At 73.0% G+C, this 43,523-nt stretch carries 33 protein-coding genes (1 of these 33 cut by a window edge); 17 read left to right on the top strand and 16 right to left on the bottom strand.

Features of this window, described 5'->3' with window-relative positions; genetic code table 11:
• Positions 1 to 450: 450 nt before the first annotated feature.
• Positions 451 to 900: a PTS glucose transporter subunit IIA gene (locus ACIQ1J_RS19795; protein WP_403558212.1), complete on the top strand. Its 450-nt coding sequence runs from the start codon at positions 451 to 453 to the stop codon at positions 898 to 900.
• A gap of 77 nt (positions 901 to 977) precedes the next feature.
• On the top strand, positions 978 to 2,648 hold the full coding sequence (ptsP, locus tag ACIQ1J_RS19790; RefSeq protein ID WP_403558210.1) for a phosphoenolpyruvate--protein phosphotransferase: 1,671 nt from the start codon (positions 978 to 980) through the stop codon (positions 2,646 to 2,648).
• Positions 2,649 to 2,720: 72 nt separating this feature from the next.
• Here ptsP and ACIQ1J_RS19785 read toward each other — a convergent pair whose 3' ends face one another.
• On the bottom strand, positions 2,721 to 3,611 hold the full coding sequence (locus tag ACIQ1J_RS19785) for a hypothetical protein (RefSeq protein ID WP_403558208.1): 891 nt from the start codon (positions 3,609 to 3,611) through the stop codon (positions 2,721 to 2,723).
• Between the two features lie 121 nt (positions 3,612 to 3,732).
• Entirely contained in the window at positions 3,733 to 5,709 is a 1,977-nt protein-coding gene (locus tag ACIQ1J_RS19780; protein WP_403558206.1) for an acetoacetate--CoA ligase, read from the bottom strand.
• A 213-nt stretch (positions 5,710 to 5,922) separates the two neighbouring features.
• Here ACIQ1J_RS19780 and ACIQ1J_RS19775 point away from each other — a divergent pair, with 213 nt between their 5' ends.
• Positions 5,923 to 8,301 (top strand): TIM-barrel domain-containing protein, encoded by a 2,379-nt coding sequence (locus ACIQ1J_RS19775; RefSeq protein ID WP_403558249.1) that lies wholly within the window; start codon positions 5,923 to 5,925, stop codon positions 8,299 to 8,301.
• Here ACIQ1J_RS19775 and ACIQ1J_RS19770 read toward each other — a convergent pair.
• Positions 8,292 to 8,828 carry an NUDIX domain-containing protein gene (locus ACIQ1J_RS19770; RefSeq protein ID WP_403558204.1) on the bottom strand — a complete coding sequence of 179 codons (537 nt, stop codon included), beginning with the start codon at positions 8,826 to 8,828 and terminating at the stop codon, positions 8,292 to 8,294. The genes ACIQ1J_RS19775 and ACIQ1J_RS19770 overlap by 10 nt on opposite strands.
• Before the next feature lie 47 nt (positions 8,829 to 8,875).
• Entirely contained in the window at positions 8,876 to 9,685 is an 810-nt protein-coding gene (locus ACIQ1J_RS19765; protein WP_403558202.1) for a M15 family metallopeptidase, read from the bottom strand.
• Between the two features lie 149 nt (positions 9,686 to 9,834).
• On the opposite strand from ACIQ1J_RS19765, the gene ACIQ1J_RS19760 reads away from it, so the two are divergent.
• The 3 genes from ACIQ1J_RS19760 to glpK all read left to right on the top strand — a co-directional run bounded on the left by ACIQ1J_RS19760 (position 9,835) and on the right by glpK (position 14,453).
• On the top strand, positions 9,835 to 11,460 hold the full coding sequence (locus ACIQ1J_RS19760) for a GGDEF domain-containing protein (protein ID WP_403558200.1): 1,626 nt from the start codon (positions 9,835 to 9,837) through the stop codon (positions 11,458 to 11,460).
• 648 nt (positions 11,461 to 12,108) lie between these two features.
• Positions 12,109 to 12,858, top strand: coding sequence for an MIP/aquaporin family protein (locus ACIQ1J_RS19755; RefSeq protein WP_403558198.1), 750 nt, complete (start codon positions 12,109 to 12,111; stop codon positions 12,856 to 12,858).
• Between the two features lie 68 nt (positions 12,859 to 12,926).
• Positions 12,927 to 14,453 (top strand): glycerol kinase GlpK, encoded by a 1,527-nt coding sequence (glpK, locus tag ACIQ1J_RS19750; protein WP_403558196.1) that lies wholly within the window; start codon positions 12,927 to 12,929, stop codon positions 14,451 to 14,453.
• Between the two features lie 56 nt (positions 14,454 to 14,509).
• Here glpK and ACIQ1J_RS19745 read toward each other — a convergent pair whose 3' ends face one another.
• The 4 genes from ACIQ1J_RS19745 to ACIQ1J_RS19730 all read right to left on the bottom strand — a co-directional run bounded on the left by ACIQ1J_RS19745 (position 14,510) and on the right by ACIQ1J_RS19730 (position 19,001).
• Positions 14,510 to 15,115, bottom strand: a complete 606-nt coding sequence (locus ACIQ1J_RS19745) for a GTP-binding protein (protein WP_403558194.1) — start codon at positions 15,113 to 15,115, stop codon at positions 14,510 to 14,512.
• A 70-nt stretch (positions 15,116 to 15,185) separates the two neighbouring features.
• Positions 15,186 to 15,581 carry a DUF742 domain-containing protein gene (locus ACIQ1J_RS19740; RefSeq protein WP_403558192.1) on the bottom strand — a complete coding sequence of 132 codons (396 nt, stop codon included), beginning with the start codon at positions 15,579 to 15,581 and terminating at the stop codon, positions 15,186 to 15,188.
• 10 nt (positions 15,582 to 15,591) lie between these two features.
• Entirely contained in the window at positions 15,592 to 16,026 is a 435-nt protein-coding gene (locus ACIQ1J_RS19735) for a roadblock/LC7 domain-containing protein (protein WP_310874391.1), read from the bottom strand.
• Positions 16,023 to 19,001 carry a nitrate- and nitrite sensing domain-containing protein gene (locus ACIQ1J_RS19730; protein WP_403558189.1) on the bottom strand — a complete coding sequence of 993 codons (2,979 nt, stop codon included), beginning with the start codon at positions 18,999 to 19,001 and terminating at the stop codon, positions 16,023 to 16,025. The genes ACIQ1J_RS19735 and ACIQ1J_RS19730 overlap by 4 nt, the downstream gene beginning before the upstream one ends.
• A 422-nt stretch (positions 19,002 to 19,423) precedes the next feature.
• On the opposite strand from ACIQ1J_RS19730, the gene ACIQ1J_RS19725 reads away from it, so the two are divergent.
• On the top strand, positions 19,424 to 20,008 hold the full coding sequence (locus ACIQ1J_RS19725) for a hypothetical protein (RefSeq protein ID WP_403558187.1): 585 nt from the start codon (positions 19,424 to 19,426) through the stop codon (positions 20,006 to 20,008).
• A gap of 39 nt (positions 20,009 to 20,047) precedes the next feature.
• Here ACIQ1J_RS19725 and ACIQ1J_RS19720 read toward each other — a convergent pair whose 3' ends face one another.
• Entirely contained in the window at positions 20,048 to 21,313 is a 1,266-nt protein-coding gene (locus ACIQ1J_RS19720) for an NAD(P)/FAD-dependent oxidoreductase (RefSeq protein ID WP_403558185.1), read from the bottom strand.
• Positions 21,310 to 21,633 carry a bifunctional 3-phenylpropionate/cinnamic acid dioxygenase ferredoxin subunit gene (locus tag ACIQ1J_RS19715; RefSeq protein WP_403558183.1) on the bottom strand — a complete coding sequence of 108 codons (324 nt, stop codon included), beginning with the start codon at positions 21,631 to 21,633 and terminating at the stop codon, positions 21,310 to 21,312. Before ACIQ1J_RS19715 ends, ACIQ1J_RS19720 begins: the two co-directional genes overlap by 4 nt.
• A 205-nt stretch (positions 21,634 to 21,838) precedes the next feature.
• On the opposite strand from ACIQ1J_RS19715, the gene ACIQ1J_RS19710 reads away from it, so the two are divergent.
• The 5 genes from ACIQ1J_RS19710 to ACIQ1J_RS19690 all read left to right on the top strand — a co-directional run bounded on the left by ACIQ1J_RS19710 (position 21,839) and on the right by ACIQ1J_RS19690 (position 28,804).
• The gene (locus tag ACIQ1J_RS19710; protein ID WP_403558181.1) at positions 21,839 to 22,663 is read left to right on the top strand and encodes an IclR family transcriptional regulator; all 825 of its coding nucleotides are present in this window, start codon (positions 21,839 to 21,841) and stop codon (positions 22,661 to 22,663) included.
• A 260-nt stretch (positions 22,664 to 22,923) separates the two neighbouring features.
• The gene (locus ACIQ1J_RS19705; protein WP_403558179.1) at positions 22,924 to 24,009 is read left to right on the top strand and encodes an S-(hydroxymethyl)mycothiol dehydrogenase; all 1,086 of its coding nucleotides are present in this window, start codon (positions 22,924 to 22,926) and stop codon (positions 24,007 to 24,009) included.
• The gene (locus ACIQ1J_RS19700) at positions 24,006 to 26,459 is read left to right on the top strand and encodes an FAD-dependent oxidoreductase (protein ID WP_403558177.1); all 2,454 of its coding nucleotides are present in this window, start codon (positions 24,006 to 24,008) and stop codon (positions 26,457 to 26,459) included. Before ACIQ1J_RS19705 ends, ACIQ1J_RS19700 begins: the two co-directional genes overlap by 4 nt.
• Positions 26,460 to 26,480: 21 nt before the next feature.
• Positions 26,481 to 27,650, top strand: a complete 1,170-nt coding sequence (gene solA, locus ACIQ1J_RS19695) for an N-methyl-L-tryptophan oxidase (RefSeq protein ID WP_403558175.1) — start codon at positions 26,481 to 26,483, stop codon at positions 27,648 to 27,650.
• Entirely contained in the window at positions 27,647 to 28,804 is a 1,158-nt protein-coding gene (locus ACIQ1J_RS19690; RefSeq protein WP_403558173.1) for an aromatic ring-hydroxylating dioxygenase subunit alpha, read from the top strand. The genes solA and ACIQ1J_RS19690 overlap by 4 nt, the downstream gene beginning before the upstream one ends.
• A gap of 1 nt (position 28,805) precedes the next feature.
• Here the strand turns inward: ACIQ1J_RS19690 and ACIQ1J_RS19685 are convergent, their stop codons facing one another.
• From ACIQ1J_RS19685 to ACIQ1J_RS19670, 4 genes are all read right to left on the bottom strand, one after another.
• On the bottom strand, positions 28,806 to 33,476 hold the full coding sequence (locus ACIQ1J_RS19685; RefSeq protein WP_403558171.1) for a hypothetical protein: 4,671 nt from the start codon (positions 33,474 to 33,476) through the stop codon (positions 28,806 to 28,808).
• A 54-nt stretch (positions 33,477 to 33,530) separates the two neighbouring features.
• Entirely contained in the window at positions 33,531 to 34,412 is an 882-nt protein-coding gene (locus ACIQ1J_RS19680) for a hypothetical protein (protein ID WP_403558169.1), read from the bottom strand.
• A gap of 85 nt (positions 34,413 to 34,497) precedes the next feature.
• Positions 34,498 to 36,024, bottom strand: a complete 1,527-nt coding sequence (locus tag ACIQ1J_RS19675; protein ID WP_403558167.1) for a hypothetical protein — start codon at positions 36,022 to 36,024, stop codon at positions 34,498 to 34,500.
• Between the two features lie 150 nt (positions 36,025 to 36,174).
• Positions 36,175 to 36,921: a GntR family transcriptional regulator gene (locus ACIQ1J_RS19670; RefSeq protein ID WP_403558165.1), complete on the bottom strand. Its 747-nt coding sequence runs from the start codon at positions 36,919 to 36,921 to the stop codon at positions 36,175 to 36,177.
• A 175-nt stretch (positions 36,922 to 37,096) separates the two neighbouring features.
• Here ACIQ1J_RS19670 and ACIQ1J_RS19665 point away from each other — a divergent pair, with 175 nt between their 5' ends.
• The 5 genes from ACIQ1J_RS19665 to ACIQ1J_RS19645 are packed head-to-tail and all read left to right on the top strand — an operon-like array spanning position 37,097 to position 41,555.
• On the top strand, positions 37,097 to 38,419 hold the full coding sequence (locus ACIQ1J_RS19665) for an MFS transporter (RefSeq protein WP_403558163.1): 1,323 nt from the start codon (positions 37,097 to 37,099) through the stop codon (positions 38,417 to 38,419).
• Positions 38,416 to 39,249 carry a putative hydro-lyase gene (locus ACIQ1J_RS19660; protein WP_403558161.1) on the top strand — a complete coding sequence of 278 codons (834 nt, stop codon included), beginning with the start codon at positions 38,416 to 38,418 and terminating at the stop codon, positions 39,247 to 39,249. Before ACIQ1J_RS19665 ends, ACIQ1J_RS19660 begins: the two co-directional genes overlap by 4 nt.
• Before the next feature lie 46 nt (positions 39,250 to 39,295).
• Positions 39,296 to 40,054, top strand: coding sequence for a LamB/YcsF family protein (locus ACIQ1J_RS19655; RefSeq protein ID WP_403558159.1), 759 nt, complete (start codon positions 39,296 to 39,298; stop codon positions 40,052 to 40,054).
• The gene (locus tag ACIQ1J_RS19650) at positions 40,051 to 40,689 is read left to right on the top strand and encodes an allophanate hydrolase subunit 1 (protein ID WP_403558157.1); all 639 of its coding nucleotides are present in this window, start codon (positions 40,051 to 40,053) and stop codon (positions 40,687 to 40,689) included. Before ACIQ1J_RS19655 ends, ACIQ1J_RS19650 begins: the two co-directional genes overlap by 4 nt.
• A complete protein-coding gene (locus tag ACIQ1J_RS19645) occupies positions 40,686 to 41,555 on the top strand; it encodes a biotin-dependent carboxyltransferase family protein (RefSeq protein ID WP_210961394.1) in 870 nt (289 codons plus the stop codon). The genes ACIQ1J_RS19650 and ACIQ1J_RS19645 overlap by 4 nt, the downstream gene beginning before the upstream one ends.
• A gap of 277 nt (positions 41,556 to 41,832) precedes the next feature.
• Here ACIQ1J_RS19645 and ACIQ1J_RS19640 read toward each other — a convergent pair whose 3' ends face one another.
• Positions 41,833 to 42,681 carry an SGNH/GDSL hydrolase family protein gene (locus ACIQ1J_RS19640; RefSeq protein WP_403558155.1) on the bottom strand — a complete coding sequence of 283 codons (849 nt, stop codon included), beginning with the start codon at positions 42,679 to 42,681 and terminating at the stop codon, positions 41,833 to 41,835.
• Positions 42,678 to 43,523: the 3' portion of a glycosyltransferase gene (locus ACIQ1J_RS19635; protein WP_403558153.1), read on the bottom strand. 315 nt of this gene lie beyond the right edge of the window; 846 of the gene's 1,161 nt are visible here — the last part of the coding sequence; the start codon falls outside the window, past its right edge; its stop codon occupies positions 42,678 to 42,680. The genes ACIQ1J_RS19640 and ACIQ1J_RS19635 overlap by 4 nt, the downstream gene beginning before the upstream one ends.

The raw sequence follows: 43,523 nt of genomic DNA, 5'->3' as shown, positions 1-43,523 counted from the left end.
ATCAGGTCGGGGTATCAACATATCTGGCGTTGACTTTTGGCACGCTGTTGAGTTCTCAAGGAACGGACGCTTCCTTTGTACTCACCCGAGAGACTTTCTCAGGCTTTCCTCCGGGCGCTTCCCTTCGATGTTTCCAACAGTATCAGGCTTTCCCGGTGCTTCTGACCACCGTCCTGCAGACATGCAGGAGGCGATCCAGCGATAGGATCTGACAAGTTGGGTTCCGCTGGGGCGAGGACGCCTTACTCCGCGTCACTCAGCCTCAAGCAGGAGTGACGACTGTACACGGAGCCGCGGAACGGGTGCAAATCCATGGGGACTGTGGTCTAGACCTCTAATCGGAACACTCATGCGGAACCGGTACTTCCTATGACATACCCTGCTGCACAGTGCGCCGTCCGGGACAGGCAGTGACGGCCCGTATACATCTCCGCCCCTGGGAGGCTTCCCATGACCACCGTCTCGTCCCCACTCGCAGGACGTGCCATCGGACTGGCCGCCGTACCCGATCCGGTCTTCGCCGGGGCCATGGTCGGCCCGGGTACCGCCATTGACCCCGTGCGCGAGCCTTCCGAGGCTGTCGCGCCCGTGGCCGGCGTCATCGTGTCGCTGCACCCGCACGCCTTCGTCGTGGTCGACGACAGTGGGCACGGTGTGCTGACCCACCTCGGCATCGACACCGTCCAGCTCAACGGTGAGGGTTTCGAACTGCTGGTGAACAAAGGCGACACCGTCGTGCGCGGGCAGGGCGTGGTGCGCTGGGACCCGGTCGCCGTCGAGGCCGCCGGCAAGTCGCCGGTATGTCCGATCGTGGCCCTTGAAGCGACGGCCGAGGCCCTCACCGAGCTCCGTGAGGACGGCGAAGTGAAGGCCGGCGAGAGTCTCTTTCTCTGGAAGTGACGTCAGCGCCGTCGCATGACGGCTGACAGGACAACCATCGCGGCGGCGGGACCCGCCGCATTATCGGGACGGGTGAGATGGAGACAACGCTGCAAGGCGTCGGTGTGAGCCACGGTGTGGCGATCGGCGAGGTTCGGCACATGGGGACTGCTGTGCTCGAGCCCCCGGCCAAACAGATTCCGGCCGAGGACGCAGAGCGCGAGCAGGGGCGCGCCCGCAAGGCCGTGGAGGCTGTGGCGGCCGATCTGATGGCGCGCGGCAATCTGGCGGGGGGCGAGGCCCAGGCCGTGCTCGAGGCGCAGGCCATGATGGCCCAGGACCCCGAGCTCATGGCGGACGTGGAGCGGCGGATCGCCGTCGGCAGCACGGCCGAGCGCGCGGTGTACGACGCCTTCGCCGCGTATCGCGCCCTGCTGGCCGGTGCCGGTGAGTACCTGGCCGGTCGCGTGGCCGATCTCGACGATGTGCGGAATCGTATCGTCGCCCGTCTGCTCGGGGTGCCGATGCCGGGCGTTCCGGACAGTGACGAGCCGTACGTCCTCATCGCGCGGGACCTGGCTCCCGCCGACACGGCGCTGCTGGACCCGACGCTGGTCCTCGGCTTCGTCACCGAGGAGGGCGGACCGACCAGTCACAGCGCGATTCTCGCGCGGGCGCTCGGTGTGCCGGCCGTGGTGGCGCTTCCCGGCGCCGGTGAGCTGCCCGAGGGCACGGTCGTCGCCGTCGACGGCAGCACTGGTGAGATCTACGTGAACCCCACCGCCGAGAAGAAGGGGCAGCTGGAGGCGGAGGCGGCCGAGCGCAAGGCGGCGCTGGCCGCGTCGACGGGACCGGGGGCGACCTCGGACGGTCACAAGGTGCCGCTGCTGGCGAACATCGGGGGTCCTGCGGATGTGCCCGCGGCGGTCCACGCCGGGGCGGAGGGCGTCGGTCTCTTCCGTACCGAGTTCCTCTTCCTCGACGACAGCGAGAACGCGCCGTCGCAGGAGAAGCAGGTCACCGCCTACCGGCAGGTACTGGAGGCGTTCCCCGAGGGCCGGGTCGTCGTACGCGTGCTGGACGCCGGTGCGGACAAGCCGCTGGACTTCCTCACCCCGGGCGACGAGCCGAACCCGGCGCTGGGCGTGCGGGGGCTGCGGACGCTGCTCGACCACCCGGACGTGCTGCGCACGCAGCTGACGGCACTGGCGAAGGCGGCGGAGGGGCTGCCGGTCTACCTCGAGGTCATGGCCCCCATGGTGGCGGACCGGGCGGATGCGAAGGCGTTCGCGGACGCGTGCCGCGAGGCCGGGCTGCGGGCGAAGTTCGGCGCGATGGTGGAGATTCCGTCCGCGGCGCTGCGGGCGCGTTCGGTGCTGCAGGAGGTCGAGTTCCTGTCGCTGGGGACGAACGACCTCGCGCAGTACACCTTCGCCGCCGACCGTCAGGTGGGTGCGGTGTCCCGGCTGCAGGATCCCTGGCAGCCGGCGCTGCTCGACCTGGTCGCGCTGTCCGCGGAGGCGGCGAAGGCCGAGGGCAAGAGCTGTGGCGTCTGCGGTGAGGCCGCGTCGGACCCGCTGCTGGCGTGTGTGCTGACAGGTCTGGGCGTCACCTCCCTGTCCATGGGGGCGGCGTCGCTCCCCTATGTCCGGGCGACGCTGGCGAAGTTCACGCTGGCGCAGTGCGAGCGTGCCGCGGCGGCCGCCCGGGGGGCGGACAGCGCCGAGGAGGCGCGGAACGCCGCTCAGGCGGTGCTGTCCGGCGAGTAGGTCCGGGCGGTTTGCCGCCCGCCATTGCCGGTGCGGGGCGTTCCACCTTCGGGTGGGGCGCCCCGCACGCGTTCAGTGGTGGTGTCCCGGTGGCAGGTGGTCGTCTCCGAGGTCGGGCGGTGCGCAGTAGTCGACGTTGGATTCCGGGGAGATGAGGTCGCCGGATTCGGCGTCCGTGCAGTAGGCGTCGAAGACCTCACCGGCGGTAAGGGGTTCGAGGCCGTATCCCCGCAGGCGCCAGCCGTGGATGCGGTTCGGGCCGCTCGGTGGGCTGATGCGCATGACGAGTCCGCCGGGGCTGTGGGTAGCGAGGCCGAGGGCGAGGACTCCGGTGAACTCCAGGGCCTCGGCCTCGTCGATGTGCGGGGTGCCGTCGATGTCCTCGTCGGCGTGGAGGACGGAGAGGAGGGTTTCCGGGGAGCCCGTGACGCTGCACACCAGGTGCCGGTCGCCCGGCGGCGCCGTTTCAAGGACGCGGCGGAGGAGGCGCGAAGCCCGGGTGAAGGCGGCTCGGCCGAGGTCCTCGCCGCAGGTGGCGCAGCTGCCGAGGCGGGCGAGCAGGTTGGCGGCGTACTCCCAGGTGGCCTGGCGGACGGCTTCGGCGACGAGAGCCGGGAGGAGGTCGGCGAGGGGCTGGCCCTCGTACGGCAGGGTCGGTCCGCCGGCGGCCAGTTCGGCGGTGAACCGGGTGCGGCTGGCGGGAGCGTCGGGGTCGAGGCCCGCGGCCGAGCAGAAGTCGGCGTACTCCTCCGGGTCGAAGAGGGCGACGGTGGTGTGGGTGCCCTGTGCCGCGCGTGCCCTGAGCAGGGCTTCCACCTGGTGGAGATAGGCGGCGTGGTCGTCGAAGGTGAAGCTGCGGTAGCGCCGCATGGCGCGGAAGTCGTGTTCGTCGGTGAGCAGTCCGATGGTGCCGGCGATTTCCCGGCGCAGGACGCGTCGCGTGATCCGGTCGGTGTGCGCCATCTTTCCCCCTGTGCGCAGTCGATCAATGCTCACTCACAGTAATCGGCGGCACTGACAACGGCGTCGGGTGAGGCGCGCGGGCCGGGCGCCGTCGGGGGCGGCCGGCCCGTAGAAGGCCTGGTCAGGTGCGCTTACGGGCGAGGTCCTCGTAGAAGTGAAGCAGGTCGAGGTTGTCGATGGAGCCGGGGTTGACGGCCTTCTCCAGCGGGGTGCCCTGGAGAAGTCGCTTGACCGGGACCTCGATGCGCTTGCCGGTCAGGGTGTGCGGGATGCCGGGCACTTCGATGACCTCGTCGGGGACGTGGCGCGGGGAGAGCTGTTCGCGGATGGTGCCCTTGATGCGGGACAGGAGCACGTCGTCGAGGGCGGCTCCGGGCGCCAGGTGCACGAACAGGGGCATCCAGTAGCCGCCGTCCGGCTGCTCTACGCCGATGACGAGAGATTCCCTGATCTCGGGGAGGCGCTCGACGGCCTCGTAGATGTCGGCCGAGCCCATGCGGACGCCCTGCCGGTTGAGGGTGGAGTCGGAACGGCCGTGGATGACGACTGAGCCTCGGGAGGTGACGGTGATCCAGTCGCCGTGCCGCCAGACGCCGGGGTAGGTGTCGAAGTAGCTGTCGTGGTAGCGGCTGCCGTCGGGATCGTTCCAGAAACGGATCGGCATCGAGGGCATGGGGTTGGTGACGACGAGCTCGCCGACCTCGTCGGTCAGTGGAGTGCCGCTGGGGTCCCAGGACTGCAGGTCGGTGCCGAGGCCGGGGGCCTGGAGTTCACCGATGTACACCGGCAGGGTGGGGACGGCGCCCGCGAAGCAGGAGCACACGTCGGTGCCGCCGCTGACGGAGGCGATCCACAGGTCCGCCCCGCTCTCCGCGAACTCGTCGTGCAGCCAGCGGAAGCCGTCGGGCGGGAGCGGGGAGCCCGTGGTGGCCACGCACTGGACCCGGGAGAGGTCGTGGTCTCGGGCGGGGTGCACGCCGGCCTTGCGGCAGGCCATGACGTAGGCGGCCGAGGTGCCGAAGAGGGTGGCCCCGGTGCGTTCGGCGATGCGCCACTGGGCTCCGGTGTCCGGGTAGCCGGGGCTGCCGTCGTACAGGACGATCGTGGTGCCGGTGAGCAGGCCGGAGACGAGGAAGTTCCACATCATCCAGCCGGTCGACGTGTACCAGAAGAAGCGGTCCTCGGGGCCGAGGTCGCAGTGCAGGCCCAGTTGTTTGAGGTGTTCGACCAGGATGCCGCCCTGGGACTGGACGATGGCCTTGGGCAGGCCGGTGGTGCCGGAGGAGTAGAGCACCCACAGGGGGTGGTCGAAGGGCACCTGCTCGAAGACGGGGTCCGTGTCGGCGGATGTCAGCGTCGCCCAGCCCAGCGCGCCCTCGGGGGTGTCGGTGCCGAGGAGCGGGATGTGGACGACGGCGCGCAGGGTGGGCAGTTCGCGGCGGAGTTCGGCGACGGTGTCGCGGCGGTCGTGTTCCTTGCCGCCGTAGCGGTAGCCGTCGACGGTGAACAGGACGACGGGTTCCACCTGCTGGAAGCGGTCGAGGACGCTGCGGGCGCCGAAGTCGGGGGCGCAGGACGTCCAGACGCCGCCGACGGCGGCGGTGGCGAGGAAGGCCACCACGGCCTGGGGGATGTTCGGGAGGTAGCCGCTGACTCTGTCGCCGGGGCGGACGCCGAGGGCGCGTAGTTCGGCGGCGAGGGAACCCACCTGGCGGCGCAGCTCGGCCCAGGTGACGGGGCTCGGTTCGTGGGTCTCGTCGACGTGCAGGAGGGCCGGTTCGTCCGCGCGGGTGGCCGCCGCGCGCAGGGCGTGTTCGGCGTAGTTCAGGGTGCCGCCGGGGAACCAGTGGGCGCCGGGCATGGTGCGGTCGCCCAGCACGCGCGTGTAGGGGGCCGAGAAGCGTACGTCGAACCATTCCGTGACGGCTTTCCAGAAGGTGGCCGGCTCGTCGACGGACCAGCGGTGCAGTGCGGCGTATCCGCCCCCGGCGGGGGCGCCGTGGTGCTCGGCTGCCCAGATCTGGAACCTGGTGATCCGGGCCTGGGCGATGCGCTGGGGATCTGGCTGCCAGAGCGGCTGGGGGTTCACGGTCGACATGGGGCGGCTCCCGGACTGTGCGCGTCGTGTGCGTCCTCCGCGCACGGGCTGGGGTGTGCGCGTGACGCGGCTGACACGGACGATGCCACGTGATCGACTTCTACACCAGGGCGCGCCCCACATAGTCGCTGTCGTGAAGATGTGGTCCCGTCACGGGTGAACGGCAGTTGAACGGCGCCCGCGCGGGAGGTTGTCGGTGGCAGGGTGAGCAGCATGGACGGTCGTGACCTGGTGCGTTCGATAAAAGCGGTCGGTTCTGCGGGGGCGGGGCAGGGATTGCGTACCGTACGGGCGGCGTGGCGCAGGCGGCAGGCCGACGCCGCGGGGCTGCCGCCGCGGGGTGCGGAGCGTGCGCGGGTGCCGGGTCCGATGCAGGAGGTGGAGCCGGGGCCCGGGGGCGGTGTCGTGCGGTTCAGCCGTTCGGAGCTGCGCGTCCTCGTCGCCGTGAACGGAGCCGTGTTCTGGGGCTGGGACGGAGCCGGGCCGGAGCCGTCGTACGCGTTGGCGGGCCGCTGTCCGGAGCCGGATCCGCGGGCGGTGCTGGAGCCGGACAAGGACGGCGGCTGGCGGGTGGTGGCCGAGCGGGCGACGGTGGCCGTCTCCCGGCACGGCGCTGTCGAGGTCCGTACGCCCGGGGGCGTGGTACTGCGCCGTGAGCTGCCGCCCCGCTGGTGGGAGCCGGTCGGTGGCGGGCCGGCGCGGTGGACGCAGCGGTCGGAGGTCGCGGCGGACGCCCGGTTCTTCGGGCTCGGCGGGCGGGCCGCGGGTCCTCGGCTGCGCGAGGGCACGTACCGGCTGTGGAACACCGGTCCGGGCCTGCCGTTCGCACCGGGCGCGGACCCGTTGTCCGTCACGATGCCGGTGCAGTTCGTGGTGGCCGACGCGGGGACGCATCTGGTCTTCCACGACAGCTCGTGGGACGGCACGGTGGCGTTGCGGGAGGGCGAGGAGGGCGCGGGGTCCGGTCATGACCGGCCCGGGCGGAGTGTGCTGCGGATGGACGGCGGTCCGCTGCGGTGCTGGGTGGCGGTGGGCACCCCCGCGCGCGTGCTGCTCGCCTGGGCCTCGCTCACCGGGGCGCCCGCGCTGCCGCCTGCGTGGGCGCTCGGTCACCATCACGCGCGGTCGGGTCCTGGCGACGAGCAGGAGGTGCGGCGGATCGTCGCCGGCCATCAGGAGCGTGATCTGCCGCTCGACGCCGTTCACCTGGACGTCGGCCATCTCGACGGGCACCAGGTGTTCACCGTGGACGAGGAGCGGTTTCCCAAGCTGCCCGTCCTTGCCGAGGAGCTGCGGCGGGACGGCGTCCGGCTGGTGTCGGTCGTCGGTCCCGCGGTCCCGGCGGCCCCCGGCAACGCGGTGTACGACGGCGGGACGAGCGAGGACGTGTTCGTGCGGGACGCCTCGGGGCAGGTCGTCCGGGGTGTGGGGTGGCCCGGGGACGTGGTCTTTCCGGACTTCACACGCGCGCGGGTGCGTGAGTGGTGGGGCGGGCTCTACGAGGAGCGGCTCGGGCAGGGGTTCGCGGGATTCTGGCACGACCTGGACGAACCCACCTCGTTCGCCGCGTTCGGGGAGGCGACGCTGCCGCGTTCGGCCCGGCACTCCCTGGAGGGGCGGGCCGGTGACCACAGGGAGGCCCACAACGTGTACGCGTCGTGTATGGCCCGCGCCGGGTACGAAGGGGTGCGGACGCTCACGCCCGAGGAGCGGCCGTTCGTCCTCTCGCGGTCCGGCTGGGCCGGGATGCAGCGTTACGGCGGCGCGTGGTCCGGGAGCGTGGCCACGGGGTGGCCCGGGCTGCGGGCGTCGTTGTCGCTGGTGATGGGGCTCGGGTTGTGCGGGGTGCCGTATGCGGGGCCGGATGTGGGCGGGGCCGGCGGGAGCCCGTCTTCGGAGCTGTATCTGCGGTGGTTGCAACTGGCTGCCCACCTTCCGCTGTTCCGCACGCACGGGGGGCAGTGGGCGGGGCGCGGGGCGCCGTGGGAGTTCGGTGCCGAGGTGCTGGAGCCCGCGCGCGTGGCGCTCGTCGAGCGGCGGCGGCTGCTGCCGTACTTCGTGACCTTGGCACATCTGGCCCGGCGTACGGGTGCGCCGTATGTGCGGCCGCTGTGGTGGTCGACGCCGGAGGAGCGGGCGTTGCGGGACTGCGAGGACGCCTTCCTGCTGGGTGACTGCCTGCTGGTGGCTCCGGTGCTGGATCCGGGAGCGGACCGGCGGGCGGTGCAGCTGCCGCGCGGACGCTGGTACGACGTGGTGACGGAGCGGGCGTACGAGGGACCGGCGCAGGTTCTCGTCGAGGCCCCTCTGGCGCGGATTCCGGTGTTCGCGCGCGCGGGGGCCGTGCTTCCGGTGCGCGGGGAGGACGGCGGGCCGGTGCTGGAGGTCTGGGCGCCCGCGCGGGGCCGGACCGGCGGTGGTCTGGTCGTGCCGGACGCGGGCGACGGCTGGGTGGAACCGGAGATCGAGCGGTACGTCTCGCGTTGGGAGGGGGATCGGGTGGTCGTGGAGCGGGAGGGTGAGGACGGCGTGAGCGAGCCGTCCCGCCCAGTCCGTGTCCGTGGGCTCGTGGAGCGCTCGGCTCAGATGTAGCGGCCCTCGAACCAGGCCCGCACGGCTCGGGTGTGCAGGGGGAAGGCGAGGTCCTCGGCCCTGCGCAGCAGGTGCCATCCCTCGGTCTCGTGCGTGACGGCGGACAGCGGGAGGCCTTCGGCCGACCGCTCGGGGAGCAGCCCGAAGAGCAGCAGGTGGCCGTCGGGCGAGCTCATGGCGTCGACGAGGCGTACGTCGCGGCTCGCCGCGTCGATGCCCGTCTCCTCCTTGAGTTCACGGACGACGGCCTGCCGCCAGTCCTCCCGGTCATCGACGTAACCACCGGGCAGTGCGACGCCGCCGCGCGCGGGGGCCACGGTGCGGGTGATGACCACCAGGGCGGTGCCCTGCGTGTCGTACACGGGCTGGAGGGCGACCGCGACCGGCAGCGGATTGCGGTAGGCCACGGTGCCGCACGCGGGGCATGTGCGGGGCCAGCCGGAGACGCCCTCTCCGTAGGGCGTTCCGCAGCTCGAACAGTGGGAGCCCGGTGCGGAGTTGGGAGCGGAGGTTTCGGTTTCGAACACGCGGCGGACTGTATCCGATTCTGGAGGGGGCGGCTCCGGCCGGCGGCTCAGCGGCGGCCGGCGAGCGACTTCGTGGAGACCGGGAAGTCGAAGTAGGTGTCCGGGTGGGGCTCGGGCTTGTAGGTGAAGTGCCACCACTCCTCGGGGAGGTTTACGAGGCCGACGTCCTCCAGGGTGTTCTTGAGCAGCAGTCGGTTGGCGCGCTGGGCGCCCCGGATACGGGGGTCGAGGGTGTGTGAGCGGGTGTCGAAGCAGTCGTAGCCGGTGCCCATGTCGACGGAGTTGTCGGGGAAGCGCTCGTCCTGGGGCGCGAAGCAGGGCGCCAGGGGCTGCCCGGGGTGGTACGGCCGGGTCGGCTTCGCCGGGAGCTTCACGATGGTGAGGTCCACGGTCGAGCCGCGGCTGTGGCCGGACTTCTCGGCGATGTACCCGTCCGCGAAGAGGCGCGTCTTGTCGACCTCCGGGTAGAACTCGGCCTTCATCCTCTGGTCGTCGAGGTCCTCGGCCCAGCGGACGAAGTGGTCGACGGCGCGCTGCGGCCGGTAGCAGTCGTACACCTTGAGGGAGTAGCCCTGGCGCAGCAGCCGGGTCTGGGCCCGGTGGAGGGCTTCGGCGGCGGGGCGGGTCAGAATGCACAGGGGCTGCCGGTAGCCGTCGATGCGCTCGCCGGCGAAGTTGTGCGCAGTGGTGTAGCGCATCTCCTGGATGATCGTGGGGGCGACGCTTCTCAGGGCCACGAAGTCCGCCGGGGCCTTCGGCTCCGGCTTGGCCTGGGCGGTGGCGGGGACGGCCGATACGGCGAGCAGGGCGGCGACGGTGGTGACCAGGCCGCGGAGCGTGGTGGAGAGTCGTGTCATGTTCCCTGCATCTATCAGGAGGGGGCTCCGCGGGGGAAGTGGGCGGGTCGGCGACTCGGCGTCCGTACGCTCCGGGAGCGCGTCGGAATCCTGCGTGAACGTCGCGTGAACTGGGCCCGGGCGGGTGTCTGTGGCGCCATTCTGCTCCCGTGCGCTCCTGGACGGACACTCTCCGCTTCGCCTTCCAACCGGTGGTCAATCTGATGACCGGCGGGGTCGCGGCGCTGGAGATACTCGCCCGCCCGGAGACCGGCGACATCCTGGCCGAGGCGCGCCGCGACCCCGAACTCGACGGCCGGCTGGTGGTGGCGGCGTTCCGCGCGGCGGTGCGCAAGGAGACGCTGCTGCCGCTGCACGTCAACGTGTTCGCGGGCACGCTCGCCGACCTCGGTGGCCTGCAAGGTCTGCACGGCGCGGTGCGGGAGGCGGGACGGATGCCGTGGGAGGTGACGGTCGACGTCTGTCCGCCGTTCACGCATGTGCCCCGGCAGGCCCTGCTGGAGGCGGTGAGCGCCTTGCGGGGCCAGGGGTTCCGGATCTGTGCGGACGGGGTCGGTGACGGGGACGCGCCGCTGCGGCTGCTGACGGATCTGGCGCCGGAGCTGGTGAAGCTCGACGCGTCGTTGCTGGCCCGGCCGGCGGCCGTACGGGCGATGCGGGTGCTGTGCGACGAGTTGGGTGCGCTGCTGTCCGTCGAGGGCGTCGAGACGGAGTCGCAGTGCGCTGCCGCGCGGGCGGCCGGGGCGCAGTTGGCGCAGGGGGACTTGTTCGCGCCACCCGCGCGGCTGCCGGCGGCGGACGTGTATGTTCCGCCCGGCTCCCCCGGCGTCGTACCGGCACCGCGTTCGGGGCCCTCGGTGCGGCAGTTCGTACGGCCGGCCGCGTTGCTGCCCGCGACCGCGTCGGCGGGGCAGGTGCGGGCGCTGCTGACCGGGGCGCCGGACGTGTCCGGGGTGCTGCTCGTGGACCGGAACGGCGTTCCTGTGCGGTCGGTGCACCGGTCCCGCTTCCTGCTGTCGATGTCGGGGCGCTACGGGCACGCCCTGTACGCCGACCGGCCCGCCGCGAAGCTCGGCGACCCGCCGCGGACGGTTGGCGTCGACGCGACGGCCTGGGAGGTGCTGGACGTGGTCGCCGTCGGCGGCCGGGGCCGCACGTCGGACGACGTGGCCGTGGTCGACGTGTCCGGGCGGTGTGTGGGCGTCGTGCGGCTCGCGGACCTCGTGCGGGCGCTGGCCGAGAACCGGGTGGAGGAGGCGGCCGGGCTCAATCCGCTCACCCGGCTGCCCGGTTCGGACGCGATCACGGGAGAGGTGGACCGGCGGATCGCGGACGGGCGGGCGTTCGCGCTGAGCTGGCTCGATGTGGACCACTTCAAGCAGGTCAACGACGGGGCCGGCTTCGCGGCGGGCGACGAGCTGATCCGGGCGGTCGGGCGGGCGCTGTCGCAGACGGCGGCGGGGTCCGCGCGCGTGGGGCACATCGGCGGTGACGACTTCCTGGTGCTCACCGACCCGGAAGGGCTGGATCCGCTGGCCGCCTCCGTACTGGACGTGCCGTGGTCGGCCGGCGGGCGGCCCGTGACGCTGTCGTTGGCGACGGTCCTGTGCCCACCGGGCAGTGTGCCGGACCACCGGCAGGCGGCGGCCTGGCTGGCTCCGCTGAAGAAGGCCGCGAAGGGGCTGCGCGGGGCGAGTTGGGTGCTGGGCCGGGCGGGCGCGCCGGGGCACGAGGTCCGACGCGGGTCGGACCGGGCGACGGCGACGGCGGGGTGACCCGGGCGGCTTCGGCGGCGCGGACGCCTGGGCGCTTCTCGGCGGCCCGGACGGGCGGGCGCCGGGAGGGGCGGGAGCCCGGGGTGGTGAGGGGCGGCGTCGACGAGTCCGAGGTGCGGGAGGCCTGTTCGCCGGCACGCGCGAGTGCGGAGGCCGTTCGTCGGCACGCGCGCGTCCATGCGGTGCGCGCGGCACGCGTGGCACCAACCGCTGCCGCGGCGCGAGCGCCCGAGGTACGGGACACCGCACGCACCCGCGCGCGTGCGTGTGTGATTCGCCGGCACGCGTGCGCACCGATCGCTGCGGCACCACGAGTGCCCGTCGGCAACCGCCGTCCAGGAGCGCCCGCGCGGACCCGCGCCGTGGGGGTTGTCCGGCGGGTCCCGAAACGTTGCGGTCGGCCACCTTGACGCTCCCTGGGTGCCGGTGAACACTTCCGGTGTCAGTCGACATGGCCGTACATCTCGGCGTATTCCGGCACTGCGTCGTGCGGGCACTCCTGTGCTTCGAGGCCCACTCCCCCACGGGCGGTTCGGCTGCTACGGCACGCTCGTCACTCACGCCCCGCGACGGAGGTCGCCGGGGGAGACGCACCCCCGCACAGGAGGACCGGGGCCGATCGCCCCGGGCCAGGGCCCAGGAGCCGCCATGAGCAACGGAGACATCTTCGTCGGCGAGACCATCGGTACCGCGATCCTCATCCTCTTCGGCGCGGGTGTCTGCGCCGCCGTGACTCTGAGGTACAGCAAGGCGCGGGCGTCGGGGTGGGTGGTGATCGCGTTCGGCTGGGGGTTCGGTGTGCTGGCGGGCGCCTACACCGCTGCCCCGCTCTCCGGAGGGCATCTCAATCCCGCCGTCACCCTCGGGATCGCCGTCGACACCGGCGAGTGGGGCAAGGTCTGGGTCTACGTGCTGGGGCAGTTCGTCGGCGCGATGATCGGTGCCGTCCTGTGCTACCTCACGTACTTCGCCCAGTTCCAGGCCAACGTCCGCAAGACCGGCACCACCGAAGGCACGGCGGACGAGCCGGTTCCGACGCTCGGCATCTTCGCCACGATCCCGGAGATCCGGCACCCGGTCGCCAACCTGGTCACCGAGATCATCGCGACCGTCGGGCTCGTCCTGCCGATCCTCGCCTTCGGACTGACCGAGGGTCTCGGCGAGTCGGGGACGCTGGTGCTGATCGTGTCGCTGCTCGTCGTCGGGATCGGCCTCTCCCTCGGAGGGCCGACCGGCTACGCCATCAACCCCACCCGTGACCTCGGCCCGCGCATCGTGCACACCTTCCTGCCGATCCCGAACAAGGGCACCTCAGACTGGGGCTACGCCTGGATCCCGGTGGTCGGCCCGCTGATCGGCGGGGCGCTCGCCGGGCTCGTCTACAACCTGGCCTTCTGAACGGCCCACCGAAGCCGTCGCCTCCGCGTCGCCTCCGCAGTCCTCTGAACCCAGCCCAAGGGGTAGCCATGACGGACCACTCCACGAAGTACGTCGCCGCGATCGACCAGGGCACCACCTCGAGCCGCTGCATCATCTTCGGCCAGGACGGCGCGATCGTCGCCGTCGACCAGCGCGAGCACCGCCAGATCTTCCCCAAGCCCGGCTGGGTGGAGCACGACGCCACCGAGATCTGGTCCAAGGTCCAGGCCGTGGTCGCCGGGGCGCTCGCCAACGCCGGGCTGCGCGCCGACCGGCTCAGCGCGCTGGGCATCACCAACCAGCGCGAGACGACGGTCCTGTGGGACCGCGCGACCGGCAAGCCGGTGCACAACGCCATCGTGTGGCAGGACACCCGTACCTCCGCGCTGTGCCGCCAGTTGGGCGGCACGGACGGGCAGGACCGTTTCCGCGAACAGACGGGCCTGCCGCTGGCCAGCTACTTCTCCGGGCCCAAGGCGGCCTGGCTGCTCGACAACGTGCCCGGCCTGCGGGCTCGCGCCGAGCGCGGTGAGATCGCCTTCGGCACCATCGACTCCTGGCTGATCTGGAACCTGACCGGCGGCACCGACGGCGGGCGGCACGTCACCGACGTGACCAACGCCGGGCGCACCATGCTGATGGATCTCCGGTCCCTTCAGTGGGACCCCGCGATTCTCTCGGCGATGAACATCCCCGAGGCCGTACTGCCCGAGATCAGGTCCTCCGCCGAGGTGTACGGCACCGCCGTCGGCCAGCTGGCCGGCGTCCCCGTGGCGTCCGCCCTGGGCGACCAGCAGGCCGCCGTGTTCGGGCAGGCCTGCTATGACGTGGGTACGGCGAAGAACACGTACGGCACGGGCAGCTTCCTGCTGCTCAACACCGGTGACCGGCCCGTACCGTCGAAGAACGGGCTGCTGACCACCATGGGTTACAAGATCGGTGGCGAGGCACCCGTCTACTGCCTCGAAGGTTCGATCGCCATCACCGGGGCCCTGGTCCAGTGGTTCCGCGACCAGCTCGGCATCATCCGCAGCGCCGACGAGATCGAACCACTGGCGGCGAGCGTGGCGGACAACGGGGGCGCGTACATCGTGCCCGCCTTCTCCGGACTGTTCGCGCCGTACTGGCGCTCGGACGCGCGCGGGGTCGTCACCGGGCTCACCCGGTACGTCACGAAGGCGCATCTGGCGCGCGCGGTGCTGGAGGCGACGAGCTGGCAGACGCGCGAGGTCGTGGACGCCATGTACCAGGACTCGGGGGTGCGCATCACGACGCTGAAGGTCGACGGTGGCATGACGAAGAACGATCTGCTGATGCAGCACCAGGCGGACGTGCTGGGCGTGCCGGTGATCCGGCCCCGGGTGTCCGAGACGACCTGCCTGGGTGCCGCGTACGCGGCCGGACTGGCCACCGGTGTGTGGAACGGCCTCGACGAACTCAAGACGCACTGGCAGCGGGACGTCGAGTGGGCGCCCGCCATGGAGAGCTCGGTACGGGACCGCGAGTACCGGAACTGGCGCAGGGCCGTGGAGAAGAGCTTCGGCTGGATGGAGGACGGCGACGGCGACTCCTAGGCGCCGGGCAGGCCGGGGGCACGCGCGCGTGGGTGTCGTCGCCGTGCCCCGAGCCGTCAGGTGGTGACGACCCTTCGGCGGTCCGCCGCCTGGGCCATGGCGTGCTGGACCATGCCGATGAGGACCTCCTTGACCGACTCCCGGTCACGCGCGTCGCACATGACCAGGGGCACCTCATCGTCGAGGTCGAGGGCCTGGCGGACGGTCTCGGCCGGATAGCGGGCCGATCCATCGAAGCGGTTGACGCCGACGACGAACGGGATGGAGCGGCGTTCGAAGTAGTCGACGGCGGCGAAGCAGTCCTCGAGGCGGCGGGTGTCGGCCAGGACGATCGCGCCGAGCGCGCCCTCGGAGAGCTCGTCCCACATGAACCAGAACCGCTCCTGGCCGGGCGTGCCGAAGAGGTAGAGGACGAGGTCCTCGCGCAGGGTGATCCGTCCGAAGTCCATGGCGACGGTGGTGGTGTGCTTGCCCTCCACACCGCTGACGTCGTCGACGGGCCGCCCGGCCTCGGTGAGCAGTTCCTCGGTGCGCAGCGGCCTGATCTCGCTGACCGCGCCGACGAGCGTGGTCTTGCCGACGCCGAAGCCGCCGGCGACCAGGATTTTGAACGTGACGGGCTCGACCGGCGGCTTGCCGCGCTGAGAGCGCCCGAAGATCATCGATCTCTTCTCCTTAACGCGCCACTTGCCGTGCCGCTCGACGTGCCGGTCGTAGTGCCCAAAGGCCGCTTCACAGTGCCCTCAGTCCGCTGATCACATCGCGCAGAATGTCCTCGTCCGGCAGTTCGGCCGGGGGCACGGGCCGGTTCACGTGGACGAGTTCGATGTCCACGAGGTCTCCGACCAGGACCCGTACGACCCCGATGGGCAGGTCGAGTTCGGCGGCGAGTTCGGCGACCGACTGCGGGGCGTCCCGGCACAGCCCGACGATGTCCACGTGCTCCGGGGAGAGCGTGACGTCCGCCTCCGGATCGTCCGCGTGGGGTTCCGTGACGACCACCGCGATGAGGTCGAGGCGGTGCTGGGCCGCGCTGCTGGTGCGGCCGCGCGTCATGGCGTACGGACGGACGACGGGTCCGGCCTCGTCGTCGAACCAGTGGTTTCTTCCCTGACCGTCTGCGCTCATGTCATCCCACTTACCCGCCCGAGGGCAGATCGGTGCGCGGAGCGGTGCCCAGGTGCACGCCGACCCGCTTGACGAGGAGGGTCATCTCGTAGGCGACCTGGCCGACGTCGGAGTCGGCGTCCGACAGAACGGCCAGGCAGCTGCCGTCGCCGGCGGCCGTGACGAACAGGAAGGCGTCGTCGAGTTCGACGACCGTCTGCCGGACGCTGCCCGCCTCGAAGTGACGGCCCACGCCCTTGGCGAGGCTGTGGAAACCGGAAGCCACGGCGGCCAGGTGTTCGCTGTCCTCCCGGGTCAGGTCCTTGGAGGCCCCGGTCGCCAGACCGTCACCCGACAGGACGACGGCTTTGCGGATGCTCGCGACACGGTCCACCAGGTCGTCGAGGAGCCAGTTGAGCTCCCCGGACCTGGTCGAGGTGTGGCCGGTCGCCTTCGGTGCGGTCATCGACCGTCCCCCTTAGTCGTTCCTTGTGGTGCTTGTGGTGCTGTGCCGCCGGGGACGTCGTCCCCCGCGGCGTTCTCCTCGCGGCCGCGCCGCCAGCCGCGCTGGAGCGAGGCCATACGGCTGCGTACTTCCTCGGCGTCACGGTCGGCGGGGCCGGAGCGGTCCTCGGCGGGCGGCTCGGGGCTCTGCCTGAGCTGGGGGGCCAGGTTGGCCTGCCGCACGCGCCGGGGCAGCGCGCCCGTGCCGGGCCCGGAGGCGTCCGGGGTACGCCCCGGGGCGCCGGGTGTGCGGTCGGCGTGGCGCGCGCGGTCCCCGCCGTTGCCGGACGTGGAGCTCCCTCGCTCGGGAGACGCGCCGCGGCGGCGGGCCGGGAGCGACGGCAGCGCCTCGGACTCCGCGCGGTCGGCGCCACGCCTCTCGGCACGGCCCTCCGTGCGAGTCCCCGTGCGGCCTCCCGTGCGTCCCTCGTCAGGGGCTTCGCCATGGCCGCCGGCACGGTCGTCGGCGCGGGCGCCGGCGCGGTCGTCGATTCGTTCCGGGCGACGACGGCGGGTGGGCAGGGCGGGCGGCTCGGCCGGTCGTGACTGCGGGTCGGTCCTGCCTTCCGCCCGCTCGGCTCCTGCCGGGGGCGCCTCGTCCGAGGTGCCCCGGTCGGCCCGTTCCGGCACCGGACGCCCGTGCGAGCTGACCAGCTTGGGGGTCCGGCGACGGGGCAGCGCGACCGGCGCGTTCACCTCGTGCTCCTCCTCGCGCTGGAGCGACTCGCCCGTGTGGCCGGGGTCCTGACGTCGCCGTTCGCCGCGGCGGGCCTCCTGGTCGTCGTCAGCCGCCACGAGGGAGCGGCGCGGGCGGAACAGGCCACCCCGTTCGCTGTCCTCGTCGCCGAGCCCGCCCGGCAGGTCGTCGAGGGCGTCCAGGTCGACCGGTGCCTCGAGTTCGACCGGCCCGTCCAGCAGCGTGGCCGGACGGCCCGGCAGCCGTGCGGGCACGTGGGCGAGGGCGGAACGCCGGCTCTCCTCCCGCTCCTTCTCCTTGACGTGCTGGGGACGGTCCAGGCGGAAGCCGACGCCGTTGGTGTCCGGGGCGTCGTCCGTGAGCAGCGCGTCGGGGACGAAGACGACCGCGGTGGTGCCACCGTACGGGGAGGGCTGGAGCGACACCCGGACGTTCTGCCGCTGGGCGAGCCGGCTGACGACGAACAGGCCGAGCCGGTCGGTGTCGGACAGCTCGAACTCCGGTGTCTCCGCTAGCCGCAGGTTGGCGTCGAGGAGGGCGTCGGCCGCCATGCCGAGGCCGCGGTCGTGGATCTCCAGGGTGAAACCGTTGGCGACGCGCTCGCCCATGACCTGCACGGCGGTGTGCGGCGGCGAGAACACCGTGGCGTTCTCCAGGAGTTCGGCCACGAGGTGGGTGAGGTCGGCGACGGCCGGCCCGGTGACGGCGATGCGGGGCAGCCGGCGGACCTCGATGCGCTCGTAGTCCTCGACCTCGGCGACGGCGGCCCGGACCACGTCCATGAGCTGGACGGGCTTGCGCCACTGCCTGGACGGGGCGGCGCCGGAGAGGATGACCAGGCCCTCCGCGTGCCGGCGCATGCGGGTGGTCAGATGGTCGAGGCGGAACAGGTCGGCCAGTTCCTCGGTGTCCTCGGTGCGGCGCTCCATGGTGTCCAGCAGGGTGAGCTGCTTGTGCAGCAGCACCTGGCTGCGGCGGGCGAGGTTGACGAACACCTCGGAGACGCCGGCACGGAGTTCGGCCTGCTTGACGGCGGCTTCCACGGCGGCACGCTGGAGGGTGTTCAGCGCCTGGCCGACCTCGCCCATCTCGTTCTTGTCGTACTCCAGGCGCGGCACCTCGGTCTCCACGTCCACCTGTTCGCCCGCCGAGAGGCGGCGCATCACGCTGGGCAGGCGGACACCGGACGCCTCGTGAGCGTCCAGGCGCAGTTGCCTGAGATCGCGGATGAGGGACCGGCCGACGCGTACGGACAGGAAGAGCGAGAACAGCAGGGCGATCAGGCCGAGAGCGCCGGCGACGACCACCTTGGCGATGGTGTTCATGGCGACCGGGTCGACCCGGTCCTGGTAGCGGTCGGCGGCGTGGTCGTCGAGGGCGCCGAGTTCGTCGAGCACGCTGCCGGCGGCGGTGTCCCAGCTCTTGGCGGTGACGTTGCGGGGCGGACCGGCCTCACCGGCGACGGCCGCCTCCTCGGCGACGCGCAGGGGCGCGGAGGCGGCGTTCTTCCAGAAGCGCTGGTACCGCCCGCGTTCGGCGGCGGGCAGCAGCGGAAGATTGATGTCGTACATCATGGCGCGCTGGGCCACGAGGTCGGAGACGTCGCGTATCTCGCCGCGGGTCAGCCGGCCGGTGACCAGGGCGGAGCCGAGGAGGGCGTCCTCGCGGGAGAGCAGTTCGCGGGCGCGGGAGACGTTGACGAGGGCGCGGTACTGCTTGTCCAGGCTCACGTCGTCGACGACGTGGAGGTTGGCGAGCAGTTCGTGGCAGGGGTCGACCAGGCGGTTGTAGAGGCCGAGCGCCTGCGCGCGGTCGACGGTGCCGTCCTCGACGCTGCGGCGCAGCGAGCCGATGCCGTCGAAGGCGTCCAGGACGGCGGTGAGCCGCTCCTCCTCGGCCTGGCCCAGCGCGTCGCGCACGTCGGCGTTCGCGGCGTTGCCGCGGATCTCGGCAATGGCCTCGTCGGTGGCGGTGCGGCTGCGCTGCAGGGCGGAGAGCCCGTCGGAGGCGCGCGGGTCGGCGAGGTGGACGAGGGTCTGGCGGCGTTCCTGCTGGAGGACCCGGACGGTGTCCTCGACCGGGTAGCCGATCTCCTCGACGACCGTCGAGACGCTGAACAGCCGGCCCGCCTCGCGTCCCGTCAGGACCGTGGCGAAGGCCCAGATCGCGGTCAGGGACACCAGCGGCACGAGGAGCAGCGCCACGATCTTCCGGCGGATCGACTTCCCGCGAAAGCGCATGGCCTCCCCCAGCTCGACCCCCACTGGCAGGGGGTACACATGTACGTCAACAAACGGCGCGAGCCTACTACTGACGGACAGGTAACTCGAAGACCCGTCCGGAGGCCGAACCTCCGCCCCGGGGTCCGGCGATGGCCAGTTGTCCGTTCATTGGGGGAGATTCCCTCCCGGGATCCGGCGGCGGGCGGGGCGGAGCGCCCTTCCGGTCTGGCGGGCGGATTGGCCGAATTTTTTCGACTGTGCGGGAATCCCGGGAATCTTGAGGGCTGGTCGTTCGTCATTCACTACGGGAGATGGAGGCGGAATCGGCCACAGGAGCCGCATCCCGCCCCCGGGCGGCGTAAAGCAGCGCAAGCCGGGCAGCCAGAGGGGAGCCGTGTCTTCGGACACGGACGAGCTGTCTGCCGGCGGTGGGGAGTGACATGTTGATGGGCACGGCGGAGCGGCGCAGGGCGCCCGAGGACGACGGTGCGGCCGAGTCGACGGCCCGCACGGTTCCCGAGACGCCGGATCGCGGCATTCCGGCGGCCGGACCGGACACGCCGGCACGAAAGCGTCCGGAGCGGTCGGAGGAACGGGAGGCGCAGGAAACGCCGCAAGTGCGGGAGCAGTCGGCCTACCGGCCGTTGTGGACGGAGGAGCCCGCGCGGCGTCGCCGTCTGCCGGATCCGGTGCGTACGGCGGCCGTGCGCGCGGTGCTCGTCGTCGCCGTGACGCTGATCATGGCGATGGTGGCCTTCCTGTGCACGATGGCGGGATCCTGGCTGGCGTTCCCCATGGTGATCGGCAGCGTGGCGGGCACGGTTGTGGCCACGTGGGGCGTGCTGGACGTCTGGGTGACGCGGCAGGTCTGGAATCAGCGGCACGGCGTGGTGTCGATGCCGAGCAGCACCGCGCGGGCCATGCGCCGCGAGCGCCGGCGGGCCAAGCGGCAGGCCCGGTCCGCGGAGCGGGTTCAGGAGCGGATACGCCGGCGGGGCGGCGCGGGGCGGTTGTCGCACCCCTGAGCGGCCGGGTGAAGGCCGGGCTCCGACAGCGGCCACCCTTCACAGCACCGTCGATGGGGCCCGGTCGCCCGTCGGCCGCACCCGGTCGCCCGTCGACCGCTCTCGATTGTCCGTCGGCTGCACCCGGCCACCCGTCGGCTGCGTCCGCTCGGCGCGAACCAGTTCGCGCCGGACCCGCGTGAAGGGGCGTGGGCGGTCCACGGAGAGCACCGCGGTCGTACGACCGTCCCGTTCGTACCGGGCGAGGAATCCGTCGTCGGCCGGGGCGCCGTCGGCGAGCACGCCCTCGACGATGCGGACGGTGTCACCCTCCCGGCGCCGGCCGGCGAACTGGAGGCGGGCTCCGTACTGGTCGGACCAGAAGTACGGCACCGTCCTCGCGCACTCCACGGTGCGCCCGGCGAGCAGGTTGGTCACGGCCACCCGGGGCTGCTCCGTGGCGGAGGTCCAGTGTTCCGCGCGCGTGCCCCCGGCGCGGGCCACATCGCCGACGGCGACCACCCGCGGCAGCGACGTCACACAGCCGTCGTCGCAGAGGACGCCGTCGTTCAGCACCAGCGCCGAACCCGCCAGCCAGGCGGTGTTGGGTATGGCGCCGATGCCGACGATCACTACGTCGGCGGGCAGATTCCGGCCGTCGGAGAGTGCCACCGAGGTCACCGCGACCGTGCCGCGCAGTGCGGCCACGGACGCGCCGGTGACGAGTTCGACACCCCCGCGGCGGTGCAGCGTGGCACACACGGCGGCCATCTCGGCGCCGAGTTGGGGCACGAGCGGGAGCGGGGCGGCCTCGACGACGGTGACGGTGTGACCGAGGGCGGCACACGAGGAGGCGGTCTCCGCGCCGATGAAGCCGCCGCCGATCACGACGACCCTGCGCGGGCCGCGGGTGAGTTCCGCACGGAGGGCGCGGGCGTCGTCCAGGGTACGCAGGGTGTGGACGCCGGCGAGGCCGTCGCCCGGAAGACGCCGGGCCGAGGCGCCGGTGGCGACGACGACGCCGTCGGTGGACACGGTGCGGCCGTCGTCGAGCAGCACGGTTCGGCCGCGGGCGTCCAGGCCGCGGGCACGGACGCCGAGCAGCCACTCGGCATCCAGCTCGGCGGTCTCCTCGGCGTCGGTGAGCGCGAGTTGGTCCTCGTCGGCCCGCCCGGTGAGGAAGTCCTTGGAGAGGGGCGGCCGGTCGTAGGGGCGGTGGGGTTCGTCGCCGACGATCACCAGCCGGCCGTCGAACCCCTGGGCACGCAGTTCCCGGGCGGCATGGAGGCCGGCCAGCGAGGCGCCGACGACGGTCACGGTCCTCATGCGGCGCTCCCCTCCTCCGCGGCAAGGTCGACGTGTACGACACCCTCGTGGACGGTGACCCGGTGGGTCCGGACGGGCCTCCGGGCCGGGAGGCAGGTCGGCCGGCCCGTGCGGAGATCGAAGGACGCGGCGTGCAGCGGGCATTCGATCAGGCAGCCCTCCAGCCAGCCCTCGGAGAGGGAGGCGTCCTGGTGGCTGCACGTGTCGTCGATGGCGTAGAGATCACCGTCGTCGGTATGGAAGACGGCGATGGGCGGACTCGTCCCGACCCGGGCGGACTCGCCCTTGGGGAGGTCTTCGAGGCGGCAGACGGGAATCATGGGCTCCCCTCTCGGTCCGGAACCCGTGTACCGACGGGGGCGGGGACGCGTACCCTTCCGGGATCCGGACACTTCGGTAACATGATGTTTCACATGGCGCACTGGAGAGCGCTATGCGCAACAGAATCCGGGCGGGCGCCCGTGGCGTCAAGGGCTTCCCGCAGATGCGGTCCGGACGGGGCCGCCAGGTGGTGAGAGTTGAGCCATGACCCGCACACAGAAGCAGCCCGACCATGGTGAGGACCGCGTGGGGAACAAGCAGGTGGGCAGAGGGGCGGCGAGCGGCGTGCAGTCGGTGGACCGGGCCGTGAGCGTGCTGGAGATCCTCGCCCGGCACGGCGAGGCGGGCGTCACCGAGATCGCCGACGAACTGGACGTGCACAAGTCCACCGCCTTCCGGCTCCTCGGCGTGCTGGAGAACCGCGGCCTGGTGGCACAGGAGAAGGAGCGGGGCAAGTACTACCTGGGTGCCGGCGTACTGCGCCTCGCGGGGGCGGCGGCAGTGCGCCTGGACATCTCGCAGGAGGGCGTGCCCGTCTGCCGCGAACTCGCCGATGAACTCGGCGAGACGTCGAACATCGCGGTGCTGGACGACGACGCGGCGGTCAACGTGATGCAGGCCCGCGGCACCGCCTCCGTGACGGCACAGAACTGGCTCGGCCGGCGCACCCCGCTGCACGCCACCGCCAGCGGCAAGGTGCTCCTCGCCCACCTGCCGACCACGCTGCGCGAGGGCCTGCTGGCCCGCCCGCTGCACCGGTTCACCGAGCACACGGTCACCGGCGCGGCGGTGCTGCGCGGCGAGCTGGAGACCGTGGCCGAGCAGGGCTACGCGATCACCCAGGAGGAGCTGGAGATCGGGCTCGCGGCCGTGGCGGCACCCGTCCGTTCCCACGACGGCAAGGTGATCGCCTCGATCAGCGTCTCGGGTCCGGTGTACCGGCTGACGCCGGAGCGGCTGCCCGACCTGGCGAAGCGCACGCTGGCGGCGGGCGTCGAGCTGTCCCGCCGTATGGGCTACGGCTGCTGACCCGGAGCCGGGCGGCACGGCACGGCACGGCACAGGACGGGGCGGGACGGGACGAACCAGCGGCACGGGACCGGAGGAATCCGACTGGATTTCTCCGGTCCCGTGCCGTTGCGCGTCCGGCTGGTTTCGGCCCCCGCGCCTCCCCTCGCTCCTTTTGCCAAGGGTTAACCCGTACCTCTTGACGGCCACTCGACGGCGTTCTCACTATGTTCCCTATAGCGCAACCCGTCGTGCCATGCGCAACAGCAGAGGAGCTTGTCGTGCCACACGAGGTCCGTGCCGTAGTCGCTGTGAAGAAGGGCGCACCGGTCGAGGTGCAGACGATCGTCGTCCCGGACCCGGGACCGGGCGAGGTTCTCGTCGCGGTACAGGCCTGCGGGGTCTGCCACACGGACCTGCACTACCGAGAGGGCGCGATCACGGACGACTTCCCTTTCGTGCTCGGCCATGAGGCGGCCGGCACCATCGAGGCGGTCGGTGAGGGAGTCGCCGATCTCCAGCAGGGCGACTACGTGGTGCTGGCCTGGCGGGCGCCCTGTGGCGGCTGCCGTTCCTGCCGACGCGGCCGCCCCTGGTACTGCTTCGACTCCCGCAACGCCGCACAGTCGATGACACTGCTGAACGGCACTCCGCTGACCAGCGCGCTCGGCATCGGCGCCTTCGCCGAGAAGACGCTGGTCGCGGCGGGCCAGGCGGTGAAGGTCGACCCGGCCGCGCGCCCCGAGGCGGCCGGCCTGATCGGCTGTGGCGTGATGGCCGGTTACGGCGCCGCCGTCAACACGGGCGACGTGGGCCGTGGCGACTCGGTCGCCGTCATCGGCTGCGGCGGCGTCGGCAACGCGGCGATCGCGGGTGCCGCCCTGAACGGCGCCATGAAGATCATCGCCGTCGACATCGACGGCAGAAAACTGGACCGGGCGGAGCGGTTCGGCGCCACCCACACCGTCGACTCCCGTGGCACGGACCCCGTCGAGGCGGTCCGCGCCCTCACCGACGGCCACGGCGTGGACATCGCGATCGACGCGGTGGGGCACCCGGAGACCTTCCGCCAGGCCTTCTACATGCGCGACCACGCGGGCGTGCTGGTCCAGGTCGGCGTGCCCACGCCGGAGACGGTGGTCGAACTGCCGCTCATCGACGTGTTCTCGCGCGGCGGCGCGATCAAGTCGTCCTGGTACGGCGACTGCCTGCCGAGCCGTGACTTCCCGTTCCTCATCGACCAGTACCTGTACGGGCTGCTGGACCTGGGGGCCTTCGTCTCGGAGACGACCTCGCTGGACCGGGTGGAGGAGGCGTTCGCCAAGATGCACCGCGGCGAGGTACTGCGCTCGGTGGTGGTCCTGTGAGCGCCCCCGGCACCCGCCCTTCCCCTCGCGTGGTCGTCATCGGCGCCGGCATAGTCGGCTGCTCACTCGCCGACGAACTGACCGCCCGCGGCTGGAACGACGTCACCGTCCTCGAACAGGGCCCGCTGCCCGCCCCCGGCGGCTCGACCTCGCACGCGCCCGGCCTCGTCTTCCGGACCAGCCCGTCCAAGACGCTCACGGCGTTCGCCCAGTACACCGTCGAGAAGTTCACCTCCCTCGAATCGGACGGCGTGTCCTGCTTCCAGCCGGTCGGCGGCCTGGAGCTGGCCACCACCCCGCAACGCCTCGCCGACCTGCACCGCAGGGCCGGTTACGCCACGGCATGGGGTGTGCGCGGCGAGATCGTCGACGCCGCCCGGTGCAAGGAACTCTGGCCGCTGCTCGACGCCTCGGTGGTGCTCGGCGGCTTCCACACCCCCGGGGACGGCCTGGCCCGCGCCCTGCACGCGTCCCGGGCCCAGCTGGACCGCGCCACCGCGCGAGGCGCCCGCTTCCTGGACCGGCACACCGTCACCGGCATCGAGCGGCGGGACGGCAGGGTCACGGGGGTCGTCACGGACCGGGGCACGTTCCCCGCCGACCACGTGGTCTCCGCGGCCGGCTTCTGGGGCCCGGTCGTCGGCCGCATGGCCGGTGTCGACGTCCCCCTGCAACCGCTCGCCCACCAGTACGCGCGGACCGGACCGCTCCGGGACCTGAACGGCGCCACCGCCGAGGCCTCGAAGCCAATCCTCCGCTTCCAGGACCGCGACCTGTACTTCCGGGAGCACACCGACCGCCTGGGCATCGGCTCCTACGCCCACCGTCCGCTGCCCGTGGACCCGTTCGCCGTCCCCGCCTACGACGAGGCCCGCGTCCGGAACATGGAGATGCCCTCGTCCTACCCCTTCACCCCGGACGACTGGGCGCCGAGCTGGGAGGACTGCCGCCGGCTGATGCCCGCCCTGGGCGAGGCGGAGATCGAGTCGGGCTTCAACGGAGTCTTCTCCTTCACCCCGGACGGCATGCCCGTCCTCGGCGAGTCCCGCGCGCTGCGCGGCTTCTGGCTGGCGGAGGCCGTCTGGGTCACCCACTCGGCCGGGGTCGCCAAGGCCGTCGCCGAGTGGATGGTGAACGGGCGGCCGTCGCTCGACGTGCACGAGTGCGACCTCACGCGTTTCGAGGAGTCGCAGCGTTCACCGGCGTACATCCGTGAGCGCGGTTCACAGCAGTTCGCGGAGGTGTACGACGTCCTCCACCCCCTCCAGCCGATGGAGCGTCCACGCCCGCTCAGGGTCAGCCCCTTCCACTCCCGGCAGGAACGGCTCGGCGCGTACTTCCTGGAGGGCGGCGGCTGGGAACGCCCGCACTGGTACGAGGCCAACTCCGAACTCGTCAGGAGCGTGACGCTTCCCGACCGCGACGACTGGTCGGCCCGCCACTGGTCCCCGATCGCGGCCGCCGAGGCGCGGGCGACGCGCGAGAGGGTCGCCCTGTACGACATGACCCCGCTGCGCCGCCTGGAGGTCACCGGCCCCGGAGCCCTCGACTTCCTCGACCGCATGACCACCAACAACCTCCGCAAGAAGCCGGGCGCGGTCACCTACACGCTCCTCCTCGACGACACCGGAGGCATCCGCTCCGACCTCACCGTCGCCCGCCTCGCCCCCGACCGCTTCCAGGTCGGCGCCAACTCCCCCGCCGACCTCGACCACCTCCTGCGCCACGCGCCCGACGGAGTGCACGTCCGGGACATCACCTCCGGCACCTGCTGCGTCGGCGTGTGGGGCCCGCTCGCCCGCGACCTCGTCCAGCCGCTGGCCCCGGACGACTTCTCGCACGAGGCGTTCGGCTACTTCCGCGCCAGGGAGACGTACGTCGGCCACGTCCCGGTCACGGCCATGCGCCTGAGCTACGTCGGTGAACTCGGCTGGGAGCTGTACACCACCGCCGACCTGGGGCTGAGACTCTGGGACACGCTCTGGGCGGCGGGCCGGGAACTCGGCGTGGTCGCGGCCGGACGATCCGCCTTCAACTCCCTGCGCCTGGAGAAGGGTTACCGGGCCTGGGGTACCGACATGACCGACGAGCACGACCCGTACGAGGCGGGCGTCGGCTTCGCGGTCCGCATGGACAAGGCGGACTTCGTCGGCAGGGCCGCGCTGGCACGCGCGGGCGAACCGGCCCGGCGCCTCACGCCCCTCCTCCTCGACGACCCGGCCGCCGTGGTCCTCGGCAAGGAACCGGTCCACGTGGACGGCACACCCGCCGGTTACGTGACCAGTGCCGCGTACGGCTACACGCTCGGCCGCTGCGTCGCGTACGCCTGGCTCCCGGCCGGTCTGGCCGCCGGCACCGGTGTGCACGTGGAGTACTTCGGCGAGAAGGTGCCCGCCACAGTCGCCGACGAGCCGCTGTTCGACCCGAAGATGACCCGCATCCGCCGCTAGGACGGCCCCAGGAGGCTCCCGATGTCCCCCACCTACGACGTGATCGTCATCGGCCTCGGCGGCATGGGCAGCGCCGCCGCGCACCACCTCTCCGCGCGGGGCGCCCGGGTGCTGGGCCTGGAGAAGTTCGGCCCGGTGCACAACCGGGGCTCCAGCCACGGCGGTTCCCGGGTCACCCGGCAGTCCTACTTCGAGGATCCGGCGTACGTGCCTCTCCTCCTGCGTGCCTACGAGCTGTACGAGGACCTGGAGCGGGCCACCGGCCGGGACGTCGCCGTCCTGTGCGGCGGGGTGATGGTCGGCCGGCCCGACTCGCGGACCGTCTCGGGCTCGCTTCGCTCGGCACGCGAGTGGGACCTGCCCCACGAGATGCTGGACGCCCGGGAGATCCGCCGCCGTTTCCCGACACTCACCCCGGCGGACGACGAAGTCGCGCTGTACGAGGCCAAGGCCGGTCTCCTGCGCCCCGAGAACACCGTCGCCGCCCACCTCCAGCTCGCCACCCGGCAGGGCGCCGACCTGCACTTCGACGAGCCGATGACGCGCTGGGAGCCGTACCGGGACGGCGTCCGGGTGCACACCGCCGAGAACACCTACACCGCCTCCCGGCTGGTGATCTGCCCGGGCGCCTGGGCACCGCGGCTGCTGGCGGACCTTGGCGTGCCTTTCACGGTCGAACGGCAGGTCATGTACTGGTTCCAGCCGAAGCACGGCACTCCTCCCTTCCTCCCCGGCAGCCAGCCGGTCTACGTCTGGGAGGACGCGGCCGGCGTCCAGGTGTACGGCTTCCCGGCCATCGACGGCCCCGGCATGGGTGCCAAGGTCGCCTTCTTCCGCAAGGGGCGGGCCACCACCCCGGAGACCATCGACCGGACGGTGTACGACCACGAGGTCGAGGCGATGGCCGACCACATGTCCAGCCGCATCCCGGATCTGCCCGGGACCTTCCTCAAGGCCGCGACCTGCATGTACACCACCACAGCGGACGAACACTTCGTCATCGCCCGGCACCCCGCGCACCCCGACTCGACCATCGTGGCCTGCGGTTTCTCCGGGCACGGCTTCAAGTTCGTGCCCGTCGTCGGGGAGATCCTCGCCGACCTGGCCCTGACCGGCAGCACCGCCCACCCCATCGGTCTTTTCGACCCGGCCCGACTCGCCGCCGCGCCCGTCCCAGGAGCACTCACGTGACGACGACCCCCCTGTCCCCCTCGTCCCCCAGCCTCATCGCGACCCTGCCGGGCACCTACTACACCGACCCGGAGGTCTTCCGTCAGGAGCAGCGGCACGTCTTCGAGGCGACGTGGTTCTGTGCCGTCCGCGGCGCCGACCTGGACCGGCCCGGCGCCTTCCGCACCGTTCAGGTCGGCCGGGAGAGCGTCCTCGTCACCCGTACCCGAGCGGGTGGACTGCGGGCCTTCCTCAACATCTGCCGGCATCGCGGGGCACGGCTGTGCACGCAGGAGTCCGGGCAGGTGCGCCGCGGCCTCCAGTGTCCGTACCACGCGTGGACGTACGACCTCGACGGCAGGCTGGTGGCCGCGCCCAACCTGACGAAGATGCCGGACGTCGACCGTTCCGCGTACGGCCTGGTCGGGGTCGCCCTGCGCGAGTGGCTCGGCTACGCCTGGGTGTGCCTGGCCGACACGCCACCCTCCTTCGAGGAGACCGTGATGGGGGCGGCCGTCGAACGGCTCGGCGACGCGGCCGCGATCGAGCGGTACGGGACGGAGCGGCTGGCGCTGGGCCGGCGAATGACCTATGACGTGCGCGCCAACTGGAAGCTGATCGTCGAGAACTTCATGGAGTGCTACCACTGCGCGACCATCCATCCCGAACTCACGGACGTGCTGCCGGAGTTCGCCGACGGCTACGCGGCCCAGTACTACGTGGGCCACGGCGCCGAGTTCGGCGAGGGGGTGAAGGGCTTCACAGTGGACGGCAGTGAGGGCTTCGGCAGGCTGCCCGAAGTGGCGAACGACCAGGACCGCCGCTACTACGCCGTCACCGTCAAGCCGACGGTCTTCGTCAATCTGGTACCGGACCATGTGATCCTGCACCGCATGTTCCCGCTCGCCGAGGACCGCACGGTCGTCGAGTGCGACTGGCTGTACGCACCGGACGTCGTGGCCTCGGGAGCGGATCTGTCCCGGTCCGTGGAGCTGTTCCACCGGGTCAACACACAGGACTTCGCGGCCTGCGAGCGGACCCAGCCGGCGATGTCCTCCCGGGCCTACCGAGCGGGCGGTGTTCTGGTGCCGACCGAGCACCACATCGGGATCTTCCACGAGTGGCTGTTGGAACGGCTCGGTGGCCCTGGCTCCGGTGCTGCCGGCTCCCCCTAGGCTAGGCGGGTGACTGTGCGGGGCGCTTGTACATGCGCGTCGCCGTGATCTCGCTGTGCACCGCTTCTCCCTCGCCCTCACCGGCCGGGACCGGCTGGGGCAATCCCGGCCGCAGGTGTTCCTCCACGCTGATGTACTTGAGGCCGGCCCTGAGATCGGCGTCGTTGCGCAGCCGGATGACCAGCGGGAACTCGGCGAGCGCGGTCGTGTCGAACAGGCCGGTGGTGTACAGGAGCTGGACGCCGAGTGCGTCGGACACGGCCCGCTGGAGCTCCAGCAGGTAGGTGGCGTTCGCGCGCCCGATGGGGTTGTCGAGGAACAGGGTGCCGGCGTGGCGGTGCCGGTCGCGGCCCCGGTCGTTGCTGCGGAGCGCGGCCATCGTGCAGTACAGGGCGATGGCCGCGGTGAGCAGCTGGCCGCCGGAGAAGACGTCGCCCATCTGGCCGACGGGGACGCGCTCGGCGCGCAGTACGGCGTCGGGCTTGAGGATCTCGACGGCGACGCCCTTGGGCGTCAGGGCGGCGGCGACGCCGCGCAGCAGCAGGGACATGCCGTCGCGGCGCAGGTCGGAGTTCTTCCTGACAGCCGCTCGGGTGGCCTCGTCGACGACCTCGCCGAGCCGCTCGGTGAGCGTGGCCTGGTCGGGTTCCTCGAAGCGGATGCGCAGGAACTCCTGCCCCGACCATTCACCGAGGCCCTCCGGCAGCCGGGAGAGCCGCTGGGCGGACCGCAGGGTGGCGAGGGCCGACTCGACGAGGCCGCGCAGCCGGTCCACGATCGAGTCGCGGTTGCGCTCCAGCTGGGCCAGTTCGTCGGTCAGGACGCGGAGGCGGGGCGCGAAGGCGTCCGCCCACTTGCCCGCGTGCTCGGGCAGCGCGGAGGCGGGCAGCTCGCGGATCTGCTGGCGGGCGGGGGTGCGTACCTGCTCGTAGCGCGTGGAGTTGGCGTGCCGGACGAGGATGTCGCTCGCCTCTCGTACGGCGGCCTCGGCGGCGGACAGGTCGGCGGCGCAGCCGCGCAGGGAGCGGCGGGCCTCGGCGGCGGACTGGCGGGCCTCCTCCAGAGTGCCCGGGTAGGGCTCGGGCTCCTCCCGCTCCTCCTCGGGGGCGTGTTCGCGCAGCAGGTCGCGGAGCATGGCGGCGATCTCGTCGAATCCGCCGGCCGCGTCCTCGGCGGCGCGGTGCGTGTCGAGCAGTTCGGCGTGGGCCTCGCGGGCCTGGGTCAGTGCCTCGGTGCGCGAGGCGAGTTCGGCGGTCGCCGTGCGCAGCAGGGTCTGGGCGTGTTCGGCGTCGCGCGGCAGGAGTTCCTCGGGGAGTTCGGTGTGGGCGGCGCCGTCCTCGGGCGCGAGCCGTTCGGCCTCGCCGCGCAGCCGGCCGAGCTGTTCGCTCGCGCTCGACATACGGGTCTCCAGCAGCTGCACCAGTTCCTCGGCGCGGGCGGTGGCGGCCTGCCGGGACGGCCCGTCGGAGCCGTCGGGCGACTCCAGCAGCTGCCCGGCCCGAGTGCGGACCTTGTTGCTGAGCCGGTCCAGGTCGGCGCGGGCCGCGCTCTCGTCGCTCTCCGCGCGGGCCTGCTCGGCGCGCAGGTCGGCGCCGACGCCGACCTTCTCGTAGAGCTGGGAGGCGGCGCGGTAGGCCTCGCGGAGAGCGGGCAGGGACTCCTTCGGCGCGTCCGTGCCGTCGTCCGGTGCGTCCTGCGGTACGTCGTCGGGAGCGCCGGCGATCTCGGAGCGCTCGGCGCGCAGCGTGCGGGCGGTGCGGCGGGCGTCGTCGGCGGTCCGCTGGGCGGCGCGGCGGTCCTCGTCGGCGGCGCGGGCGCGCTCCAGGCAGGCCTGGGCGCGGGCCTCGGCCTCGGCTCCCTCGTCGGCCAGTTCGCGGAGCCTGGCCTGCCAGCCGGCGCGCTCGCGCAGCCGGAAGGCGAGTCCGGCGAGGGCGTCGGCGGCGCGGCGGGCCTTCTGCGCGGCCTCCTGCCGCTCGTCCCGCATCCGTACGGCCTCGGCGGCGCTCTCGTCGGCCTCGGCCCGCGCGGTTCGCGCCTCGGTCAACTCGGCCTCGGCCTCCTCGGCGAAGGCGCGCGCCTCCCCCGCGGTCCGTGCCAGCTCGGCGAGGCGACCGGCGGGGCAGCCGGTGCGCCAGGAGGCGAGCCGGGCCGCCAGCTCCCGGTCCTTGCCGAGCCGGGCGGCGAGGGAGCGGATCTCCTCGTCCCGCTCCGTCGCCCGTGCGCGCAGCGCGTGCCGCTCCTCGTCGGCGGCGTGCTCGTCGTGCATGGCGGGGTTCGGCGGTACGAGGAATACATCGCCGGTGCCGGTGTCGGAGTCCGGCGCCGGGGTGGGCGCGAGCAGGGCGGCGGCCGTGCCCACGGCGACGGCGGAGCGCGGCAGCAGGGCCGCGTCACCGAGGACGTCCCGGGCGCGGGCGTGCGAGTCGGGGTCGGTGATGATCACGCCGTCGACCAGTTCGGGACGGGCGGCCAGCACGCGCGCGTGGTCGGCGGGGTCGACGGCCTGGGCGAGGTAGCGCCAGCCGGGCAGGGCCGGGATGCCGTGCTCGCCGAGGAACTCCACGGTGGCCAGTACGTCCGGGCCGGGCGGCAGCAGCCCGCCGTCGCCGAGGGCGCCGAGGATGCGGGAGTCGTCGGCGGCGGCGGTGCGCAGCTCGAACAGCTGGCGCTCGGCGGAGGAGACGGTGCCGTCGAGCAGCTCGCGCAGCTCGTCGGCGAAGCGGTCGAGTTCCTCGGGGGTCAGCGCCCCTTCCGAGGCCCTGGGGGCGGTGGTCCGGGAGTCGCGGTCCGCGTCCTGGCGGGGCTGGGGGATGCCCGGGCGGGTCTCGGCGGCCAGGCCGAGCAGTTCGGCGAGCCGTTCCTCGGCCGTCAGGGCCTCGGCCGTGCGATGCTCGGCCTCGTAGGCACGCTCGGCCGCGGTGGCCGCGTCCGCCGCGCGGGCCGCCGTCAGTTCGGCGCGGCTCTCCGCGGCGGCGGCCTCGCGCGCGTGCTCCGTGGACCGGCGGGCCGCCTCACGGGCGGTGTCCCAGGCCGCGACGGTCGTCTTCTCGGCGTCGCTGGCCGCGAGGGCGGCGCGGGCGGGGTTGGCGTCGGGCGTGCTGTCGTCGAGCCAGCCGGCGCGGACCGCCTCGGCGGTCTCCTGCTCGACCTCGGTGAGGCGCTGGCGCAGGTGCCCGGCCTCGCTGCGGGCGCGCTGCGCCTCGGTGGCGGCGGTGGTGGAGTCCCGGTGGGCGGCGTCGCTGACCTCTTGGAGGGAGGCGGACCGCTCCTCCTCCTCGTTGGCGTGGTGCTCGGCCTTCCCGGCCGCCGCGTGCAGGGCGCGGACGAGTTCGACGGCGGCCTTGGCGCGGGCGGCGAGCGCGGGGGCCGCGTCCCGCTCGGCCTCCTGGATGGCGGCGGACACGCGGGCGACGCGGTCGGCGGCGGCGCGGTGGCGCAGCACGGCCTCGGCGGCCTGCCAGGCGGAGTGCAGGGTGCGCGCGTCGGCGAGTTCGCGCTTCTGCGCGGCGGCCGACTTCTCGGCTCCGGTCAGGGCCAGTGAGGCGTGCCGGTAGGCGAGTTCGGCGGCGATGACGGAACTGCGGTCCCGGGCCGACTCGGCGTGCGTGACGGCGTAGGCGGCGGCGGTGACCCGCTGGGCGAGATCGCCGGCCCGGACCCGCTCCCTGGTGCCGCGGGCGGAGAGCCGGCGGGCCAGGGTCCTGGTCCGGCGTTCGGCGGCGGTGTGGATGTCCCGCGCGCGGGTGCGGGCGTCGGCGGCCTCGACGATCCGGCCGAGGAGGTCGACGGACCCGGCGGTGAAGTCGCGTTCGGCGATCAGCTCGGCGCGCCGGCCGAGCTTGTTGCCGAACCCGCTGACCAGGTCGGCGAGTCCGTCGGTGTCGCGGGTGTCGGTGACGGCGCGCAGCAGCAGGTCGGTGAAGTCGGAGTCCTTCTTGACCGCGAAGAGGCCGGCCGCCTCGCCCTCGTCGGCGTTCATCTCGCGCTGGTAGCGGAAGAGTTCGGGGTCGAGGCCGAGGTCGCCGAGGTGCTCGATCCAGCGGTCGTGGATCTCCTCCCAGTGCACCTCCAGGTGCGGGTAGGCCTTGCCGGCCTCGGTGATGGCGTCCCGGAAGCCCTTCATGGTGCGGCGCCGGCCCTGCGCGCCGGAGACGCCCTCGACCGACGGGCGTACGGCGGTGGCCTCGGCGACGGGCAGGTTGTCCAGGGTCATTCCGGGGCCCGGACGGAAGGAGTACCAGGCCTCGGCGAACTTCCGCGGGTCGCCCGAGACCTGGCGGCCACGCCACTCGCTGGCCTTGCCCACGACGACGCACTCGCCGGTCCGCACGTGCTGCCACTCCAGCGCCACGTGTCCGCAGTCGTCGGCGAGCAGGAACTTGCGCAGCACGCCGGAGCTGGCGCCGCCCAGGGTGTTGCGATGGCCCGGCAGCATCACCGAGAAGATCAGCTTGAGCAGGACGGACTTGCCGCCGCCGTTCTCCAGGAAGAGCACGCCGGCCGGCGCGGGCCGGCGCGGCGGGCCGACGGGCTCCTCCTCGAAGAACTCCGCCTGCGCGGGCGCGGGATCGGGCACGGGCTCGCCCACACCGCGCAGGTCAAGCACGGTGTCGGCGTAGCGCGCACCGGCGGGTCCGATGGAGTAGAGGCGGACCCGGGACAGCTCGTACATGGCGGACTCTCGTAAGTCTTCGTGAAAGTGGGGGTGTGGGGGGCGTAAGCGGTGTCAGGAGGAGTGGAACGGCAGTCCGGCGTCGGCGGCCAGTTCCAGGTCCTCCGTCTCGTCGGCGGGCAGCAGGGTCGCCGTGCCGTCGGTCACCGGGACGACTCCCAGGTCCAGCAACTCGGCCATGGCGGCGCTGCCCGCCATGTCGCGCACCTGGAGCTGGTAGCGGGCCGTCGTGCGGTAGGTGCCGCCGTTGTCGTCGCCGGTGCGCTGGAGGAATCCGGACTCGGTGAGGAAGGCGGCGGCCTTGCCGACGATGCCGGTGGTGGAGCCGGGGAGTCTGCGCGCGTCCTTGGTGGCGCCGGTCGCGCTGCGTCTGACCCAGATCCGCCAGGCCGACTCCAGGCCCGGGGCGTCGGAGGCCGGGTCGGTGTTCTCGCCCTGTTCCTCCGCCCGCTCCTCCAGTCGTCGGCAGGCCTGGCGGACGAAGGCGTCCACTCCGTTGACGGTGACGCGGCCGATGTAGCCGTCGTCGGCGAGGTCTTCGGGGCGCGGGTAGGCCATGGCGGCTACGGCGAGGTGGGCCAGTCCGTGCAGGAAGCGGTCGCCGGCGTCGGTGGCGGCACGGCGCGCGTAGTCGCCCATGCGGACGGCGAACACCGAGTCCTCGGCGGCGGTCACGGCCATTCCCGCGCGCGGGGACACTTCCAGGACGATCAGCCCGAGGCCGGCCGCCACGGCGTCGGCGAGCCGGGCGAAGGGCGGGTCCTCTCGGTAGCGGCGCAGCAGGTCGGCGTACTCCTGGTCGCGCGCGGGCAGCAGCTTGGGCTGGAGGCCGAAGGCGACGAGCCGCGCCGCGTCGGCGGCGTCGGCGGGCGTGACGGCCGCGGTGGCCGGCGCGGCACCCGCCTCCGGTTCGCTCCGGTCGACGTGCTCGGTCACGGTCGGTACTCCTTGCTCTGCTGGTGCTGGTGCTGGTGCTGGTGCTTTCGCTGCTGGTGCTCGGGGGCGAGGTCGTGGGAGCCGGTCATGCCGCCTCGGTGCGGTCCGCTGCCATCCCGGCCGCGTCCAGCAGTGCCGTGCCGACGACGAGGTCGGCGCCGCCGAACTCGGGGTCGTCCAGTTCGGTGCCGTCGTCCACGGCGAACAGGAGCTTCGGTTCGCCCTGGCGGTATGCGGTGCCGACGGGCGGGCTGGCCGCATGGACGGCGAGCAGCGCGACGAGGTACGGCAGCTCGGGGTCCTGGGCACGGGCGTCGGCGAGCAGCCCGGACAGCCGGCGCGGGGCGTCGTGCGGCAGGTCGAGCAGCTCCATGGCCGCCGCGAGCTGCTCCTCGCTGAAGCGGCTGTCGTCCGGGGTGGCGATCAGGTCGGGTTCCGGCATCTCGGCGCCCAGGTGCTCCCGCTCCACGGGCGGGGTCAGGAGTATGTCGACGAGGTCCCCGACCCGGACGGAGACGGGCGTGCGCATACCGGTGCCGCGGGCGAAGAAGGCGTCGGTGACGCGGAGCGCCCGCTCCAGGGGCAACGGCAGGACGGGGGCCACGAGATGGCCGTACAGGTCCAGGCCCGAGGTGGTCAGGGGGGTGGCGAAGGCCTGCCGGTCCTGTTCGGCGCGGAAGAGCGGGCCTGCCTCCAGGAGGCGGGACTGGAGCTGGGTGTGGCGGCGGATGCAGTCCTTGACGATGTCGACGAGCTCGGCGGCGCGGCGCTTGTGCTCGAGGTCCTCGGACTCGTCGCGCGCCTTGCGGATGTTGGTGAGGATCGCGTTCTCGTGGCGGTACCGGTCGGCGACGTGGTCGAGTGCCTCGGCGATCATGTCGGGGACGGCGCTCAGCCAGTCCACCGCGCGGACGTTGCGCCGGGTGGCGTCCAGGGCCCTGCGGAGGGTCTCCGAGTACTGCACGGTCCGGTACCGGGCCTGCTCGGCGGCGAGCTGGGCGTCGGCGAGCCGACCGCGGCTGATCAGCACCTCCAGCTTGACCTCGGCGGCGATCTGGGCGCTGGTGACGTCGGTGTCCAGGGCGCCGACGAGGACGTTGACCGCCTCGTCGGTGGTGCGCAGGTAGACGGTGCCACCGGGGCCGGGGACCTCCTCCAGCAGTTTGAAGTCGTAGTCGCGGCGCACATAGGTGCCGTCCGGCCCGAAGGTGCCGTACACCGCGCGGAAGCCTCGGTCGACGCTGCCGACGTTGATCAGGTTCTCCAGGACCCAGCGGGCCACCCGCTCGTGCTCGGCGGCGGGCCGGGCCGGGGCCTGGGCCGCGACGCGTGGGATCAGCCGGGCCACTATCTGGTCGTGGTCGGCGCCCGTGTCGAAGTCCATGTTCAGCGTGACGAGGTCGATGGCGGAGAGGGCGACCTCCGCCATGCCGTACACCGAGTACTCGCCCGCGAGGTTGGCCTTGCGTGCGTCGAGGTCGTGCAGCGGCGCCGTGCAGGCGAGCGCGCGCAGCCGCCGCGCCAGCCCCTCGTCGGCGGCCGGGCCCGGGGCAGGGCGCGGCCCAGCGCTGAGCTGGGGCGGAACGCTGTCCGTCGATGCAGGCGAAGTCACGGTGCACAGACTAGGTCCTCGGTCTGACAACGACCCAAACGACGCAGATGGGCCCCGACGCGACAGGCTCCTGGGGCGGCCCGCCCCGGTTCGCGGTCCCGCCCGCGGTGGCCCAGTGCGTGTCGTCTGGATCCTGCCGGGGTCGCCGGGTCAGTCGCGAGGCACCGTTGCCCGGGGCCGGCCGGATCCGGACGACACTCCCTGTCCCTCGTCGCCGACCCGCCGCAGGTAGACCTCCACGACGCGCTTCAGGGAGTTCTCGAGGTAGACCGCGAGCAGCCGCTCGGCCGTCTCCCGCTCGCCCGTCTCCAGGGCCGCGAGGATCTCCGCGTTCCGTGCGATGTACGGCTCGTGCAGGCGCCTCGGGTCGTCCACGACATGGAAGGCGAGGCGCAGTTCGGCGAAGACGCTGCGCATCAGCTCGTCGGTGCGTTCGCTGCCGGCGAGGGCCACCAGTTCCCGGTGGAAGTGGATGTTGGCCGTACCCACGGCTTTCCAGTCACCCTCGCGGGCCGACCGGCGCCCGTCCTCGACGGCCCCGGCAAGTCCCTCCAGGCCGTACGGCGGCTCCCCGAGGCCCCGGACGACGGCGCATTCGACGAGGGCGCGGGTGCGGTAGATGTCCTCGACGTCCTCGACGGTCAGGACCCGGACGAAGACACCGCGGTTCAGCTCGTGGATGAGCAGGCGTTCGTGGGTGAGCAGCCGGAACGACTCGCGCAGTGTGTTCCGGGAGACGCCGAGCGCGCCGCCGATGCCGTCCTCCGACAGGCGGGTCCCGGGCGGGAAGTAACCCTCGGCGATCCGGCTCCTGAGAATGTCCGAGACCCGCTCGGCGGTGCTGGTCCGCCCGAGGAGGGCGCGGTCGTCGGCCAGTCCCGTCAACTGCTCTGCCATGCCCGGAATTCAATCGCAGATACCAGAACGAAACAACACGAGTATTGAGGGATCGTTGAACGATCCCCTACGGTGCCATGAAGTGACGACACGGCGCCCCGCTCCCCCACCCGCGCCGCCGCACGACCGGCTCACCCTCGACAAGCACCCTCCGTCCTCCCACTGCGAGGTGCCCATGAGCACAACCCCTCCGCCGCAGGCCCCACCCGCCGAGACCCGTCCCACCGGCACGGGCGGGAACACCTCGGACAACGGCCCGTTCGGCTGGCTGCGCGCCCTCGGCCCGCGGGGTCGCCGCGCCTTCGGCGGCGCGTTCGGCGGCTACGCGCTCGACTCGTACGACTACTTCACGCTGCCGCTGACCATGGTCGCGCTGGCCGCGTACTTCGGCCTGGACAGCGGTCAGACCGGTCTGCTCACGACGGTCACGCTGGTCGTCTCGGCGATCGGCGGCGCCCTCGCGGGCGTCCTGGCGGACCGCGTCGGCCGGGTCAAGGCCCTGCTGCTCACCGTGATCACCTACGCCGTTTTCACGGTGGCCTGCGGTTTCGCGCCCAACTACGAGACGCTGCTGGTCTTCCGCGCCTTGCAGGGCCTGGGCTTCGGCGGCGAGTGGGCGGTCGGCGCGATCCTGGTCGCCGAGTACGCGAGCGCCAAGCACCGGGGCCGTACCCTCGGCGCGATCCAGAGCTCCTGGGCCGTGGGCTGGGCGCTCGCCGTGGTCGTGTACACGCTGGTGTTCTCGCTGGTCGGCGATGATCTGGCGTGGCGCGTGATGTTCTGGACCGGCGCGCTGCCCGCGCTGCTCGTGGTCTGGGTGCGGCGCAGCGTCCACGACGCGCCCAAGGCCGCCGAGGCCCGCGGGAAGGGTGCGGGGAAGGGTTCGTTCGCGGCGATCTTCAAGCCGGGTACGGCCGACTCGCCGGGCCTGCTGCGCGTCACGCTCTGGGCGAGCCTGCTCTCCACCGGCGTCCAGGGCGGCTACTACACCCTCGCCACCTGGGTGCCGACGTATCTGAAGGACGAGCGCGACCTGTCGGTCGTCGGCACCGGCGGCTACCTGACCTTCCTCATCTCGGGCGCCTTCATCGGCTACCTCACCGGCGGCTACCTCACCGACCGGCTGGGCCGCAAACGCAACATCTGGCTCTTCGCGCTGCTGTCGGCGCTGTGCATCCTGGCGTACGCGAACATCCCCAGCGGCGCCAACACCCTGCTCCTGGTGCTCGGTTTCCCGCTCGGCTTCTGCATGTCGGCGATCTTCAGCGGCTTCGGCTCGTACCTGAGCGAGCTGTACCCGACGGCGGTACGCGGTGCCGGCCAGGGCTTCACGTACAACACCGGACGCGCCGTGGGCGCCGTGTTCCCGACCACGGTCGGCTTCCTGGCCGACAGCTGGGGCGTGGGCGGCGCGCTGGTCTTCGGCGCCATCGGCTACGGCATCGCGGCGCTGGCTCTGCTGGGGCTGCCCGAGACACGCGGAAGGGAACTGGCATGAAGCACTCGCACCACGTGTCGGGGGACCGGCCGATCGCCCTCGTCGACGAGCACGCGCGCGCGTGGAGCCCGGCAGCGGCGCGCTCCCGCTTCCGGGAAGGGCTCGCCGGCCCCACGGCCGGAGTCGCGGCCGGCCACACCCAGGCCAACCTGATCTCGGTGCCCGCCGACTGGGCGTACGACGTGCTGCTGTTCTGCACCCGCAACCCGAAGCCCTGTCCGGTGCTGGACGTCACGGACGCCGGGTCCTGGACCACCGCGCTCGCCGACGGCGCCGACCTGCGCACCGATCTGCCGCGCTACCGGGTGTGGCGGGACGGCGAACTGGTGGACGAACCGACGGACGTACGCGCGCACTGGCGGGACGACCTGGTGTCGTTCCTGATCGGCTGCAGCTTCACCTTCGAGTGGGCGCTGACCGCGGCCGGCGTCCCGATCCGCCACGTCGAGCAGGGGCGCAACGTCCCGATGTACGTCACCGGATGGCAGTGCCGTCCGGCCGGGCGGCTGCGCGGGCCGATGGTGGTGTCCATGCGTCCGGTGCCGCCCGCCCACCTCTCGGCGGCGATCCGCGAGACCGGTCTGCTCCCCGCCGTGCACGGCGGCCCGGTGCACTGCGGGGACCCGTCGGCGCTCGGCATCGACGGCCTGGACCGGCCGGACTTCGGCGACCCGGTGGACGCCGGGCCGGACGACATCCCGGTGTTCTGGGCGTGCGGGGTGACCCCGCAGGCGGCGGTCATGGCCTCGCGGCCGCCCTTCGCCCTCACCCACGCACCGGGGCAGATGTTCCTCACCGACGCACGGGACGAGCAGTACCGCGTGGCCTGATGCCGGGATGTCCCGACACAGGCCGGAAACCGGAGACACTGGAGACATGACCTCGATCGACCTCAACGCCGACCTCGGCGAGGGTTTCGGCCGCTGGCGGCTCACCGACGACGCGGGCCTGCTCTCGGTCGTCACCAGCGCCAACGTGGCCTGCGGCTTCCACGCCGGGGATCCGGTCACCATGCGGCGGGTGTGCGAGCTGGCGGCCGAGCGGGGCGTGACGATCGGCGCCCAGGTCTCCTACCGGGACCTGGCGGGTTTCGGGCGGCGCGCGATGGACGTGCCGCCCGCCGAGCTGGCGGCCGAGGTGGCCTACCAGGTCGGCGCCCTGGAGGTGTTCGCGCGCGCGGCCGGCACCCGCGTGGCGTACGTCAAGCCGCACGGCGCCCTGTACAACCGGGTGGTGCGGGACGCGGAGCAGGGCGCGGCGGTCGTCGACGGCGTGCTCCTCGCGGGTGGCGCGCTGCCCGTACTGGGGCTGCCCGGCTCACGCCTGCTGGAGCTGGCGGGCCGGGCCGGGCTGCCGGTCGTCCCGGAGGCGTTCGCCGACCGCGCGTACACCGACGAGGGCACGCTCGTGCCGCGCGGGCAGGAGGGCGCCGTGGTCGCCGATCCGGACGCCGTCGTGGAGCGCTCGGTGGGCCTGGCCGTCTCCGGCACGGTCACCGCCCGCTCCGGAGCACGCGTCGAGGTCCGGGCCCGCTCCCTGTGCGTGCACGGTGACACGCCCGGCGCGGTGGAACTGGCCCGCCGGGTCCGGCAGCGGCTGGAGGCGTCGGGCGTCCGCGTGGAGGCCTTCGCATGAACGTCCTGCCGGTCGGCGACGACGCCCTGCTCGTCGAGGTCTCCTCGGGCGACGAGGCGGAGGCACTGCACGCGGAGTTGCTGCGGCGCCGCGCGGAGGGCACCCTCGCCGCCCGGGAGATCGTCCCCGCGGCCCGCACCGTCCTCCTCGACGGCCTCACCGACCCGGCCCGGCTGGCGTCCGAACTGGCCGCCGCCGAGGTGCCGTCCGCTCCCCCGCGCGCGGGACACGTGGTCGAGATCCCGGTCCGCTACGACGGCCTGGACCTGGCCGACGTCGCCGCGCACTGGGGTGTGGCGGAGGACGAGGTGGGCCGCATCCACGCGGGTACGGAGTTCCACGTCGCCTTCTGCGGGTTCGCGCCCGGTTTCGGCTACCTCACCGGTCTGCCCGCGCGCTACGACGTCCCGCGCCGGGACACTCCGCGCACGGCCGTCCCGGCCGGTTCGGTGGCGCTGGCGGGTCCGTACACCGGCGTGTATCCGCGTTCGTCGCCGGGCGGCTGGCAGTTGATCGGCACCACGGACGCCGTGCTGTGGGACCACACACGCGTGCCCGCGGCGCTGCTGTCGCCGGGCACGCGCGTGCGGTTCGTCGCCCGTGGACGCCTGCCCGAGCGTCAGGGGGGTGCATGACGGGCCGTGCGCTCGCCGTCGTCCGGGCCGGGGCCCTGACCACCGTGCAGGACCGGGGCCGCCCCGGACACGCGCACCTCGGCGTCCCCCGCTCCGGGGCGCTCGACGCGCCCGCGGCGGCGCTGGTGCTCCGGCTGGTCGGCTGCCCGCCCGACGCCGCCGTCCTGGAGACCACGCTCACCGGCTGCGCCGTGCGTCCGCGTTGCGCGGTGACGGTGGCGGTCGGCGGCGCCCCCTGCGCCGTCACGGTGGACGGACGGCCGGTGCCCTGGGGTGCGCCGGTCGACGTGCCGGCCGGCGCGCTGCTGAACGTCGGAGCGGCCGACTCCGGCGTCCGCAGCTATGTGGCCGTCTCCGGTGGCGTCCTGGTCGAGCCGGTCCTCGGCAGCCGCTCCACCGACCTGCTGTCCGGCCTCGGGCCGCCGCCCCTCACGGACGGCACGGTGCTGCCCCTGGGGCGGCCGCGCGGGCAGCACGCGCGCGTGGACGTCGCCCCGCAGCCGGCGCCCCCCTCGGAGCTGGTCCTGCGGGTGACGCCGGGCCCGCGCGCCGACTGGTTCACTCCGGAGGCGGTACGGACGTTCACCTCGCGCGCGTACCGGGTTTCGCCCGCGAGCAACCGCATCGGGCTGCGCGTGGACGGACCGGCACTGCAACGCGCCCGCCCGGGCGAACTCCCCAGTGAGGGCATGGTGCTGGGCGCCGTTCAGGTGCCGCCCGACGGCAGGCCGGTCGTGTTCCTGGCCGACCATCCGACGACCGGCGGCTACCCGGTGATCGGCGTCGTCCGCACCGCCGACCTCCCGGCGGCGGCCCAGACGCCGCCGGGGACTCCGGTGCGCTTCGTCGCCGTCCACAGGCACTGACCGGCGGCACCACGGCACCGCGACACCACGGCACCACGGCACCGCCCTCGGGCGCTCCGGGGCCCGACACCAGTGCTGCCGGTCCGGCGTACTGCCGTGCGCGAGCACCGACGCCGTACGACGACGGCGGGGCGCCCACGCCCGGGGGAGGTCTGTGGTCCGCGTCTGTGGTCCGCACCGGGGCACCTCCGTGGTCCGCACTCCGAGGCACCGCTGTGGTCGGCGCTCCGTCCGCGGCGCCGCACGACCGTGCCGGCGTGCGCCGGGGCGCCGCCGGTCACGCCGCCTCCGGCCGCTCCGTCGACGACAGCGCCGCGAGCGCGGCGGAGACCGCGGCGGACGTACGCAGATCGAGCCGGGCGCTCGTCCCACGCGCGTGGTGGCGCAGTTCGTCGGCGGCCAGCGTCAGCAGTTGGGGCAGCAGGTCCGTACAGCGCCGGGCCACCCAGCCGGTGCCGGCCGTGGCCAGCCACCACAGGCGCGCCGACCTGGTGGGAGCGGGGAACCCGTTCTCGGGCGAGGGCGCGGGCCCGGTGGCGTGCCCGCGCTCGGCGAGCAGGGCGTGGAAGCGCAGGGCCAGCTGCCTGTGGCCCCGCTCGCCGGGGTGCAGCCGGTCCGCGCTCCACATCGCGCGGTCCGTGGTCCAGTCGCCCTCGCTCGCGTGCAGGTGGACGGCCCCGTACCGGTCGGACAGGGCGTGCACGACGGCGTTGACCGCCCGTTGCCGCCGGGCCAGCGGGCGGGCCAGCGCTCCCGGCAGCCCGAGCATCGCCCCGGGATCCGGCAGGCACGCCGTGAGCAGCAGCGCGCCCTGTCCGGTGAAGGCGGCGTACACCGTGTCCAGCCGGGCGGCGACGGCTCCGAGGTCGAAGGAGCAGCGCAGGGTGTCGTTGACGCCGACGACGACGGATGCGACGTCGGGGCGCAGGGCGAGACCCGCGGGCAGTTGCCGCTCGGCGACGTCCCGGGCCTGCGCCCCGCTGAGGGCGAGGTTGGTGAACTCCGCGGGCTCCTCGGCGAGCCCGGCGGCGAGCAGCGCGGCCCAGCCGCGCCACCCGTCGCGCACCGGGTCCCCCACGCCCTCGGTCAGCGAGTCCCCCAGGGCCACGAACCGGACGCGTCTCATGACACGGCCTCCGGCAGCACGGGAAGCGCGGGGGCCGTAGCGTCGTGCGCGGCCAGGAACGCCCCGACCGCCGTGTCCCAGCCGAAATACTCAGCACGCGCGCGTGCCGCCTCCCGCCGGTCCGCCTCCCGGCGTCCGAGAAGCAGGTCCACGGCGTCCGCGAAGGCCTCCCCGTGGTCGGCGGCGACGGCCCCGGCGGAGCCGATCACCTCCGGCAGCGCCGAGGACGCGCTGGCCACCACGGGCGTGCCGCAGGCCATGGCCTCGAGCGCGGCGAGTCCGAAGGTCTCGGCCGGTCCGGGAGCCAGGCACACGTCGGCGGACGCCTGGAGCGTGCCGAGCAGCCCGCGGTCGGCGACGTGGCCGAGGAAGGTCACCGGCAGCCCGCGCTCCCGCGCCCGCTGTTCGAGCCGCGGGCGCAACGGCCCGTCCCCGGCGACCACGAGCACCGCCCGCTCGCCGCGCCGGAGCAGCGCCGCCAGCGCGTCGAGCGCCGTGCCCGGCCGCTTCTCCACGGACAGCCGGCAGCACATCACCAGCAGCGTCTCGTCCACGCGCGCGTGGCGGGCGCGCAGCCCCGGATCGCGCAGTGCCGGGTGCCGCCCGGCCAGGTCGACGCCCAGCGGAGCCCGTACGACGTTGCGGGCCCCGATGCGGACGAACTCCCGCTCGGCGAACTCCGTGGTGCACACCACGCGCGCGTACGTGTGCGCCGTGCGGGTGTTCAGGGCGTCGGCGGTGCGCCGGGCCGCCTCTTCGGGCAGGCCCCAGGTGCGCAGCACACCGTCGGTGGTCTCGTGGGAGACCATCACGGCGGGGATCCTGGCCCGCCGTGCCCACTT

It is taken from the genome of Streptomyces sp. NPDC097107, assembly GCF_044762405.1.
GTDB lineage: Bacteria > Actinomycetota > Actinomycetes > Streptomycetales > Streptomycetaceae > Streptomyces > Streptomyces thinghirensis.
Note: the sequence above shows the minus strand (reverse complement) of the source record. Positions and strands in the feature narration are given on the sequence as shown.

Coding starts and splice junctions, on each gene's coding strand:
- ACIQ1J_RS19795 (WP_403558212.1), top strand. CDS start 451: ATGACCACCGTCTCGTCCCCACTCGCAGGACGTGCCATCGGACTGGCC.
- ptsP (WP_403558210.1), top strand. CDS start 978: ATGGAGACAACGCTGCAAGGCGTCGGTGTGAGCCACGGTGTGGCGATC.
- ACIQ1J_RS19785 (WP_403558208.1), bottom strand. CDS start 3,611: ATGGCGCACACCGACCGGATCACGCGACGCGTCCTGCGCCGGGAAATC.
- ACIQ1J_RS19780 (WP_403558206.1), bottom strand. CDS start 5,709: ATGTCGACCGTGAACCCCCAGCCGCTCTGGCAGCCAGATCCCCAGCGC.
- ACIQ1J_RS19775 (WP_403558249.1), top strand. CDS start 5,923: ATGGACGGTCGTGACCTGGTGCGTTCGATAAAAGCGGTCGGTTCTGCG.
- ACIQ1J_RS19765 (WP_403558202.1), bottom strand. CDS start 9,685: ATGACACGACTCTCCACCACGCTCCGCGGCCTGGTCACCACCGTCGCC.
- ACIQ1J_RS19755 (WP_403558198.1), top strand. CDS start 12,109: ATGAGCAACGGAGACATCTTCGTCGGCGAGACCATCGGTACCGCGATC.
- glpK (WP_403558196.1), top strand. CDS start 12,927: ATGACGGACCACTCCACGAAGTACGTCGCCGCGATCGACCAGGGCACC.
- ACIQ1J_RS19745 (WP_403558194.1), bottom strand. CDS start 15,115: ATGATCTTCGGGCGCTCTCAGCGCGGCAAGCCGCCGGTCGAGCCCGTC.
- ACIQ1J_RS19740 (WP_403558192.1), bottom strand. CDS start 15,581: ATGAGCGCAGACGGTCAGGGAAGAAACCACTGGTTCGACGACGAGGCC.
- ACIQ1J_RS19735 (WP_310874391.1), bottom strand. CDS start 16,026: ATGACCGCACCGAAGGCGACCGGCCACACCTCGACCAGGTCCGGGGAG.
- ACIQ1J_RS19730 (WP_403558189.1), bottom strand. CDS start 19,001: ATGCGCTTTCGCGGGAAGTCGATCCGCCGGAAGATCGTGGCGCTGCTC.
- ACIQ1J_RS19725 (WP_403558187.1), top strand. CDS start 19,424: ATGTTGATGGGCACGGCGGAGCGGCGCAGGGCGCCCGAGGACGACGGT.
- ACIQ1J_RS19720 (WP_403558185.1), bottom strand. CDS start 21,313: ATGAGGACCGTGACCGTCGTCGGCGCCTCGCTGGCCGGCCTCCATGCC.
- ACIQ1J_RS19715 (WP_403558183.1), bottom strand. CDS start 21,633: ATGATTCCCGTCTGCCGCCTCGAAGACCTCCCCAAGGGCGAGTCCGCC.
- ACIQ1J_RS19710 (WP_403558181.1), top strand. CDS start 21,839: ATGACCCGCACACAGAAGCAGCCCGACCATGGTGAGGACCGCGTGGGG.
- solA (WP_403558175.1), top strand. CDS start 26,481: ATGTCCCCCACCTACGACGTGATCGTCATCGGCCTCGGCGGCATGGGC.
- ACIQ1J_RS19685 (WP_403558171.1), bottom strand. CDS start 33,476: ATGTACGAGCTGTCCCGGGTCCGCCTCTACTCCATCGGACCCGCCGGT.
- ACIQ1J_RS19670 (WP_403558165.1), bottom strand. CDS start 36,921: ATGGCAGAGCAGTTGACGGGACTGGCCGACGACCGCGCCCTCCTCGGG.
- ACIQ1J_RS19665 (WP_403558163.1), top strand. CDS start 37,097: ATGAGCACAACCCCTCCGCCGCAGGCCCCACCCGCCGAGACCCGTCCC.
- ACIQ1J_RS19660 (WP_403558161.1), top strand. CDS start 38,416: ATGAAGCACTCGCACCACGTGTCGGGGGACCGGCCGATCGCCCTCGTC.
- ACIQ1J_RS19655 (WP_403558159.1), top strand. CDS start 39,296: ATGACCTCGATCGACCTCAACGCCGACCTCGGCGAGGGTTTCGGCCGC.
- ACIQ1J_RS19650 (WP_403558157.1), top strand. CDS start 40,051: ATGAACGTCCTGCCGGTCGGCGACGACGCCCTGCTCGTCGAGGTCTCC.
- ACIQ1J_RS19645 (WP_210961394.1), top strand. CDS start 40,686: ATGACGGGCCGTGCGCTCGCCGTCGTCCGGGCCGGGGCCCTGACCACC.
- ACIQ1J_RS19640 (WP_403558155.1), bottom strand. CDS start 42,681: ATGAGACGCGTCCGGTTCGTGGCCCTGGGGGACTCGCTGACCGAGGGC.